At 67.3% G+C, this 57,671-nt stretch carries 48 protein-coding genes and 3 pseudogenes (2 of these 51 cut by a window edge); 35 read left to right on the top strand and 16 right to left on the bottom strand.

What is annotated here, in order from left to right; genetic code table 11:
- The 3 genes from ACZ4TR_RS19240 to ACZ4TR_RS19230 form a co-directional block, all read left to right on the top strand.
- Positions 1-1,215, top strand: partial view of a serine/threonine-protein kinase gene (locus ACZ4TR_RS19240; RefSeq protein ID WP_465288292.1) — the 3' portion only. 477 nt of this gene lie to the left of the window's left edge; the window shows 1,215 of its 1,692 coding nt (coding positions 478-1,692); the start codon falls outside the window, past its left edge; its stop codon occupies positions 1,213-1,215.
- 71 nt (positions 1,216-1,286) lie between these two features.
- Complete coding sequence (locus ACZ4TR_RS19235; protein WP_465288291.1) at positions 1,287-2,066, top strand: FHA domain-containing protein; 780 nt, start codon at positions 1,287-1,289, stop codon at positions 2,064-2,066.
- 462 nt (positions 2,067-2,528) lie between these two features.
- Complete coding sequence (locus tag ACZ4TR_RS19230) at positions 2,529-2,738, top strand: STAS domain-containing protein (protein WP_465288290.1); 210 nt, start codon at positions 2,529-2,531, stop codon at positions 2,736-2,738.
- 136 nt (positions 2,739-2,874) lie between these two features.
- On the opposite strand, the pseudogene ACZ4TR_RS19225 reads toward ACZ4TR_RS19230, so the two are convergent.
- Positions 2,875-3,102, bottom strand: a pseudogene (locus ACZ4TR_RS19225) (ricin-type beta-trefoil lectin domain protein); the annotation flags it as partial.
- Between the two features lie 28 nt (positions 3,103-3,130).
- Between ACZ4TR_RS19225 and ACZ4TR_RS19220 the strand changes: the two are divergent.
- Positions 3,131-3,289 (top strand): hypothetical protein, encoded by a 159-nt coding sequence (locus tag ACZ4TR_RS19220; RefSeq protein WP_465288992.1) that lies wholly within the window; start codon positions 3,131-3,133, stop codon positions 3,287-3,289.
- 107 nt (positions 3,290-3,396) lie between these two features.
- Here ACZ4TR_RS19220 and ACZ4TR_RS19215 read toward each other — a convergent pair whose 3' ends face one another.
- The gene (locus ACZ4TR_RS19215; protein WP_465288289.1) at positions 3,397-4,923 is read right to left on the bottom strand and encodes an FAD-dependent monooxygenase; all 1,527 of its coding nucleotides are present in this window, start codon (positions 4,921-4,923) and stop codon (positions 3,397-3,399) included.
- Here ACZ4TR_RS19215 and ACZ4TR_RS19210 point away from each other — a divergent pair.
- The 3 genes from ACZ4TR_RS19210 to ACZ4TR_RS19200 all read left to right on the top strand — a co-directional run bounded on the left by ACZ4TR_RS19210 (position 4,904) and on the right by ACZ4TR_RS19200 (position 6,500).
- Positions 4,904-5,185 (top strand): hypothetical protein, encoded by a 282-nt coding sequence (locus ACZ4TR_RS19210; RefSeq protein ID WP_465288288.1) that lies wholly within the window; start codon positions 4,904-4,906, stop codon positions 5,183-5,185. The two genes, ACZ4TR_RS19215 and ACZ4TR_RS19210, sit on opposite strands and share 20 nt — an antisense overlap.
- Before the next feature lie 231 nt (positions 5,186-5,416).
- The gene (locus ACZ4TR_RS19205) at positions 5,417-6,007 is read left to right on the top strand and encodes a TetR/AcrR family transcriptional regulator (protein ID WP_465288287.1); all 591 of its coding nucleotides are present in this window, start codon (positions 5,417-5,419) and stop codon (positions 6,005-6,007) included.
- 82 nt (positions 6,008-6,089) lie between these two features.
- A complete protein-coding gene (locus ACZ4TR_RS19200; protein WP_465288286.1) occupies positions 6,090-6,500 on the top strand; it encodes a hypothetical protein in 411 nt (136 codons plus the stop codon).
- 509 nt (positions 6,501-7,009) lie between these two features.
- Here ACZ4TR_RS19200 and ACZ4TR_RS19195 read toward each other — a convergent pair.
- Together ACZ4TR_RS19195 and ACZ4TR_RS19190 are read right to left on the bottom strand one after the other, a co-directional pair.
- A complete protein-coding gene (locus ACZ4TR_RS19195) occupies positions 7,010-7,549 on the bottom strand; it encodes a hypothetical protein (RefSeq protein WP_465288285.1) in 540 nt (179 codons plus the stop codon).
- 355 nt (positions 7,550-7,904) lie between these two features.
- Entirely contained in the window at positions 7,905-8,840 is a 936-nt protein-coding gene (locus ACZ4TR_RS19190; protein WP_465288284.1) for a hypothetical protein, read from the bottom strand.
- A 455-nt stretch (positions 8,841-9,295) separates the two neighbouring features.
- On the opposite strand from ACZ4TR_RS19190, the gene ACZ4TR_RS19185 reads away from it, so the two are divergent.
- The 4 genes from ACZ4TR_RS19185 (at position 9,296) to ACZ4TR_RS19170 (ending at position 16,219) form a co-directional block, all read left to right on the top strand.
- The gene (locus ACZ4TR_RS19185; RefSeq protein WP_465288283.1) at positions 9,296-12,808 is read left to right on the top strand and encodes an SIR2 family protein; all 3,513 of its coding nucleotides are present in this window, start codon (positions 9,296-9,298) and stop codon (positions 12,806-12,808) included.
- A 1,134-nt stretch (positions 12,809-13,942) separates the two neighbouring features.
- Positions 13,943-14,119: a hypothetical protein gene (locus ACZ4TR_RS19180; RefSeq protein WP_465288282.1), complete on the top strand. Its 177-nt coding sequence runs from the start codon at positions 13,943-13,945 to the stop codon at positions 14,117-14,119.
- 100 nt (positions 14,120-14,219) lie between these two features.
- Positions 14,220-14,654: a hypothetical protein gene (locus ACZ4TR_RS19175; protein ID WP_465288281.1), complete on the top strand. Its 435-nt coding sequence runs from the start codon at positions 14,220-14,222 to the stop codon at positions 14,652-14,654.
- Positions 14,655-14,698: 44 nt separating this feature from the next.
- Entirely contained in the window at positions 14,699-16,219 is a 1,521-nt protein-coding gene (locus tag ACZ4TR_RS19170) for an esterase/lipase family protein (protein WP_465288280.1), read from the top strand.
- Positions 16,220-17,176: 957 nt separating this feature from the next.
- On the opposite strand, the gene ACZ4TR_RS19165 is transcribed toward ACZ4TR_RS19170, so the two are convergent.
- From ACZ4TR_RS19165 to ACZ4TR_RS19155, 3 genes and pseudogenes are all read right to left on the bottom strand, one after another.
- Positions 17,177-17,716, bottom strand: a complete 540-nt coding sequence (locus tag ACZ4TR_RS19165; protein WP_465288279.1) for a transposase — start codon at positions 17,714-17,716, stop codon at positions 17,177-17,179.
- A 185-nt stretch (positions 17,717-17,901) separates the two neighbouring features.
- Positions 17,902-18,261, bottom strand: a complete 360-nt coding sequence (locus ACZ4TR_RS19160) for an IS110 family transposase (protein WP_465288278.1) — start codon at positions 18,259-18,261, stop codon at positions 17,902-17,904.
- Between the two features lie 435 nt (positions 18,262-18,696).
- Positions 18,697-19,709 (bottom strand): annotated as a pseudogene (locus ACZ4TR_RS19155) (IS110 family transposase).
- Between the two features lie 646 nt (positions 19,710-20,355).
- On the opposite strand from ACZ4TR_RS19155, the gene ACZ4TR_RS19150 reads away from it, so the two are divergent.
- The 5 genes and pseudogenes from ACZ4TR_RS19150 (at position 20,356) to ACZ4TR_RS19130 (ending at position 28,841) form a co-directional block, all read left to right on the top strand.
- Complete coding sequence (locus ACZ4TR_RS19150; protein WP_465288277.1) at positions 20,356-23,346, top strand: NACHT domain-containing protein; 2,991 nt, start codon at positions 20,356-20,358, stop codon at positions 23,344-23,346.
- 247 nt (positions 23,347-23,593) lie between these two features.
- Positions 23,594-23,854: pseudogene (locus ACZ4TR_RS19145) on the top strand (transposase); the annotation flags it as partial.
- An 84-nt stretch (positions 23,855-23,938) separates the two neighbouring features.
- A complete protein-coding gene (locus ACZ4TR_RS19140; RefSeq protein WP_465288276.1) occupies positions 23,939-25,039 on the top strand; it encodes an integrase core domain-containing protein in 1,101 nt (366 codons plus the stop codon).
- Positions 25,040-25,440: 401 nt separating this feature from the next.
- Positions 25,441-27,159: an ATP-dependent nuclease gene (locus ACZ4TR_RS19135; RefSeq protein WP_465288275.1), complete on the top strand. Its 1,719-nt coding sequence runs from the start codon at positions 25,441-25,443 to the stop codon at positions 27,157-27,159.
- Complete coding sequence (locus ACZ4TR_RS19130; RefSeq protein ID WP_465288273.1) at positions 27,156-28,841, top strand: UvrD-helicase domain-containing protein; 1,686 nt, start codon at positions 27,156-27,158, stop codon at positions 28,839-28,841. The genes ACZ4TR_RS19135 and ACZ4TR_RS19130 overlap by 4 nt, the downstream gene beginning before the upstream one ends.
- Before the next feature lie 528 nt (positions 28,842-29,369).
- On the opposite strand, the gene ACZ4TR_RS19125 is transcribed toward ACZ4TR_RS19130, so the two are convergent.
- Complete coding sequence (locus ACZ4TR_RS19125; RefSeq protein WP_465288272.1) at positions 29,370-30,032, bottom strand: hypothetical protein; 663 nt, start codon at positions 30,030-30,032, stop codon at positions 29,370-29,372.
- Between the two features lie 390 nt (positions 30,033-30,422).
- On the opposite strand from ACZ4TR_RS19125, the gene ACZ4TR_RS19120 reads away from it, so the two are divergent.
- The 5 genes from ACZ4TR_RS19120 (at position 30,423) to ACZ4TR_RS19100 (ending at position 35,580) form a co-directional block, all read left to right on the top strand.
- Positions 30,423-31,286 (top strand): sigma-70 family RNA polymerase sigma factor, encoded by an 864-nt coding sequence (locus ACZ4TR_RS19120; protein ID WP_465288271.1) that lies wholly within the window; start codon positions 30,423-30,425, stop codon positions 31,284-31,286.
- Positions 31,287-31,424: 138 nt separating this feature from the next.
- The gene (locus ACZ4TR_RS19115) at positions 31,425-32,282 is read left to right on the top strand and encodes a conjugal transfer protein (protein ID WP_465288270.1); all 858 of its coding nucleotides are present in this window, start codon (positions 31,425-31,427) and stop codon (positions 32,280-32,282) included.
- An 18-nt stretch (positions 32,283-32,300) separates the two neighbouring features.
- Positions 32,301-32,540: a hypothetical protein gene (locus ACZ4TR_RS19110; protein WP_086676642.1), complete on the top strand. Its 240-nt coding sequence runs from the start codon at positions 32,301-32,303 to the stop codon at positions 32,538-32,540.
- A complete protein-coding gene (locus tag ACZ4TR_RS19105) occupies positions 32,537-33,001 on the top strand; it encodes a hypothetical protein (RefSeq protein WP_465288269.1) in 465 nt (154 codons plus the stop codon). Before ACZ4TR_RS19110 ends, ACZ4TR_RS19105 begins: the two co-directional genes overlap by 4 nt.
- 11 nt (positions 33,002-33,012) lie before the next feature.
- Entirely contained in the window at positions 33,013-35,580 is a 2,568-nt protein-coding gene (locus ACZ4TR_RS19100; protein ID WP_465288268.1) for an ATP-binding protein, read from the top strand.
- Between the two features lie 32 nt (positions 35,581-35,612).
- Here ACZ4TR_RS19100 and ACZ4TR_RS19095 read toward each other — a convergent pair whose 3' ends face one another.
- The 4 genes from ACZ4TR_RS19095 to ACZ4TR_RS19080 form a co-directional block, all read right to left on the bottom strand.
- The gene (locus ACZ4TR_RS19095) at positions 35,613-36,140 is read right to left on the bottom strand and encodes a hypothetical protein (RefSeq protein ID WP_465288267.1); all 528 of its coding nucleotides are present in this window, start codon (positions 36,138-36,140) and stop codon (positions 35,613-35,615) included.
- A gap of 68 nt (positions 36,141-36,208) precedes the next feature.
- Positions 36,209-37,345 carry a NucA/NucB deoxyribonuclease domain-containing protein gene (locus ACZ4TR_RS19090; RefSeq protein ID WP_465288266.1) on the bottom strand — a complete coding sequence of 379 codons (1,137 nt, stop codon included), beginning with the start codon at positions 37,343-37,345 and terminating at the stop codon, positions 36,209-36,211.
- Positions 37,346-37,356: 11 nt separating this feature from the next.
- Positions 37,357-38,259, bottom strand: a complete 903-nt coding sequence (locus tag ACZ4TR_RS19085) for a hypothetical protein (RefSeq protein WP_465288265.1) — start codon at positions 38,257-38,259, stop codon at positions 37,357-37,359.
- Between the two features lie 208 nt (positions 38,260-38,467).
- Complete coding sequence (locus ACZ4TR_RS19080) at positions 38,468-38,800, bottom strand: hypothetical protein (protein ID WP_465288264.1); 333 nt, start codon at positions 38,798-38,800, stop codon at positions 38,468-38,470.
- Between the two features lie 221 nt (positions 38,801-39,021).
- Here ACZ4TR_RS19080 and ACZ4TR_RS19075 point away from each other — a divergent pair, with 221 nt between their 5' ends.
- Together ACZ4TR_RS19075 and ACZ4TR_RS19070 are read left to right on the top strand one after the other, a co-directional pair.
- Positions 39,022-40,917: a hypothetical protein gene (locus ACZ4TR_RS19075; protein ID WP_465288263.1), complete on the top strand. Its 1,896-nt coding sequence runs from the start codon at positions 39,022-39,024 to the stop codon at positions 40,915-40,917.
- A complete protein-coding gene (locus ACZ4TR_RS19070) occupies positions 40,914-41,933 on the top strand; it encodes a C40 family peptidase (protein WP_465288262.1) in 1,020 nt (339 codons plus the stop codon). The genes ACZ4TR_RS19075 and ACZ4TR_RS19070 overlap by 4 nt, the downstream gene beginning before the upstream one ends.
- A 154-nt stretch (positions 41,934-42,087) precedes the next feature.
- On the opposite strand, the gene ACZ4TR_RS19065 is transcribed toward ACZ4TR_RS19070, so the two are convergent.
- Entirely contained in the window at positions 42,088-42,438 is a 351-nt protein-coding gene (locus ACZ4TR_RS19065) for a hypothetical protein (RefSeq protein WP_465288261.1), read from the bottom strand.
- Positions 42,439-42,499: 61 nt separating this feature from the next.
- Positions 42,500-43,213: a hypothetical protein gene (locus ACZ4TR_RS19060; protein ID WP_465288260.1), complete on the bottom strand. Its 714-nt coding sequence runs from the start codon at positions 43,211-43,213 to the stop codon at positions 42,500-42,502.
- Between the two features lie 603 nt (positions 43,214-43,816).
- Here ACZ4TR_RS19060 and ACZ4TR_RS19055 point away from each other — a divergent pair.
- On the top strand, positions 43,817-44,335 hold the full coding sequence (locus tag ACZ4TR_RS19055) for a hypothetical protein (RefSeq protein WP_465288259.1): 519 nt from the start codon (positions 43,817-43,819) through the stop codon (positions 44,333-44,335).
- A 37-nt stretch (positions 44,336-44,372) separates the two neighbouring features.
- Here the strand turns inward: ACZ4TR_RS19055 and ACZ4TR_RS19050 are convergent, their stop codons facing one another.
- The gene (locus tag ACZ4TR_RS19050) at positions 44,373-44,777 is read right to left on the bottom strand and encodes a histone-like nucleoid-structuring protein Lsr2 (protein WP_465288258.1); all 405 of its coding nucleotides are present in this window, start codon (positions 44,775-44,777) and stop codon (positions 44,373-44,375) included.
- A gap of 579 nt (positions 44,778-45,356) precedes the next feature.
- On the opposite strand from ACZ4TR_RS19050, the gene ACZ4TR_RS19045 reads away from it, so the two are divergent.
- The 8 genes from ACZ4TR_RS19045 to ACZ4TR_RS19010 are packed head-to-tail and all read left to right on the top strand — an operon-like array spanning position 45,357 to position 55,335.
- Positions 45,357-47,159, top strand: coding sequence for a type IV secretory system conjugative DNA transfer family protein (locus ACZ4TR_RS19045; RefSeq protein ID WP_465288257.1), 1,803 nt, complete (start codon positions 45,357-45,359; stop codon positions 47,157-47,159).
- 5 nt (positions 47,160-47,164) lie between these two features.
- Positions 47,165-48,019 carry a replication-relaxation family protein gene (locus ACZ4TR_RS19040; protein WP_465288256.1) on the top strand — a complete coding sequence of 285 codons (855 nt, stop codon included), beginning with the start codon at positions 47,165-47,167 and terminating at the stop codon, positions 48,017-48,019.
- The gene (locus ACZ4TR_RS19035) at positions 48,016-49,128 is read left to right on the top strand and encodes a ParB/RepB/Spo0J family partition protein (RefSeq protein WP_465288255.1); all 1,113 of its coding nucleotides are present in this window, start codon (positions 48,016-48,018) and stop codon (positions 49,126-49,128) included. Before ACZ4TR_RS19040 ends, ACZ4TR_RS19035 begins: the two co-directional genes overlap by 4 nt.
- On the top strand, positions 49,125-50,216 hold the full coding sequence (locus ACZ4TR_RS19030) for a DUF4417 domain-containing protein (RefSeq protein WP_465288253.1): 1,092 nt from the start codon (positions 49,125-49,127) through the stop codon (positions 50,214-50,216). The genes ACZ4TR_RS19035 and ACZ4TR_RS19030 overlap by 4 nt, the downstream gene beginning before the upstream one ends.
- Positions 50,216-50,527: a hypothetical protein gene (locus ACZ4TR_RS19025; protein ID WP_465288252.1), complete on the top strand. Its 312-nt coding sequence runs from the start codon at positions 50,216-50,218 to the stop codon at positions 50,525-50,527. The genes ACZ4TR_RS19030 and ACZ4TR_RS19025 overlap by 1 nt, the downstream gene beginning before the upstream one ends.
- A gap of 13 nt (positions 50,528-50,540) precedes the next feature.
- On the top strand, positions 50,541-52,937 hold the full coding sequence (locus ACZ4TR_RS19020) for a hypothetical protein (protein ID WP_465288251.1): 2,397 nt from the start codon (positions 50,541-50,543) through the stop codon (positions 52,935-52,937).
- Positions 52,937-54,883, top strand: a complete 1,947-nt coding sequence (locus tag ACZ4TR_RS19015) for a hypothetical protein (protein WP_465288249.1) — start codon at positions 52,937-52,939, stop codon at positions 54,881-54,883. Before ACZ4TR_RS19020 ends, ACZ4TR_RS19015 begins: the two co-directional genes overlap by 1 nt.
- Positions 54,880-55,335: a hypothetical protein gene (locus ACZ4TR_RS19010; protein ID WP_465288248.1), complete on the top strand. Its 456-nt coding sequence runs from the start codon at positions 54,880-54,882 to the stop codon at positions 55,333-55,335. Before ACZ4TR_RS19015 ends, ACZ4TR_RS19010 begins: the two co-directional genes overlap by 4 nt.
- A 279-nt stretch (positions 55,336-55,614) precedes the next feature.
- Here the strand turns inward: ACZ4TR_RS19010 and ACZ4TR_RS19005 are convergent, their stop codons facing one another.
- Positions 55,615-56,061 carry a hypothetical protein gene (locus ACZ4TR_RS19005; protein WP_465288247.1) on the bottom strand — a complete coding sequence of 149 codons (447 nt, stop codon included), beginning with the start codon at positions 56,059-56,061 and terminating at the stop codon, positions 55,615-55,617.
- Between the two features lie 377 nt (positions 56,062-56,438).
- Between ACZ4TR_RS19005 and ACZ4TR_RS19000 the strand changes: the two genes are divergently transcribed.
- The 3 genes in view from ACZ4TR_RS19000 to ACZ4TR_RS18990 are tightly spaced (at most 44 nt apart) and all read left to right on the top strand, a layout consistent with a single transcriptional unit that may run on beyond the window.
- Positions 56,439-56,789 (top strand): hypothetical protein, encoded by a 351-nt coding sequence (locus ACZ4TR_RS19000; protein ID WP_465288246.1) that lies wholly within the window; start codon positions 56,439-56,441, stop codon positions 56,787-56,789.
- Positions 56,786-57,415 (top strand): prepilin peptidase, encoded by a 630-nt coding sequence (locus tag ACZ4TR_RS18995; RefSeq protein WP_465288245.1) that lies wholly within the window; start codon positions 56,786-56,788, stop codon positions 57,413-57,415. Before ACZ4TR_RS19000 ends, ACZ4TR_RS18995 begins: the two co-directional genes overlap by 4 nt.
- A 44-nt stretch (positions 57,416-57,459) precedes the next feature.
- Positions 57,460-57,671, top strand: partial view of a hypothetical protein gene (locus tag ACZ4TR_RS18990; protein WP_465288244.1) — the 5' portion only. The gene runs 22 nt beyond the window's last position; 212 of the gene's 234 nt are visible here — the first part of the coding sequence; it begins with the start codon at positions 57,460-57,462; its stop codon lies off the right edge, out of view.

The following is a 57,671-nucleotide window of genomic DNA, read 5'->3' as shown; positions in this document are numbered from 1 at the left end:
GGGGGCACCCCCGGGTTCCAAGCACCCGAAGTCGAGCGCGGAAACCGGGCGACGGCCGCGTCGGACGTGTTTTCCCTGGGCATGACGATCAGGTACGCGGTCGAGGGGCATCCCGCTCCCGAAGCCGCGCACGGCGCCCCGCTCGGCGTTCTGCTGGCCCGGCTCACCGACAAGGACCCGGAAGCCCGGCCCACGGCGGAGACGGCACAGCAGCAGTTCTCGGCGCTGGCGAAACCACCCACCCGCCGGCGCCGGCAGCTGATCGCGGCCGGCGTCGTCGTGCTCGCCCTGGTGGCGTCCTCGGCGGTCTGGTTCACGACCCGTGGGGACCCCCCGCCGGTCACCGCGGCACCGGCGCCCTCTTCTCCCGCGCCCGAGTCAGTCATGGACGATCCGCGCACCGCCGACCCGTGCGCCCTGACCTACGCCAACGCCCTCTCCGGCTACGGCGTCGTCGAAACCTCGCACGACTACGGCAACTTCAACCGCTGCGACGCGCTGGTCTACCTGACCAAGGACCGGACGGACTACGTCGACGTCAGCGTGGAGCTCGCGATCGACGCGCAGGACGACGCGACGCCGGTGCAGCAGGTCGGCGCGGTCGGGATCCAGCGCCCGCCCGCCGAAGACGGCAGCTGCACCCGGATTCTGCTGCTGCCCGGCCACCAGGTCGTCATCGACGCGGACCACACCGGCGACCGGAAGGTCGACCTGTGCGGGATGGCCGAGGCGATCACCAGCAGCGCGCTGGTCTCCCTGAACGCCGGCCGGATCGCCAGGCGGACCCTCGAAGCCGGGTCACTCGCCGCCAAGGACGCTTGCGCGCTGCTCGACGCCCCGGACGTGACGGCGGCGCTCGGCCCGGGGGAGCTGAACCAGGTCCGCTACTTCGGAAACTGGGAATGCCAATGGAGCTTCACCGACCGGTCGGGGGTCGCGAAAGTGGTCTTCGACCGGACGCCCGCCGAAAGGTTCGCCGCCTCCGGAAGCACTCCGCTCCGAGTCGGCGGCTTCGAGGCCCGGGTGACGCCGCAGGGCCGCAGTGACACCGACTGCGAGGTGGCCATCGTCTACCGCAGCTACGTCGAGGGCACCCGGCCCCGGGTCGACGAGCTGGCGCTGGTCGACGTCGAAGACAGCGAGCAGCAGCCCCAGCAGCTGTGCGAACCGGCGCGGCGCTTGGCTGCGACGGTGGCGCAGCGGCTGTCGCGCTGACGAGCGGGAGGGGTCCCGCCCCGGTCGGGGACCATGGTCGCGCACGGCAGACAGCGGCAGCAGGAGGACCGATGGGCGGGACACGGGTGGACGTGGTGAAGTACGAGCACTTACGCGGTGGAGTGACCGACCCGGTGCCGGGCTCCCTTTTCGCGCTGGTCTTGGCGCAGGGCATCACTCTCGCGCCGGCGCCGGGTCGGTCGCTGCGGTTCGGCCGCAACCGGCCCCAGGTGGACCTGTGCATCGGCGAGGACGACCTGCGGGTCAGCCGCCAGACCGGAGTGATCAGCCACCACGACGGCGGCTGGCAGGTGACCAACACGGGCCGGCTGCCGATCCGGCTGCCGGGCGACCAGTGGCTGTTCCCCGACCACGAGCCGCTTCCGCTGGTGCCGGGTTACACCCCGATGTTCGTGCGCGGCACCCGCGGCCGTGAGCACATGATGGAGGTCTACGTGATCGGCGCAGACGGCTCCTGCCCGCCGTCCCTGTTCGACGCCGTCACCCAGCCGCCGAAGCGCTACTGGCTGACTCCGGACGAAAAGCTGGTGCTCGTCGTGCTGGGCCAGCGTTACTTGGCGCAGGAGGCGTTCGCTCAGCCGCTCGGCCGCCAGCAGGTCGCCGAGGAGATGGCGGAGCTGCAGCCCGACGTCGATTGGAACGACCGCCGGGTCGAGCGCGTGCTGGCCGCGGTTCGGCTGCGCTTGCATCAGGGCGGCGTTCCCGGCCTGCTGAAGGAGGAACTGATCGAGCCGATCGGCAACATGCTCAACCACAACCTGATCCAGGCGCTGATGAGCTCGTCCACCCTGGTCCCGTCCGACCTCAACCTGCTGGACGGCTGGGACTAGCTAGCTAGCGGTCCCCCGGCCGGCCGGGGGACCGGATACCGGCCAGGATCGGGTTAGGGTCGCGCAGGCCGCCGTCGAGAGAGAGGCAGTGACCACGCCGGAGATCGCCCAGGCGGCGGCCCGGGCGCCATCCGCCCGCTGCTGTTCGGCCGGATGGTCCGCCTCCTCGGTGCCGGGTCGGATCGCGTCGACCAGCATGCGCACGAGTTGCTCCACGCCGACTTGCCACGTCTCCTTGGCCAGATGCCCACTGAGCTCCATCCCTGCGATGCCGTACGCGCTGGACAACAGCAGAGCGCCGTAACGGAGTGCATCGGTCGTCAGCCGTGGCCTCGCCGCATGCCGCTTCCGTCCCCTGGTCGAGGCGACCGCCCCCTTTCGGAGCGCAGCTCATGGAGCAACTGTCCCAGCCTGTGTTGTCCCTCGCGGTGAGGTTCCCTCGGCGACCTCGAAGTCATTGCCGTGGGTGGGAACGTCGACCACGTTGTGCAACCGGTGCTGCGGAAAGTCATGGCCGCGACTCTCGCCCTCCGTCCGCGAGGGCTCGTCGTCGACCTGACCGAAGTGCGGTTCTTCGGTTCGACGGGCCTGTCGGTGCTGGCCTGGCTGTCCCAGGCCGCGACCCTGCGGCAGTCGAGGTCGCGCTGGTGGCCGTGCAACGCAGTGTGCTGAACCCCTGGCGACCACCCGGATCGACGAGCTGTCCACCATCCATCCGACGGTCCAGCACGCCGTCGAACACCATGACAGGCCATCGGTCGCGGCCACCTCGGGGCCCGAGATCGGTTAAGGCACGCTCGTTGGCGCCGCCGTTGCAGTCGTAGAGCTCGACGTGCGTGCCGGAGACCGTCCCACCGGCGTGTGCGTCGAAGCACTTGTTCAGGACCTTGAGGGTCTTGGCCGAGGTGCTGTAGGCGACCTTCTGGTTTTCGCCGCGGTTGCAGTCCCCCACCGCGAGCTGCATGCCGTTCACGGTCGTGCCGCCGGGAGCGTCCGCGCAACGACCCGAATTGGCGCTCGTGAGCGGACCGCCCAGCGGGGTGCTGCCCGCACTGGGAGTGACCTTGAACAGCGCTGATTCGTGGTTGACCAGGCTGCGCGAGACGGAGTTGCTGGACGTGCCCGAGCAGCAGGGTGACCACGGAGTCTGGGCCGAGCAGGCCTTGGATCCGCGCCAGGGCGCGGCCGGCGCGCTCGGCGGCGTCGGCGTCACGGCCCATTGACTCGAGCTGCAGCTGAAGCGCTTGCCCGCGGTTTCCGGCAGCCACTGACGAGCCGCTCGTCAAGTTGGCGACCGTCGCCGGCGGAAAGCGCTTTCGGACCGTCGTCGTCACTGGGCAACCCCGAACCACCTGGAGAGTGCTCCGCGGAGTCCGGGCACAGCGCTTCCCTCGGGTTCGTCAACGGCCGCTGCCCAGGCGACGTGCCCGTCCGGGCGGATCAGGAGTGCGTCCGCCGGCCTGTCGGCGGCTTTGGCGGTGTGGACGTCGACGCGGTGGCGCCAGCCCGAGGCCGCCGCACGGAAATCTGCGCGGCCGGCCAGGTCGAGCAGCACGGGGCGGGCGGCGGGCATGAGCGTGGCGACGCTGGTCGTGCCCTGGTCGGTGTGCAGGGTGAGGTCAGGAGCGAAGACTCCGGCCAGCGGGTGGTCGGAGCCGGGCGTCGGGTAGCGGAGGTCCGAGCCTGCGACCAGTGCTCCCATCCGGCGCAGCGGCTGTTCGTCGGCGAGCAGTTCCTGGAACAGGTCGCGCAGCGCCTCGGCGGCGGGGTCGTGGCCACGGCGCAGCGCCACCTGCGCGCGGGTGTGGAGCAGGGTGCGGACGGCGGCGAGGTGACGTTCGTCGTGATAGGTGTCCAGGAGACCGGGTGGTGCCCAGCCGTGGACGTCCCCGGCCAGCTTCCAGGCGAGGTTGACCGCGTCCGTCATGCCCGCGTTGAGTGCCACCCCGGTGGCGGGGAACAGGTGCGCCGCGTCGCCGGCCACCAGGATCCGTCCCTGGCGGTAGCGTTCGGCTTGCCGTGCCTTGAAGGTGAACCTCGACAGGCGGCGCGGTTCACCGACGGGCAGGTGCACACCCAGCACGCGGTGGATGCTGTCCTGCAGTTCCGCCACGGTCATCGGGACGTCGTCGTCGTACTCCGTGTTCTCGTCTTCGATGGTGTAGAGGGAGACGACCTCGGAGTCGGGTGAAGCGCCGATGCCGAAGAGACCGTGGTCGGTCCTCGTGAACCCCGCGTCGATTGTCGCGGAGCCCGTGATTTCGAGGGTGCCGTTGTCGAGCACGGTCACCGAGCCGGGCAGAGTGACCTGCGCCAGCCGGTTGACTTCCGGATAGGTCGTGCCGGGGAACGGGATGCCGGCCAGGTCGCGGATCCGGCTGCGGGCTCCGTCGCAGCCCACGAGGTAGCGGGCGGTCATCTGGCGGGGACCGTCCGGACCGCGCACGTCCACGGTCACGGCGGTGGCGTCCTGGCTCACGCCGGTCACCTCGTGTCCCCGGCGGAGGTCGACGCCGAGTTCGGCGCCGCGGTCCTCGAGTACGCGCTCGAGCTCCTGCTGGGGAAGCGGCAGCGCGTGCATCGGCGGGTCCGCCAGCTGCGTGAAGTCGAGGTGCACGCCGCCGAACGGGAACCGCGGGGTCGGACGGGGTGTGGTGCAGGCCTCGTCGAACCGGTCCAGCACGCCCCGGTAGCGGAGCAGTTCCAGGATCTGCCCGCCGAGGCCACCGGCCTTCGGGGTGTCCCGGCGCCGCTGTTGCCGCTCCAGCACTACCGGGCGCACTCCGGCCAGCCGTAGTTCGGCGGCCAGCACCAGTCCGGTCGGTCCGGCGCCCACGATGATCACGTCGGTGTCCAACGCATTGCCTTCTCTCGAAACGTTTTTGTTCTTCCGGCTGCGCGAGGTGGTGGTCATCGCGGTGAGCACGCGCTTCGGCTTCGGTGAATTCCTCCACTGTGCCGGCGTACAGCGCGACCTCGTTGTCGACCACGACGTCGAGCCGGCCGAAGTGCTCCGTCGCGGCAGCGACGACATCGAACACAGCGGCACGGCCGATGACACCGGCACGCAGGGGCGGCAGCCGCTCCGGGAGCTTTCCGACGAGGTCGTCGAGACGTGAGACATCGCGGGCGACAACGGCGATCCGGTCTCCCGTGTCGAGCGGCCTCGGTGAACGCACGGCCGAGGCCACGGCCGGCCCCGGTGATGAACCAGACGCGAGTTCGCGTGTCCATGGTGGTTCCCTTCGATGAGCGAGTCCTTAACGGCACGATCCGTGCCGTGCCGTTGAATCTTGCGGGACAGACCGGCGGGTTGTCAACGGCACATCGCGTGTCGATAAGATGAAGGCATGGTCGACCAGCCCGCCGAGCCGCGACGCAGAGGTGCCGCACGCACGGACGAACTCCTTCAGGTGACGCTCGAACTGGCCGCGGAGATCGGTTACCCGGGCCTGAGCATGGAGGCGGTCGCCCGCCGGGCGGGAGTCGGCAAGCACACGATCTACCGGCGCTGGCCGTCCAAAGCGGCGCTCATGCTCGACGCGCTCAGTCGCGTGTGGACCGCGGGACTGGACTACCGCGACACCGGCGATGTCCGAGCGGACCTTCGTGAGCAGTTCCTGCGCTCGTCCTCCGCTCTCAGCACTCCGCCGATCGGTCCCGTGTACCGCGGGGTGATCGCCGAGGCGCAGTCCGATCCCGCCCTGCGGGCAACCCTGCACGAACGGTTCCTGCTCACCGTGGAGGAACGCACCCTCGACCGGATCACCCGCGCGCAGCACACCGGCGAGCTGGTCGCGGACGTCGACCTGGAGTTCGCGGCGGAGGTGCTGTGCGGCACGTTGTACTACCGCCATCTGCTGACGACGCGCCCCATCGACGAGGACGCCGTCGACGCCTTGCTGGACTTGTTCATGGCTGCCTACGGCAGCTCCCGGTGACCGGCCCGCACCGCGAGTTCCGGTACGGAGGCCGGCCTCGTGTTGGCGTGCGGCCCGCGACATGAGCGGACACGCACACCAGGTGGCCGCGTTCGCTGTCCCGGACGACGCCGTCACGGCCATGCCGAGGCTCGGGACAGCGGTCAGGGCTGCTTTCGACACCACACCTGCGGTGATCAAGTCGCCGCTCAAGTCGGTGCAGATCCCCGACGGGCAGAAGGTCTCCACGTTCACCAGCGAGCCCGAAACCAACACCCTCGTGCTCTGCCCCGAACCCAATGCGAGCGAAGCCGTGATCGACAACCAGTGCTTTTCGCTGATGGTGTCGCTGACCAGCATCATCGGCAACGCCGACGGCGGTGCCGTTCCGCAGGACCAGCTACCCGCGCGCCAACGCCGGACGCTCGGCGCCTACACCATCAGGATCACCAGTTCGCACGCCAACGAGCGGGCGGTGCTGGCCTTGATGAACTCTGTTCAGCTCAATCGATGAGTATATCGGTTTCACGAAAAATCATCAGTGCTGTCACTCTGGTCGGTGTTCTGTGCAGAGAAATTCGCCTATAAATCGAGGGAACGTTTTGGTTTGGGGAAATCCGCAGGGGTGAGTGTTCCAGGCTGCGATCAAGAATTTCGTGAACTCGGATCGCGGTGCCGACGATACGCCTCGCCGGTCATCGTGCCATCGGCGATTTCAAACAGAGTTAACAGATTGATGATTCCGTCGCAGACGTAATCATGGATGTGCTGCATTCGCATCTGGCGTCATCGGCACGCGGGCCGAGAACGGCCCAGCGTCTGGATGTGAAAATCGTCATGGCTGCGCGCAAATTCGCCTCCCGATCCGGCGGATTGGTACGCAGGAAAACGACATTCGCGAACGGTGGATCCGCCGAGGGTGTCAGGCTGTGATCGAGGGCGGACGGCCTGGCCCGAACTCGCGATGCGCTCAAGTCCGGTCGAATCTGTTGCCCTCAATGAAATTCAGTTTACGACATAGGCCTAGGCGTGAGGAGGAGACGCCTGGGGCGGGTTGTCCGGTGATAGTTGGTAGATCACGACATCGGGCTCGTCGACAGGTGTGCGGTCGTGTAGTTGTGGCGCGGGTTGCCCTCGGAGCAGGGCGACCAGTGCGACGATCGCGACAAGCCCGGCACTGACGAGCATCTCCGTGCCCACACCGATACTCGACCCTGCCTTGGCGCCCTCGGTGACAAGTGCGATCTCACCGCACACGTGGGCGACCATGAACACTGCAGCCACGACAAGCGCGCCGCCCATGGGTGCCGCGGCGTGTCGTGCCATCCGGGCGATCCGGATCGGTACACGCGAACCGAACACCAATGTGGCCGCTACGATGATCGCAGCCACCCCAATGGCGACCAGGAGCGGACCGAAATACCGGGGAACTGAGAATCTCTCGTAGGAGAGGGACCACGCCGTGGCATGGATGATGGTCGGGTCTTCCGGTGGAAGGCTGATGGTACATAGGTCGAAGAACGCGCCACCGATCAGTAACCCGCCGGCAACCAGCAACAGCATCGCGCCAAGGTGAGGCCACCGGCGACCGGATACTGTCGGCACCGCCTCCGCCTGCGATGCGGACCCGGCAACAGATCCAGATTCAGATTCAGGCATGCGTTGATTGTCGCACTACCTGCAGCACGACAACCCTGCTCCCCCCTCAAATTGCTAGAGGGCTGTCAATCATGTCGCAGCAACTTTGGCAGTTCATTCCGCTGATCCAGTGGCCCCCGGATCTTGAGTCCTCTGGCTCCTCGTGGTGGACCGTTCGGTGGGGGGGTGGCCGAGGTGACACGGGTGCGAATCGAGATCGCGTCGCCGTCTTGGGGGACCCGTGTGACGCGCTGTCGCCGTAGTAAAATGAGCGGCGCTCCTAGTCGCGGTGACGTCCTGTTTCGTGGTCCCAGAGTAACTCGGTCAGCTGCGCAACCGCCTTGTCCCGGTGCCGCCGGTAGGTGTTGAACGACAGGTGCAGTGATTCCGCGATGCGCTCTTGAACGCCCATCGGGCGCAGGAAAGTCCGATCGATCAGCATGCTGAGGTCCGGCTTCATCGTGGCAGTGGTCTCGTCGAGCAGGTCCCGCAGGGATTCGGCCGGCGAACGGCCGTCTCGTGTGTGCTGCCGGACCATGCGGGACTGCAACAGTGGGTTCGACCGCAGAAGGTCCGGCGTGTGCAGGGTGCGCAGGGCCGAGCGGACGGCGTCGGTGAACTCCGGCCGGGACAGTACCGCTTCGCTGAGGACCTGCCGAGCCGGTCGCGTTGGCACGCCCATCTGACAGGCGTGCAGCAGATCCGTGTATTTCGCGATGCCGGTCCGGCGCCAGTCGTGGGCGAACACGGGGAACCGGGCGTCGCCGACGGCGTAGTCGGCTTCGGCGGCGGCCCAGTCCCATTGTGAGCCGAATCGAAGTCTGATGAAGTACACGAGTTTGCGGACGGCTTCGGCGCGGATTCTTATTACCGCGCTTCCGTTCCCATTCTTGTCGATCTCGAGTACCTGTTCCCAATTCTTGATTCGTATCACTGACTTCGTCGGCTTGGTGGCGAAATCGCAGTACCGGGCGAGGAGATGGCGACTCGCGTCCGCACGGGCGAGGAGTCGACGCCGATCGGCCAGTAGCATCAAGGCGAGAGCGAGCGCCCCGACGATCGTGGTGACGAACAGACCTGCTTTGATCACGATGCTTCCGAAGACGGTGCCGACCAGAGCGGCGAATCCCATGATCCCGACGAGGGCGCGGATGACAAGGGCGGGGTGCTTATCTGTCAGGTATTTGTCCAGCCATTCGATCGCACTCTTCAGCATCGCCGGAGCCTTTCGCCAATGCTAACCTTCGACATGCACATGCAAGGTTTCCAAAGAGTAAATGAGAGTTGACCGGACGTGCACGGTGTGACACCGACCGTGAGAGGATCGAGACCTTGGACCCGTGGTATTGGGCGGTTGGCCGGGGTTGCCGTGTCGGTGAGTTTCCGTCTGCATCTCACATATTCGGAATATGCGCAGCGGCGGCTGAAGTGGCTCGGAGCTGATGCACCGCCGGTGCTGGCCGCAGCGTCAGCCGACCTCGGGCGAGGCGGGCCGGAGCTGCCTGGCGCTCTCGGTACCCCGTCCGACTGCGTGGCGTCGTCGTCGTGACGGGATCGTCCCGCTGAAGCGCCGGCGAAGTTGCCAGCGACACAGCGTTGTAGGTCGATGTGACGGAATTGGTAAGAAGCGCCGGTTTGGCGCAGCAATCAGACGGCCGATAAGATCCACGAGTGTGGATCCGCGACGTCGACTTTCCGAGCGAACTGATCACCGCCCACAGATCGGGTGAGTTGGTGATCTTTGTGGGTGCCGGCGCTTCTCGCGATGCGCCTTCGAGTCTCCCGGATTTTCTCACCCTCACGAACGACATCGCCGCTGAAGCAGTGGCGCCGATGCCAGACAGGGATGACCGGCGACAGCTGGACTTTTTCCTGGGTCGGCTGTCGGACCAGAATATCGACGTCCACCAGCGGGTTTTCGAACACATTGCCAAACCGGGATCGTCGCCGAACCGCTTGCACGAGGTACTCGCTGCGCTGGCCATCGCGTCTCGGCGGATCCGCGTGGTGACCACCAACTACGACCTACATATTTCGTCGGCGCTTCTCAGTCAAGGGGCTGTCTTCGACGAGTTCTCGGGACCCGCCCTTCCCGCGGGAGACGACTTCGACGGCCTCGTCTACCTGCACGGAAACCTGACCCAGAAGCCTCGGCGGCTGGTGGTCACAGACGGGGACTTCGGAAGGGCGTACCTTCGAGACGCCTGGGCGGCCAGATTCCTGGAGCGGATGTTCGCCAGCTATACGGTGCTGTTCGTCGGCTACAGCCATGGTGACGTCGTCATGCGGTACCTGGCGCGCGCGTTGGGTCCCGGCGCCGCTCGTTACATCCTCACCGACGACCCGGATGCCGCGGACTGGCGCTTGCTGGGGCTCCGTCCAGTCGGGTACCGCGTCGTCGACGGCTCCCATGCGGCGCTGGCGGAGGCGATCGGCGGATGGGCTACGCGCGCGTCGATGGGACTGCTGGACCACCGCCGGCGGATCGCCGAACTCGTCTCGGCTGCGCCCTCCCAGATCCCCGAGGAGGAGTCCTACCTCGAGTCCGTCGTCGCCGACAGCCGCCTGGTCGGCCTCTTCACCGAACTGGCGCGAGGCCGGGAGTGGCTGGACTGGGCAGCTCGCCAGCCTGCCTTCGGAGCGCTGTTCGACGGAGCAGCTCCGCCGACCACTACGACCCGTTCGCTGGCCTACTGGTTCGCGCAGAACTTCGTGGCCGAGGAAAATCTCACAGCGGCGGCATTCGCGGTAGTGCGCGAATCACGCGGGCGGCTCGGGCCGGCTCTGTGGGAGGCTGTTGGGCAAACCTTGCACGCGGCGCCGGCGCCGAGACCTGCGTGGCTCGGCCCGTGGGTCGTTCAGCTGATCGAGGACGCTCCGGCGGAAGGCCTTGACTGGCTCGGTTACGCACTGGCGAAGTCGCAGTGGCCGCAAGGCGAAACCATCATGCTGTTGCTGTTCGATCACCTGACCGAACCGCACGCTCAGCCTCACGCGCTGCTCGGGCTGTCGGAAAAGATGCGGTTCACGATCCGGCTGCGCGGTTCGGTCCGCCAGCTGGACCGAACGTGGGAGGAACTCTTCCGGCCTAATCTGTGCCGTCTCGCCGCGGCAACGCTGACGATCACCGACCGGCATCTTCGCCGCGCTTGGCAGTTGCTGTCTGCGACGAATTCAGCCGACGAATCCTTCGATCCCGTATCCTTCGGTCGGTCGGCCATCGAGCCGCACGCGCAGGATGAGCGACGAGAACCCGTGGACAGCTTGATCGACGCAGCACGGGACAGTCTCGTGTCGCTGCTGGATTCCGGCCATCCCGCCGGCGCCGCGACCTTGGTCGCGTGGGCAGACGCCGACGTTCCCCTGCTCAAGCGACTGGCCCTGCACGGGTATATCCACAGAAGTGACCTCGACGATACTGAGAAGATCGCTTGGCTCGTGGGAAAGAGATGGGTCTATGCCCACCAGCTTCGCCATGAGGTGTTTCGTCTCATCGCGCTTGCACTTCCCGGCGCCGAACAAGCGCAAGCAGATGACCTCGTCGACGAAATCCAGGCTGGTCCTGAGGGGGACGACGGCAGTGAAGACGCTGACCGCAGGCGCGCCTACTCCCGGTTCAACGTACTGACCTGGGTCACTCGGCACCGTCCTGATCTGAGCTCAGCCACCGAAGCCTTGAGCACGGTTCGTGAGCAGCACCCGGAGTTCGGCGTTCGCGAGCACCCCGACCTGATCTCGAGCATGACTTCCGGCTTCGTCCGCCCGGTGCCGCCGATGACGACGGAGGAGCTCCACGCCAGGATCGGCGTGGACGTAGTCGGTGTGATCGGCGAACTACGTCGGCTCGACGACAGAAGAAGCCATTTCGATGGGCCGACGTGGGAATCCGCGCTGACGGCGATCAGCGGAACCGTGCGCGAGTATCCGCAGGACGGATTCACGATCCTGCTTGAGATCGCCGACCTCGAGGCCCCAGTCATCGAAGCTGTGATCGCAGGGTGGTCGGCTGCTCTTGTCTCCGGCGAAGACGCGGAAAGAATTCTGCAGCTGTTGATGGGGCTGGACCTGGCAAGCTTGAGCGACAGCGTCTCGCGCCTGCTTTCCGATGGTGAGCAGGGTGAGGTGAGTTCGACCGAATGGCATCGGTATCCGGCTGCGAAAGTCCTTGCCGAGAAACTCTGGTCGGCGATCGAGTCGCACCCGGCTGACGTCGACGTCGCCGACTGGCTGGGACGCGCGATCAACACCGCCGCCGGACGCGTCGCTCTCTTCTGGGTAAAGACAATCTCGGCTGAGTGGCGGGATGCGGACGAAGACTGGTCGGGCCTGGATGCGGATACGCGGCGGCAGTTGGAATTCATGCTGTCGAGCGGTGACTCGCGCTCCGCGATGGCTGAGACCGTACTGGGCAGTCAGCTCTTCTTTTTCTTCAACGCAGACCGGGCGTGGTGCGAGCAGAAACTGCTGGGGCTTTTCGGTTGGTCGGACTCAGCACGAGCGCGGCGCGCCTGGGACGGCTTCCTCATCTGGGGACGCTGGAACGACCAGCTTCTCGATGCCGGCCTCCGGCGGAGCTATCTCAGCACGGCGTCGCACGCCTCTGCTCTGCGCGACGAGCTTCGCCGCCAGCTCTGCGTGCACGCGGCGGCGATCTCTCTGTTCAGCGAGGCGGATGCGCTGGAATTCGCGCGGAAGTTTACCGCAGACGCCAGCAGCTCCCTCGGCGTCGAGTGGATGGAACAGATCACCTGGCAGCTCGACGAGCTTTCCACTGACGCGGTCGAGGGTCAGTGGACACGCTGGATGGAGGAGTACTGGCGCGGTCGCCTCGTCAGCATTCCCCGCAACCCGACGCTCGAGGAGAGGTCAGCTCTGGCCGAGTGGACGTCTGCCGTCGGCCGTTTCGTCCCGGAAGCCGTCACGCTGGCGACCGCAGCTCCGGCAGGTCTCCGCGAGCATTCGCGCACCCTGCGCAAGCTCGACAGCGATCTTCTCGACTCCGCACCTGAGGAATTCGGCGCCCTTCTGGCTCATTTGATGAAGCACACCGAGCCGCCCTTCTGGGAGGGTGGCCACTTGGCCCGGATCGTGAAGCGTCTTCGGGGCAGAGCGAAGGAGCAGAACATCAATGAGATCGTCGAGGCCGCTTTAGGGCTCGGCTGCGTGGCGGCGGTTGATTGGTGACAGCGAGATCGCCGTCGAGTTCGAGCGCGACGGCATCGCACTGAACCCGCTCGACGAGGTGCCCGAAGACTCGGACGTCGGCCGGCTTTGACGTGCGGAACGCTCCCCGGCGACGTGCCACCGGGGTGCGTTCTGTGCTCAGTGCAGCGCCGGATTCACCAGCGGCCGCCGGTCACGTGCGGCGGCGCCCAGTAGGCAGCTGCCCATACGCCGTCGCCGGCCGAGCCCCACCTCGAGGCTCAGTTGGTCAGCAGCGTGCCCGCGGTGCTGCAGAGCCAGGCAGGCAGCCTCGTCGGGCACGCCCGGACGCCGACGTCACGGCGCCGTTGACCACACCCGCGTACGAGGCAGTGATCCAGAAATGGTCGCCGGTGATGCCGGTCGCCAGGTCCGTGTGGGGGCACCCGACGGCCGCGGGGCGCCCACTGTGGCCAGCCGCTGGAACGCCGCTTGCATCTCGGCCACCACCTTGGCGCGTCCTTCGGGGCGTGGCGGTGAGGTGCTTCCATTCCGCCTGCTCGTGGGCATCGAGCCGGGGCGTCGCAGTCCCGAGCGTGGCCGCGCCGCTGCGCGTCGGGTCATCCGTGCGGGGACGGGCATCGGCGTTTGCCGTGGTTGCCTGCCTGGCCGCGGGGCCCGCCGCGGCGTTGGCCGTCGGCGCGATGAGGGTGGCGACCACCGTGCCGGCCGCCGCGGCCGCCGCGAGGTAGGTCGGCGATCTTCGAGTTCGCTCCGTTATCGGATGTGGTGCCCCGGCTGACCGCCGGGGTGCCGGCCGGACCCGTGCGGCCCGGCTGGACTTCACAGTCGGAGACCGCGATGAACTAGCAGTGAACCTGTGCTGATGTACCGATGAGCGACACATCGACCGGTCCTTTCGCCAGCGATGTGTTCGGCCCCGTGCTGGGGCGCTCCGGTCGCGGACCGAGATGAAGGTCAACGCGCAGATGTACACGCCGGCCACATCGCACGTGCCTCGAGCTCGATCGCGCTCGGCGACCTCGAAGCCGGGCAATCGTTCTGCGACGACACCGTAGGAACCGGCGGGATCCATGGCGCCGCAGCCATGGTCGTCGGCAACCGTGGACTCGACCCCGCCGAGATGCTCTGGTTCGGTCCTGGGGCAGCCGCGCCGTGGCGAACCGGCGTTTCCTCTACGCCGGCTCCCACCCATTCCCGGGACCCGACGTCGTCATCGGCCGGACACTCGGTTGGGCGTCCGGCCGGAAGACGGAAATCGAGCAGTGGGCCGCGGCGCGGCCGGGCCAAGGCGCCGGCGGCGGACGTCCACGCAAGGCGGACGTCGACTGAGTTTGGCTCGGTTTCCCGTTGCGCTGAGCGAAGGCCGGTCGCGAGTTCTGGCGTCGAGCTGAGCCGTAACAGGCCTTGCATCGCTGACGACTTCACGACCATGAAGCGCGGTAAGGTGATCGCGGCCACGGCCCTGGGCATCGCCCTCTTGGTGACCGTGATCTTGATTGTGCGCTTCGCCGGCGGTTCAGCGACCGGAAGTCCAGCGCCGGTAGCCGCTCCGAGTCCGTCCACGGACACGCCCGCCGCGCTGGCCGAGGGCGATGTGAGCCGACTGAGCGACAACCTTGAGAGCGGGGATGAGCAGCGAGTAAGGCAAGCCGTGGCCATTCCGCCTGACCAGCCGCTCGATCAGGCTGTGGTTGCGGACCTGAAGGCGCGGGGCAGGCTGACCTTCGAGCTCAGTACCTTTCACGCACTCGGCAACGGTACGGCCGAGATCATCGCGCGCGACGCGCAGCAGACGGGGTGGGTCGTCGGCCTCGTGATCGTCGACGGGACGTGGCGGATCGAGTCGACCGAGGCCAAGCCGTGAAAAGGGGGTTCTTCGCTGGGTTGGCCGCGGGAGTGCTCGCCACGATGGTCTACGCGCCCGGGGCTAATGCGGCGGCCGGGCAGTGCGCCGCTCCGCAATCGGTGCAGGCACCGCTGGGTGGCTGGTCGGCGACCCGGCAGCCCGTGGTGTTCGTGCACGGGTGGACCGGCGGCCCGATGACGGAAGCCGCGGAGAAATTGCGCGCGAAACTCGGCGACCGCATCAGCACATTCACTTTCGACTACAACAAGTTCGCTGCGCACTGGGCGTCGGAGGCGCCCGTGGCCGCCTGCCTGGCTGCCTTCGTGAACGCGGTTGCGGAGAAACACCGCTCTCGGGAAATCGGCGGCGACGGTAAAGTCGTCGTCGTAGCCCATTCGATGGGCGGCCTTGCCTTGAGGTACGCGACGGATGCCACCGTCGTGAGCAAACCGGTGAACCCCGGAGTGATCTCACAAGTCGTCACGGTCGGCACCCCGCACCTCGGAGCGCCGCTGGGCGGTAGCTGGCTGGCCGGACGTCTCGAGGACTACTTTCTGAGGGACGAATCGCACGTCCGTCCCCCATCGGACAAGAGCGCGGCGCGGTGCTTGGCGAGCCACCGCGATCAGGCTCCTCTGCCTGACCGATGCGGCCCACTGCCGTCCTACCTCCTCGGCGGCGTGAACCTCACACAGATCGCGGGAGACATCACGGTGGACCGGAAAGTCTTCGGCCACACGCTGTATTCCGTCCCACTCAACAGTGACGGGACCGTACCGGTGCCCTCCGCTCGCGGGTACCTCGAGTCCGGAAAGGACAAGGTGGCTCCCGTCGGGGGCGTGCGGTCGCGATCGGTCATCGACTCGTGCCGGGTCGACTTCGACCAGCTCAAGCACGCGGGCGATGTGGCGAACCTCGTCGGTCCGACGGAGTGGTTCGACTACCTGACCCTGCGAGATCTGCAGCGCGGAGAGCAGACTCCGCGCGTCCTCGGGCTCTCGTTCGCGGCCGGTTTGACTGCCTCGTGCGGACACAGCGCCTTGCCCACCGAGGGGTCGGTGCTCGACGAGATCGGCAGGGCGGTCGACGCGGTGCCGCCGGCTGATCCGCACGAGGTTCGATTCGACGGCGTCGGACCATACAGTCTCCGGCTCACGGCCAAGGAGCTGTCAGCTCGAGGCTTCACCGACGTCGGAAACGACTACGGAAGTACGGATTGCGTGCGGTATAAAAATTCCGGGCAAGAAGTGACCGTCAGCGTCGAACCCCGCACCGGGCAGGTCTTGGCCGTCAACACGGGTGGTGATCGCCGAGCGCACACCCGCCCGGGCAACATCCATGCCGGATCCACACTCGCCGACGTCCGAACCGCGTTCCGGGGATTCACCGTCGAGGAACGGTTGGACCTCGACTTCGGGCAAGGCAGCAACGGCGTGATCGTCAGCGGTCCCGAGGGTGCGATCGGATTGGGACTCGAGGACGCATCCAGCGCCGACTACGCGGCCGGGCGCGCGAAGGTCGACTACATTGCCGGTGCTGGGATTCCCGGACACGCACCCAGCAGGATGGAAATCGGGTGCTGATCTGCCGTCGAGGGCCAAGGCACGAAGGAGGCGGCAAGTCAGTCGATCGAGTGAGTTTCCCTACGGTCAGGCAAACGCCGGATGAGTCGCGAAAGGCTATGTTGCCCGGATGAACCCCTGACACCGTCGCGGGATGGTCGGCGATTTCCGGCATCGCGAGCTCGGTCGCTGCGATCGCCAGCGTCGTCGTCGCACTGCTGGCCTACAAGGTCAGCCGGCACGCCAGGGACGCGAGCCAGACTTCGGCCGTCGCGGCGAAGGACGCTGCTGCGGCCGCCGAAGCGATGTTGGAGATCGAGCGAGGCCGCCGCTACGGCGAGCTCGCGCCACAGCTTTCGGCTTCCTTGACTTCGTTTTCGCCCGGCGGGGGCAGTGACGTCACGAGGTTGACGTTTGACGCTGACCGGCCCGATCGAACTACCCGCGTTGGATGGTGTCGAGATCCGGATCCGCGATGACCACCCGCGTGGTCCGGGGACAGCGGGTGGTCCGACCGAGCAAAGAACTGGCAACGGGTGATCTGGGGCCCGGTGAGATTCCGCCCAGGCGTCGACGGAGCTGATGCTCTCGGCCGTGCGACGCCGAGCGTGCCGGCGGCCAAGGGAACTCCGATCGTCCGGGTACTCGAGCCGTCTCTGGCGCCGCGGTGGAGCGATTCGACGTCGTGGCGTGAGCGGTATCGGACGAGTCCGTTGCGGCTGTCCGTCATTTGCCGTTTCGAGACCTATGCCTGGACTCATGTCATAGATCTGGCGCTGCCCGCGACGGCTGCAGGCGCGCCGAGCCCGTAACCCCGTCCGGTGCTGGTGGGCTTCTCCCCGCGACAGGTCCGACGGCCAGCCCGGCCGACCAACCACCCCCCCGGAGTTGTCCACAGGCTTGTTCCGCCGTGGGGACAACTCAGCGGTGTTGTTCAGGTGAAGTCGGTCCTGTTAGCCCCGAGGCTGCTATGTCCTGTCAAGCCGCACCGAGCGTGATCTCAGAGTCGCAGGCAAGGCCTTGGGGTGCGGTTCGCTCGAGGAGTTTGAAGATGGTGCGGGCGAGGGCGCGTTTGATGCAACGTTGTGCGTCGCGTGATGTCTTGCCTTCAGCGGTGCGTTTGGCGATGTAGGCCCTGGTCACGGGGTCGACGCGCATGCGGATCAGCGTGATCGTGTGGAGGGCGCGGTTGAGCTGGCGGTCGCCGCCGCGGTTGAGGCGGTGCCGGTGAGTCATCCCCGACGAGGCCGGGATCGGCGCGGCCCCAGCAAAGGCGGCGAACGCAGCCTCGGAGCGGAACCGGCCCGGATGGGACCAACTGATGAGGATCTGGGCTGCGCTGATCGGACCGACGCCGGCCAGGTTGATCAGGCCGGGAGCGATCTGCTGGACCAGGGTCGTCAGTTCGATCTCCAAGCCCTTCGCCTCGGCCCGCAGAGCCAGGATGCGTCGGGCGGCTGAGCGCATCGCCCGGATCGTCATGCGGTGCTCGAGAGAGCTGTCGGGCCGGTCGTTCAACTCGGCGCAGTAGGCGATCTGAGCCGAGCTGGACTTGCCTCGCAACTCGGCGCGCAGGTCTTCGGGCGCGGAGACGATCAGGGCCTTGAGGTGGTTGATGGCAGCGGTGGCGGCCAGGACCGCGCTGTGACGGGTGGTCAGCAGAACGCGCAGAGATTCGCGTTCGCCGCGGCGGCGAGAATGGATCAGTTGCTCGCTGGCCAGTGTTCGCGGGCAGCGCGCACGGCGTCAAGGGCGTCGGTCTTGCGGCCGCCGCGTTGGACCGGTCGTTTCGGCCGACAGACCTCGACAACACGTTCGCCTTCGGCGTCGAGGAACGCGGCCAGGCCGGCGCCGTAGCTGCCGGCGCCTTCCAACGCCCAGCACCGGGCGCCAGGGACGTGCCGGCGAGTGAACTCGAGTAGTTCCCGGTAGCCGCGGGCATCGGCGGTGACGTCGGTGTGAGCGAGCACGGCGCCGATCGGGGTGACGATGGCGGCGGCGAGGGTGTCGCGGTGGGTGTCCACCCCGATGACGCCGTCGACCTGTTCTGCGAGCATGGTCATGCGGTTGTGGTTCCTCTTCTCCAAGCGGGACAAGCCGTGTGTTCGGCGTCGGCCTGGGTAGAGGTCACCCGTGTGGCAGAACTGTGACGAGTCACGCCGCGTGCGGCGGACGAGCTGCTATCAAGCCAACCAGGTGGGCCAGGCCGACGCCGACGCTCCAGCAGACATCTCGGGGGCACGGCAGATCATCACGATCGCCAGTTATCTTGCGAGTCATGCCGAAGCAGCCGGCGCCGAGCCTGACAGCAACCAGACCAGGCCGGGCTGCCACCCCAGAATCACAGTTACCTTTTTCGTGGCTCCCGACCAGGGAGTTGTGGTCACCAGGCCCGGCATGACTTGCGCCCCTAGTCGAACCCATGATCCGGGGGGTGGTGTCACCAGGCCTGGTGGCATCGAAGGACCGCCGATAGACCTCCAATCTTGCTCTAATTGTCAAGCAGCGGCCTCGGTTGGCGTGCCGAGAGCGGGACCGAAAGCCTTGGCAGGGTCATAGGTCTGGCCGGTCTCGAGACAGTGGTGGAGCTGTCCGAGGAAGCGGTTGAACAGGTGCCGCAGGGCGGCGGCGTGCCGGTCGCCGTGTGCTCGGCGACAGTGGTAGTGCTCACGAGGCGCGCCGGCTCGGCCGATGCTGGCGAAGGCCCAGACGAAGCCGGTGGCGTTGAGACGGTCGTTCTTCACAGTCCGGCGCGTGATGGAGATGCTGCGCCCGGACGCCCTGGTGACAGGTGCCGATCCGGCGTAGGCCTTGAGGGATCGGGCATCGGTGAAGCGTGCGCGATCGTCGCCGATCTCGCCCAAGACGCGCGCGCCGGACAGATCGGCCAGTCCCGGGAAACTGGTGATGATCGCGTAGTCCGGGTGCTGCTGGAACGCTGTGGTGGTGGACTCGGTGAGCTGGTCCGCGCTTGCGCACTCCGTGTCCAGAGTGGCCAGCAGCGCGAGGGACTGGCGGCCGAACGCCTCCTCGACCACCCGCGGGTGCCGCAGCTGCGGCTTGCGCAGCTCGTCGAGGATCAGATGGCGTCCTGGGTTGCGCGGGACAGCACCGCGACGGCCTGGACCAGTTCACTGTCGGCTGGCAGCGGCCGATGCGCATGGGCGTCGGTGCGCAGGATATTCGCCAAGGTCATCGCATCGACGTGGTCAGACTTCTTCCGCGACACGCTGTGTCGCTCGCGATAACGAGCCGCCGCCATCGGGTTGATCGAGTAGACCCGTCTCCCGGTCTGCCGCAGGCCGGCGACCAACAGGCCACGCGGGGTCTCGATCGCCACCGGGATCGGATCGGCCGCTGCGTCACCGGCGTCGGCGAGCATGGCCAGCAGCTCGGCGAAGCCCTCGGCCGAGTCGTCGATGCGGCGCTTGGCCACCAGGGCACCATCGGCGTCGACCAGCGCCACGTCGTGGTGGTCCTCAGCCCAGTCGATCCCGCAGAACACCTTCACTCTCAAGCTTCCCCTCGACTAGCTGTTTGTGCTGGTCAGAGACCCTGACGAGAACGCGCGGCGCCCTAATGACGAGGCTCTGCGGCCTGACCTCCGATTGAGCCGTTCGCGATCCCAGCGATCCGCGCGGGCACCGGTCTCGACAGAGAACTCGGGCGGTTCCCGGCTACTGAGGTGTCCTCCGCGCGAACGGGCTCGGACGACGAACAAGCTGTCCGATCAGGTGAACGGGCGGGACGCGGACACGCCGGTCGCGCCGCTCTATCAGGAGGGCTCACGAGCCCAGGGACACCCGAGACGTCCACCGAACAGCTCCGGCCCCACCCGTCCGAACGAGCGACAGGAACCCCGGTAGCCGGATCGGACGACTGACCAAGGCGCCCCATCAACTCGTTCGGTAGTCATTAGGGACACCCCCGTGCACCGCGGAATCGAGGTCGACGTCGCTTGCGACACCGTGCTCTCCGCCATAGAAGGCCTGCGCGGCGTCCGTGGCCCCTGCGCCGGCGTCGAAACGACACGGGCTATGTCAGCCTGTTTGGCGAAAGTTGAGGCGCTGGACCTGTAACGTGCTTGTTCGCCAAACGACATGGTTCGCGAGCAGAGCCGTATCCCGACTGATACGGCGTGGGGAGCGCACAGGGTGATGGACTCTCTGGATCCAGCGTTGCAGGTCGTAGCCTTCCTTTCTTCGTTGGTGGCTGTACTTGCGTTCGCAGTCGAGGTCATGAAGCAGGGGCGCGAACGTGAGCGATCGTTTCGACCGCTCGTTGGCCTGGCGATGGGGCTCTTGGGCCTCATCGGCGTGTTGGTTGCAGGCGGCACGCTGGTGATTCGGCATCTTCCGCCGCTCAGCCATGATGGCAGGCTATGGACGATCGCTGGCGCTATCGGTGTCGCGGTGGGTACCAGTGGGGTGCTGCTCGCGCTGCTCGTTCCATCAGCCGACCGCAAGATGCTCCACAAGATTGCGCGGGTGGTCGAAAAGTACGTCGACCAGCGCGATGAGCAGGATGAATTTGAGTCTCGCTGGTACGTTGATCTTGGCGTGCGAAGACACGGTCAGCGCAGCCGCAAACCGAGGTCGTTGACATCATCCCGGCTGGCAGCTGACAAGGTCACGATCTTGTGGGGTGCCGCGGGCGCCGGCAAGACAGTGGCGTTGCGATCGTTTGTTCGTACAGCGTGCCAGCAGACGCTGCGGCGGCGTCGCCCGGTTGAGATGGTGCTGTACGCCGACTCGAGCTGTCTTGGCAATCTAGCGTCCCCAATCACGGTCAGCGCGATTCGTCAACAACTCTTGGCACCATTCGTTGATGAGGACCTCGCTCGGAGCGTAAAGACGTTGCTCGGTCGCGAAGACTCTCAAGTCCGGTGGGTGCTTGTTTTCGACCTCGGGACCGGCTTGGACTCAGGGCGCGAGAGAGAGTGCCTGGAGGCTGCACGCGAGTTGGTGGACCCTGCAGGAGTATACCGGGCCGTCATAGCGTCCCGGGCTCTGATTGATGGCGATGCACCTGTCATCGAGGTTGCGGAGCCGAACCGGCGTCAGCGCAAGATGTTACTTCACCAGCGCGAGATTACGGCCGTCGCAGATCGGGCTCTCTTGCGGCGCCTTGATAACGATCCGCTCCTGGAGGATTTGGCGTGGTCGCCGGCCATGCTTACGTTGATCGCTCGACACCACGCCACACTGAGCGAGGATGCTGATCTATCTCATGACCAAGTCATGGACAGACTCGTACAGGCAAGCCTTGAACGCGTTGCGGCGTCGGGCGATGAGCCCGCGCTCGTTCGACTCGAAGCCGAGGCGTTGGCATTCGGACTGATGACGGCCGTAGAACGGCCATGTTCGAGTGCCACGGCTCGAGCGCTCGTGCAAGCCCGACTTGGGTCTGTCGAGGGTGGGCAGTTCTGTTTCTACGCCACCGTTGTGGAGATGCACCTGGCGGCAAGCTATGTTGCCCGCGCACAATTACCTTTTGATCTCGACGGCGTGCTCAAAGCCGACGGTTGGCGGCGAGTCCTTCCCGTTATCTTACGTATGGCTTCCCTCGATTTTCGGCGACAACTCGTCGACCAGATCACCGCCGTTGTTGTGGCCGATCCTGGGGTTTGTGATCTGATGGACCGAGCCAACGAAGCGTCGGATTGGCTGCCGGCGCCTGGATCTTTCGTGTGGCCGCCCGAACCATTGGTGGCATTGGAAATTTTAAGTTTGGGCCTGACTCGAGATCAGGGCGGGTTAGTGTCAAGTGAGCTGCAGACCAGAATTGACCTCCTGGTGCGATGTGCGGTATTTAGTGGCGGTAAGGCCCAACAGGCTCGCGCGGTTCCGATTTTGCCAATCATAAGCGACGAGACTGCGCCGAGTGTCGTCGAGCAACTCTTGGTTGAAAAAACCGACGAGGGGTTAGAGCAGGCAGCTGTGAACTGGGTGCCTCGATGTAGGGATGTTTTCCCCGCGCTTTCGTTTCGGACGCGAATTACGCTAATGGTCGACGTAATGGTGTACGGACTCATGCCGCGATGGTTGACTGGACAGGTCGCTCGCGAACTGCCTCCAGTGCTGAAAGCGGTCATCGTTGATCTGCGCTGGATTACCCGAATGACGACGGGAGGCGCCATGGTGTACGGCGTCGCGATGATAGTTCGTTCACCAGAAATTTGGCCCTTCAGTTTCGGACTCGTCATCGTTTCGGCAGTGCACCTATTTGGTAGCGAAAATCATGACATAGTCCGACGTGCATGGTATCGCAGTGCGACGGTACTACTTGGTATTGCGTTACTATTTATATTAGCTGCCGGACTCTTGGACTCGGTGCTCGCTGCCCGAGAAATAGTGACATTCAACTTCGCCGGTGCTCTCACGTCGCTGGTAGTAGGATGGTTTTTGACATGGCCATTCGCAATGTTCATTGAGGTTGCGGCCCGCGGCGAAGAGCGAACGAGCAAGCTGCTCCCACAGGTTCGCCTTATCAAGAGACTGCTTCGATCCAATTGGCAGATCGGCTGGCGCCCAGTGGATCTTTCGAAGCGGCTCGGTGAAGTGTTCTGGCCGCGCCGGATCGTTGGTGGATTCCTTTTCGTGGTCTCTCTCGGGTTGTTTTATGCGCAGCTTCCGGTGCCGGCAAGAGCTCGGGAGACGATCCAAGGAATCCTAGCCTTAGTGACAATCGGCGGGCTGGTGATCTTCGCAATCGGCCGTCGACGTGGAGACAGAGGTGCTTGGCGACGCCCTCGCGTGGATCACAGAGAGCTGAGCAAGCTTGCTCCGGATGAGTTCTTCAGCCAGTTGCAGGAGAGCTTGCGACTCGGTCGGGCATCCACGCGTCGATTCCTGACAGCCGCGTGCGGCGCAGAGCGAGGCTCGCTCAACCATTTGGTTGCGGTGCTCGTGGACCTAGATAGTTTAATGACCTTTCTCGACGATACTCTTCCTGCTATTCACCGAATGCCGATTAAGGAAGGCTTGTGGCGACTGGCCCCGACGTTTCAGCAAGCAGGTTTTTTGGACTGGGCTAAAGATTTTGACCGTCGTCGACCTGGCATGTTCACGGATCTCGCGACAACGAGTGACGAACGTGTGCTCTTGCGCAACGCGGTCTTGAATGCATATGGCGACGTACCTGAGTAACGCTGGCCGCCGGCCGCCGGACGCAAGTAGTTCTCCTTCAATCCGAGTTGCACCGCTCGTTCGACAGGCCCCTTGCTTGCCGCGAAGGGCTTGCGTGTGGGCGTGTGCTCACCTGGAGCATAAGCGAGTGTCGGGTAACCACTGAGGCGCGAGGAGCGATTGCCTGACCATGGACGAGGGATCAGGACGTCCCGTGTATGGGACTGTAAAACGAGCGGTGTAACTCCCGATCACGGAAGTGCACCCGATGACCGACATGATGTCCGGCGTGGAGAACACCGAGGACTCCGGGCCCGAGACCGGGCTGGACGGCCTGGACGAGCAACTCGTCGCGCAACTGGTCAGCCGCGCGAAGGCCGGCGGACTGCAGCTGACCGGAGAGGGCGGCGTGCTGGCGCAGCTGACCAAACGACTGCTGGAGTCCGCGCTCGAGGGCGAGATCACCGACCACCTCGGCTATGACAAGCACGACCCGGTCGGCCGCGGGACTGGCAACTCCCGCAATGGCACCCTGTACGTACCGAGAAATGCGTCCGTGCAGGTCAAGGGTCATCGGCGGGTGACCGCTCGCGGTCCGGCATGATCGCGTCTCGTGCTGGTTCGCTTCGTCTATCTCGCTGTTATCCACGTGTTCGCCGTGCTGCGGCTACTGTCGATGGCCGACCGCGAGAAGGACGTCGAGATCCTCGCCCTGCGCCACCAACTGACCATCATGCAACGACAGCTCGGTGACCAGCGCCCGCGACTTCGTCCCGAGGACAGGATGTTCCTTGCAGCGTTGCTGGTGCCGCTGTCCCGCGGGGTGTTGCGTCGGCTCAGGCTTGTGGTCAGCCCTGACACGGCGCTGCGGTGGCATCGCGACCTGGTGAAACACCGTCACGCCCGCGTGAGCGTGAACCGAGGGCCTGGGCGTCCGCGTACTCTCACCTCGATCCGTCGCCTCGTTCTCCGTCTGGCAGCCGAGAACCCCTCGTGGGGCTACCGGCGCATCCACGGCGAACTCGCCCTACTCGGTGTCAAGGTCGCAGCCTCCACCGTGTGGGAGATCCTCAAGACTGACGGTGTCGATCCGGCCCCGCAACGGGCGACGGTCAGGTGGGCTGACTTCCTGCGGTCCCAGGCCGAGGCGATCCTGGCGATGGATTTCATCGAGTCCATCACCCTTACCGGGCAGCGGCAGTACATCCTCGCTGCCATCCACCACGCTGGCAGGCGGGTCCGCATTCTCGGTACCACCGCGCACCCCACCCATGCCTGGGTGACGCAAGCTGTCCGCAATCTGCTCATGGACCTAGCGGATGCCGGGCACGGTACGCAGGTCAGGTTTCTCATCCGCGACCGCGATACCAAGTACCCCGCGTCGATCGATGAGATCCTCCGCGACGCCAAGATCACCACTGTGCGCACCGGTGTCCGGATGCCACGGATGAACGCGATCATGGAACGCTGGGTGAAGACGCTGCGGGCCGAACTGCTGGACCGCACGTTGATCTGGAACGAGACTCACCTCCGGCATGCGCTCCGTGAGTACGAGCGGCACTACAACCAGCATCGAACCCACCGATCGCTGGCCGCCGCGGCGCCCCTGCGAGCCCAGCCTCGGGCCCTTGAACCCGACCGGATCGAACGCCTCGTGATACGCCGGCAGGACCGACTCGGGGGAGTCCTCCACGAGTACGGACATGCCGTTTGACATGCATGGACGCGATTTTCGGCACCCGCAGCGTTCCCGTCGGTATTTGTCCGTGGCGTCAAGTACGGCCTTCGCATGAGCTGCCCGACCGTATGTCGCTCCGGTGTGGGCTTCGGGTGGCTCATCGGATCGGGAGAGGCGACTGCCGGCAGGGGTGGCATTCGATTGCGTCCGCATCGCTGTCTCGGGTCTTTCGAACACTCTGGGGCGGACAGACCTGACCCGAGGCTGCTCGCGTGCGCTGGCCGGGTACTGCGCGCTCGGCTGCGTAATGAGACCTCACTCTCTTAGGTGACGCAAGATCCGTAACCGTCCGGTGCACGTCAGCGACTGGGTGGGAGACAGAACGCGGCAATGCGCTTCTGACTGCAGCAGGGAACCGGCAGTACGGCCGGCCTGCGGTGCAGCAGCGTAAGCGCTGGATCGACTTGTCCCGCCTGCTGGCCGGGATTTCGGACGGCGCAGCCGCTGTGTACGACAGCGAGGACGCCCCGGTGAAGATCCAGCGAATCACGGTCACCAACCACAGCAGGCTGAAAGACCTGTCCGTCGAGGTCAGAGGTCACATGGTGATCGTCGGGGCCAACGACGTCGGCAAGACCTCCCTGCTGCGGCTACTGCACCTGCTGCTGGGCTCCACCGCCGGCCAGCTTTTCTCAGCCTTGACCACCGATGACCTGACCGACGCGGCGAAGCCCATGGTGGTCGAGATCGAGTTCGGCGGTTTCAGCGACGCCGAACGCGCGGTGTTCCCCCACGAGATCTCCATCGCCCCCGGCAGCCAGCGGGAAAGCCTCCTGCTGCGCCTGGAGGTGATTATCGATCCGGACGACCCGGAGTCGCTGACCATCACCCGCGGGTTTCCCCAATCCGGGCATCAGCGCGCCCCGTCTCGCGAGCAGTTCGCGGCGTTCGGCTGGCGGTACCTGCCGGCTACGCGGTCGGCGAGCTCGGCCCAGCTGGAGGGCCCGAACAGTGCCTGGCAGGCGCTGCTGTCGGCTGTCGAGCTGGGGGAGGCGAGCGCGAGCCTGTCCGGTCTGCTGCAGCAGTTCAACACCACGCTGGAAGGCAGCGTCACCCTGGAAGAGCTGCGGGAGAAGATCGCGGGCCATCTGTCCAAGTCGATGCCCGCGGAGGTGACCGCGGGCGATCTCGTGGTGCGCACGACCGCGGATCCGGCGGTGTCGGCGCTGGAGAATGTGTCGCTGTTCTTCGACCGCGGCGGCCGGCACGTCCCGGTCGCCGAGCAGTCCGACGGGCTGCGCCAGCTGATGATGATGACGCTGTTCGACCTGGCCCAGGGGGCGGCGAACATCGTGGCGATCGACGAGCCGGAGCTGCACCTGCATCCGGCGAGCCAGCGCACGATGGCCGAGCTGCTGCAGGGTTCGGCGAACCAGAAGGTCGTGGTCACGCATTCGCCGTACGTCGTGCACCAGTTCGACCCGTCGGATGTTGTCGCGATGACCCCGGACGGCGCGTGTCACCAAGTCCCGGCGGTCAAGCGGAACGCGGTCGAGAAGGTTCTGGCGCACTGGTGGTCGCCTCGGCTGCTGGAGGCGCTGACCGCGCGGTGCGCGCTGGTGGTGGAGGGCGTGTCGGACCGGATCTTCGTGGAGGCCGCCGCTGCGGCGATGGGGATCAGCTTGAACCGGATCGGCGCGGTGGTGTTCGAGCTCGACGGGGCTCACAAGTTCCCGCACGTGCTCAAGCTGCTGGGTGCTGACGGGTTCGGCATCCCGATGCTCGGCCTGGTCGACGACGCCGAAAAGGGAGGCTGGTATCCGGGATTCGGCGGGAGTCCGCGAAAGGCGATCGGCAAAGGTCTGTGGGTGTCGACGCCTGACCTGGAGGGCGAGTACTGCGCGGGCCTGGGCGGGCCGGTGGTGGCGGAGATCCTGGTGAAGGCGGGTGTGTGCCAGGAGCGAGGTGTGCTGCAGGCGTGCGGGGTGAGCAGCTACGCAGAGGTGACGGCAGAGGCGTTGGCGGGATTCTGCGGCAAGGATGGGAAGAAGGTGCCGGCGGCGGTCGCGGTCGCCGGGGCGCTCACCGACGAGAACGTGGCGAGCGTCCCGAGCATCTACGGGCTGCTTAGCCGGCTGAGGACGGGCGTCCTGTGACAACGATCCCGCTCGCGGTCGATCCGCAGCTGACGATCGCGACCAGTGATCGCGACAACCTGCTGGTGGTTGCCCCTCCGGGGTGCGGCAAGACCGAGATCCTCGCCAAGCGCGCCGCGTTCCTGGTGGCGGGGTTGAAGCCGGGGCAGAAGATCCTCGCGTTGACGTTCTCGAACCGGGCCCAGCAGAATTTGCGGGAGCGGTTGAACCGGGAACTGGGGGCCGCGCGGTGCCGGCGGTATGTGACGGTCCGCAACTTCCACGGGCACGCGAGCGAGATCCTGCGCGCCCATGCGCGCACGCTCGGAATGGCCCCGGAGTTCCTGCAGCCTGGCAAGCAGACGTTGAAGTCGGCGATCGCTCCACACGTGGCTGACATGGCGCGTGTCCCGGCGTTGGACCTTGTCAAGGAGATCGAGGGCGCGTTGAGCGCGGCGAAGCAGCAGCCGCGCGACGACCACGAGGTTCTCGTCGCGATGGCGAACGCGGGCGCCCCCAGCGCGGCGTTGGAGGTTGAGCGGGAGCGGCAGCGCAGCGGGCTGCTGCACTATGACGACCTGCTGCGGCACGCCCAGCGGCTGCTTCAGGTGAAGGCGGTGGCGAACTTGTACCAGCAGCACTACGGGGCACTGCTGCTGGATGAGTTCCAGGATCTGACCCCGCAGCAGCTCGACATCGCCCTGCGATCAGTGGCCAGTCGCCGCACGTTCGTTGGCGATCCGCTGCAGGGCATCTACAGCTTCGCCGGAGCGCGCTCTGATCTGGTGGAGGCGCAGCTGCGAACGTTGTGCGGGGAGCCGCTGAGGCTGACGACCTCCTACCGGTCGTCTCCGGCAGTCCTGGCTGTGGTCAACCCGGTGGCCCAGTGGATGGGCAGTCCACCGCTGGCCGCGGCCTATCCGGACCGGTGGTGTGAGGGTGGTGCCGCGTGCGCGGTGGCACGATTCGACACCGAGGAACTGGAGTCGCAGTGGATCGTGGAGACCGCGCGCAGCATCCTCGCCCGGGATCCGGCGGCGACGATCGGTGTGATCTCGCGGTCGGCGTTCCGCCGCAAGAACGTCGACGCGGAATTCGCGGAGGCTGATGTGCCCTCGAGCCAGTGGGACCTGGCGGTGGAGAACCCTCAGGTCGTGGATCTTCTGCGGGCGGTGGCCAAGGGGCTGCCCAGCACAGCGTCGGTCGCTGATCTGGAAGTGCGGGCGCTGGCCGCGGTGCCGGCTGCTGATCCTGATACCCGGCAGGACGTGGTGGCCGCGGTCGACCTGCTGAAGGTGTTCGCGTCGGCGACCGGGTCGATCGCGGAGGCGTTCGCGCGGCTGCCGGTGCGCGATCCGAGCGCGGCGATCGGACCGGGGGTGCATCTGCTGTCGGCGCACACGGGGAAGGGGCAGCAGTTCGACTGGGTGTTCGTTCCCGGGTTTGAAGACGGCCACATCCCGGACTTCCGGGCTAAGACGCCCGACGAGATGCGGGAGGAGCTCCGGGTGATGCTGGTGATGCTGTCGCGGGCCCGGCACGCGGTGGTGCTGACTTCGGCCGCCGAACGGGTGGTAGCGAACGGGAATTCCCGCTCCCTTGACGTTAGCAGGTGGTGGGATTGGGTGACGTCGGCGTGCGGGATGTCGTGGCAGGACTTGCAGGCGCACATCAGCCGGTTCGTCCGGCCGCCGGCCATGTGACGCCCGGGGAGAGAGTTCGCTGGCGAGGCCAGCAGATCGCTCTTGAGTTCGTTCGCGATGGCCGCGAACACGGCGCCGACGCCACCGTCGGATCGTGCGCTCCGACCGACCGCGGCATCCTGCGCGGCTTGATTGCCGTGCGATTCCTGGGCCGCCATCGCGACACGAGCTGGCCCTCGGTGGCCTGGCGTGGCTCGGCGTCGAACAGGTTCCTCGAAGTCGTCACCAAGAACCTTTCGCCCTGAACCCCGTCAACGGCGGAGACGAGCGCAAAGCACGCGCGGGCGAGCTTCTCCTGCACGACCATGCCGGCCGCGCTGGCAAGGCCCCCACCCAGCCGTACGACGCGCCGCCGAACGCCGTCTTGACCACACCGGCCGTCACTTAGGGCTGATAAGCGCATTGAACGTCGCCCCGCGAGGCCGTGTCTTACAGGTCACGACCGAGCTGAGAGTGACTGACGATGACGTTGACAATCAGTGGTGTCAGGCGATGGCCATGTATTACGGGTCCGGGTTGCCTCAAGTCCTACTGTAGCCATTTGTCGAAGGCGAACTTCAGTGCCTGCCGCGCCAGCTCTTCTTCGATGACTCGTTGAACACCGCCGGACGATTGCGGCGGCGTCTGATTGATCACTGGCGTGCCAGTCCACCAGATCGGGGTGCCGCCAGGAAGCGCCATGAGGCCCCCGAAACGCATGTCCCCGACGAACCAAGCCAGCCCTCGGCCGTCCGTCATGCCCAGCCAAGCGTTGTCGGGGACTGCCGATAGGAAGGCCGCGGCGTCCGTGCCCGCGGGGTCGAGCAGGAGCACCCGACGTCGCGCTTGACCAGCGACGGCCTCCATCCGGCACGGCCATACCTGCCACCGGCCGCTAAGCACCGGCGTTGTCATTTCCCGCAGACTCTTCTCCGTGGCCTTCGCACTGGCAGCGGACGACTTGCCCGCTGCGCTGGACAGAAGAAACGCCACTGCAAGGCCGATGAACCAGACCCAGGCAGTCTGGGTGGCCGCGGCTATGACGATCGTCAGCACGAAGATGACCCCGAAGACCACGTTCTCAGCCGACTTGCTGTTGGTCACCGCCTTCGCGGCCTCCTGGAGCGCCTTATCGACCTCCTCTTGGATCTTGGGAGTCATCGCCAAGGCCGGTTTCGGCGACAACTGATATCCGAAATCTTCGGCCAGCATAAAGCCCCCTATGCCGCGGTGTGTCGATCTCGGATTGTAATGCCCAATCCGGCTTCCGGATCCGTTGGTGCGAGCAGCTTCTAAGCTGCGAGAGTGGGGGCGTCGCGGCGGTGCCGAGTGATGTCGGGCAAGGTCGTCTTCCTCGGTCGTCGTGCGACCTGCGAGATCTGCGTTGCGGGTGGCGAAATAGTTACTCCGTCGTCGCGATGGCTGCTGGATCTTCGGCCTCGGGCCGGATTGCTCCCCGGGACCTTCGCTGACCAGAGCCGATAACACGTTCGAGTGAGTCGGTGCTTGCTCCACGCCGGGGCAAGTCTGTGGGCCAGGAACAGCGCGAACAGCGGTCCAGACGCTGGCTCGGATCTTGTCATCCGAGCGAAGGAGCCGGCCATGGCCAGCCGATCCACCGTGAACAGCCCGCTGACGATGCTGCAGGCCCAGTTTCGGCGACCTTGCGTCCTGGCGCGATTCGACCAGGCCCTGCGTGAGTGGTCCACCAAGGACCCCGTGATGTCGACGATCACGTCCCACAGGGTGCTGGTCGACGTCCTGGCGGACCACGATTACGCCCGTCACGACGAGGTGCTGCACGCTCTCCTGGTACGGGCGGCGTCGCAGGGTGGCGCGGGAGTCATCGCTACCGAGGTCGTGATGAACGCGATGCTGCCAGCTGTCCCGGGCATTGTCGGACGCGTCGTTCGTGCGGCACGAGCGGCGGGGAATGCGGTCGGAGTTCGGCGTGGTGTGACCGGCGGTGGCGTCTCGGCCTCGGAAGAGAGCCGCGACATCCAAGCGGCCGTGATCGGGCACCTGTGGGAGCAGACCCGCTGCTACCCGCTGCGGCGCCGGCATCATGTCGCGGCGAACCTCGTGCGGGAGACCCAGCGAGCTGCGCAGCGGGACTTCGGTGTTGACCACGGCCAGGCCGCCGCGGACGTCGTCAGCATCGACGATGACGAGGTGCACCGACCGTTGGCGTCCGAGCCGAAGGAGTTGGATGCCTCGGAGGAGCTGCTTGAGTTGCTGTCGTGGGCGGTCGAGCAAGACCGGCTCGACGAGCACTCCGCGACCATCCTGATCACCCGCTACTTCGGTAATCCGGTCGGCCGCGACGGCGTGGCCACCGACCGCCAGATCGGCGCGTTGATCGGACTGAGTCAGCCGACGATCACTCGTCACCGCCGCCGCGCGTTCGAGCAGCTGGCCGAAGCTGCAGTGGAGTACCCAGGCCACGAGCTTCCTCGGGCCGGCTGAATCAGACCGTGGTCTGCCGTACGTGCCTTCGAGCAGGGAACCGGAACCGGCGGAGGAGGTCGAGTCGTGCTTGGTCGTCACGGCCGCCCAGGCCGAGGAGTTCTAGACGGCGTGCTCCCTGATACGAATGCCGAGTCCTTGATCCGAGATGCGACTCGCCGGGCCGGCCGGGTAGCGGCGTGGCTGGCCGTGCTGGCCAGCCCGCTGCTCACCATCGTCGGGCTCATCGTGCTCCAGCCAGCGGGTGCGCCGCCGACGTGGGACGGCGGCGCACCCGCGCCCTCCACCTCTCCAGACGGCTGGGCGGAGATGTACGTGCGCTCCTGGCTCTCGGCGACGCGAGAGGACTCCGCCGGTCTCGAGACCTTCTACCCGGCGGGCGCGAAGTCGCAGCGAGCCGTGGGAACGCAGGTCCCGATCGCCACGGCGGTCGTCTCGGTGACGTCGCCGGCGCCAGACGTGTGGTCGGTCGTGGTGGTCGCCGACGTGCTCGTGCTGCAGCCGGACGGAACGAGGAAAGCGTCGCTGCTCTGCGCCGAGGTCGCGATGACCGGTGCCGGCGGCGACTACGTCGCGACGACGTTGCCGTCGCCGGTGGCGTGTCCCAGCACCGGCGACGCTGTCCGGCTGGGCTACGACGAGGTCACCGACCCAGCGGGACCGGTTGGGCAGTCGATCGCCGGCTTTCTCGGCGCCTATCTGGCGGGGCAAGGTCAACTCGAGCGGTTCGTCAGCCCCGGGGCAAGCCTGGCCCTGCCGAAGCCGGCGCCGTACGCGGCAGTCCAGCTCGCCGAAGTGCGTACGCACGAGAAGTTCGAGCCGGGGCAGGCGGCGAGGCCGGTCGACGGGACGGTTGTCCACAGCCTCACCCACGCCTGGGGACGGGACGCCACCGGCCAGAACACCCCGGTCGACTACGCACTGACCCTCGTCGCGCGGGCCGGCCGGTGGGAGATCAACCGCATCGAACCGGCGCCGCTGATCGCGGGCCGCTGAGGCCGAGGAGAACGTCTGATGATCGTGCTCGCCGCGGACGTGAAGTCCTGGATCGACACCAACCTCGCCTGGGGCGACCAGTCGGTCCGCCGGCTGATCCTGCTCGCGGCGATCGTCGGCGGGATCGGGCTGCTGATCGGCACGCGCGGGAACTTCACCCGGGCGATCAAGTACGGCGTGATCGCAGCGATCTTCCTCGGCATCCTGCTCAACCTCGACGGGGTCGCCGGCATGTTCGGCGCCTGGTTCACCCATTGACCGCGCCGAAGAGCCGCGGCGACGTCCTGGTCGGCCGCTCCTACACGCGATCGCGGCGGTTTCCGCGGATGTTCGGGCGGATGCCCGGCCGCGACGGCGGCTACCTGCCCGGCGGCCCCTACACCGTCACCCAGGGCACGCTGTTCCTAATCTTGCTGGTGGTGGTGTGGAAGCTGCCGCTCCTGGACTGGCTTGGGCCGGCTCGCTGGGGGCTGCCGCTTTCGGCGGTGTTCCTCCGCCGCGCCCGGATCGAGTCCCGGACCCCGCTCGGCTGGCTCGCCGGGCTCGCCGCGCACCTATTCGCGCCGCCGGCTGGGATGCTCGGCCGCCGTCCGTTCCGGCCCGCGCGGCCGGAGCGCACCCGCGAATGGCTGTACGTGCACCTCGACGACACGCTCGAAGAGCCTGTGGCGCCGGTGTCGTCGTTGCAGCAGGTGCTGGCGCTAGCACGGGAGCGGTGATGGAGTTTCCGGTGACCGATGTGGCGGACAACCTGCTGTTCTGCGTCGACGGCTCAGTGTGGGCGGTGTGGCGAGTGCTGCCGCACGGGAGCGCCCGCTCCGCCGGCCGGCAACTACGCGAGCTCTATGACCGCACGGTCACGTTGATGAAGTCGCTGCGCGGCGAGGTGATGATCGCGTCGCTGTGCGAGCAGGTCCAGCCGCACGCGATCGTGCAACGCTGTCTCGACGGGATCGATCTGGACGCGAACCCGCACTGGGCGGAGACCGTCCACAACGCCTGGGACCAGCTCGAGCACCTCGACGTCCTCGGCCGCAGCTTCTGGCTCGCCAAACCCCTCACCGGACACGGCTGGAAAGACGCCGCCCAGGCGACAGCGCGCGCCACGGCCGCCGCGCTCGGCGAGCTGCTCGGCATACCCGCCCGGCCCGCGTCAGCCGCCGCGGTGGCGGCAGGGCGGGAACGAGCACGGGTGGCGGCTCAGGAGCTCGGTGGCGCGGTCCCGTTTCGGCCGGCGACGGAGGCGGAACTGCTGTGGTGGCTCGCCCGCGCCCCGGTCCGCGGGGTGAACGAACCCCAACTCGACCGGACCGACGCCGTCCACGACACCGGCATCGCCGTGCGACGGGGGAGCGGACGCGCCCGGCTGACGACGCTGCGCAGCTGCGTGTTCGACGAAGGCGGCCGCACTGACCCGCCCGAGGACCGGCAGGACTGGGGACCGCTCGGGCTGCTGAACCGGCGGTTCCTCAAATGCGTGACCCCGGGCGACAACGGTTTGGTCGCCAGCTACCAGGCCTTCCTCGTGCTGGCCGAGATGCCGCGTGCGTTCACCTTCCCCGGCCACGAGATCCTGGCCCGGCTGGCCGACATCGGGTTCGGCGTGGACTACGCGCTGCGGATCACCGCCCGCTCGAACGAGGACGCCCGCGCCGCCAACCGGCGCCGGACCCGGGACCTGATGAGCCAGAACGAGGAACACGCCGGCGACACCGCCGGCGTCCCGGCGGACGTGATCTCGGCGCAGGAGGAGATCCAGCACAAGAACGCCCGCCTCGGCGCCAGCTCCACCGAGATCGACCTCGAAGTCGGCGTCGTCGCATGCGTCTGGGGTGAGACCGCCCGCGATGCCGACGCCCGCGCCAAGGCACTGCGGCAGGCATTCCTGGGCGGGGAATACCGGTGGGAACGTCCGCTGGGCGGGCAGCGGCCGCTGTATCAGGCGCTGCTGCCGGGGAGCCGGACGCCGATGGTAGTGCGCGAATGCAGCCAGAACGTTCTGGCTACCGACGCCGCGATGCTCCTGCCGGTCTCGGCGACCGACTTCGGCGACCCCACCGGCGCGCTGTTCGGGCTGACCGTCGACGGCGGCGCCATCACCCCGTTCCTGCTCGACCCGACCTACGGCCCGACACACGACTCCTCCGGCGGGATCGCGGTCATCGGCGAGCTCGGCGCCGGCAAGTCGGTGATTTTGAAGAACGTCGCCGCGGTCGTACGGCTGATGCTCGACGGCCGGGTGATCGTCATCGACCGGACCCGAAGCCGGGAATGGGCGCCCGTCGCGGCCGCGCTGCCGGGGAACGCGCAGATCGTCGACATCATCGACCCGAGCCTCGACGATCGGGCCGCCGCGGCCGAACTGCGGCACTCCTGCGACCCGCTGCGGGTCTTCCGCACCGCCGGCAAGTCCAGCACCGGCATCGCCGAAACCTTCTTCGCCTCCTGGCTCGACCTGGAGTCCAACTCCGCCGAGCGGGATGCGCTTGGCCGCGGCCTCGACGCCGTCAGCGGCCACCGAGACGCCTCAAGTAATCGACTTGTCGACACACTGCGCAAGCACGGTGGACGCGACCCAGCGGCCCGCGCCCTGGCCGACCGACTCGAGCGGCTGCGGCGCGACCCGGTCACCCGCCCGATCTTCGACCCCGACCTCGCCCCGGTTGATCTGTTCGGTGCGGACATGGTGGTGTTCTGCACCAACGAGATCCCGCTGCCGAGCGCGCTGGAGATGAGCAACGAACGGATGGCCGCCCGCATCCCGCCGCGCAAGCTGTTCGGTCGCGCCTTGCACCTGCTCATCGCCGCGATCGCCAAGGAGATCTGCTTCACCCCGGGCCGGTGGGGCGAGTTCATCTGCGACGAGGCCTACAACGTCACCGGCACCCCCGAAGGCCAGCAGATCGCCCTGGAGTTCGTCCGCGACGGCCGCAAGCACGGCGCCGACGCCGCCTTCGGCTCGCACGCTCCGAGCGATCTCGGCGATGACGTCCTACGCGGCCTGATCGCGGTGCGATTTCTTGGCCGCCACCGCGACAACGGGCTGGCTCGCAACAGTCTGGCGTGGCTCGGCGTCGACCCCGCCGATGCTCGCTACCACGAGGTCGTCACCAAGGACCTCTCGCCGCTGAACCCAGCTGGTGGGGAAGAGGAACGCCGGCTCCGGGCGGGCGAGTTCCTCGTGCGAGATCACGCCGGCCGCGTCGGCAAGGTCAAGGTCATCACCCAGCCGTACCGCACCCTGCCGGAGGCCGTCCTGACCACCCCCACCGTCTCCCGAGGTCACCAGACCCATTGAAGTCTCTCGAAGGCTCGGCTCGACGAATCGCGCTAGTCGTCGTCGCTGACCGGGCCCGTTCGCCACATCGAGATCACGTAGCGCTCTGGCCCGGCAGATTCGTTGGCTGCCGTGTGGACGTCGGTGCTCGATCGGGCCCGCTCGTCGAGGATCTGCTGGCGGCGCTCTGCGCCCGCTTGGCGGCCTTCGTGCTCGACGATCAGAGAGTAGGCACCTGGCTCGACTTCGATGCCGATCGCGTCGCCGGTCGGTGAGCCGAGCGCGAGTTCCCCGCTCGGGCATTCGAGGTCGAGCACGGGACTGCGGTCGGTCGCATGTGACAGCTCGGGTGAGCCATTCCGGACGTCGACAGACACGGTAACGGACAGGATGTCTTGTGCACAGTCGATGAAGAGCTCGTAGCCACTCGACGCTGCGACCGCTCGACGTGCGTCGTCGATTGTGCTGGCGGAGTCCGGGGTCGCGTCGCAATCTTGGTCGCGTAGAGTGATCAATCGGTACGAAGGCACCGTGACCAGCTGGTACGTCGCAAGGGGGGCAACCTCGTCGTCGTGTGGCATGCAGTCGATTGTGTCGTGCCCGTGGTGGGACGGCACCCCGGCGGTGCCGTCCCACTCCTGAACTGCGGCTACGGCACCACGGTCACGGTGAACGGGTCATGATCGAGCACGCGGTTCGCGCCGTAGAACTTGCCGAGCTCCGTCCCGCCCTTGCCGTTGTCCGCGGCGGGGATGGGGCGGGCTGAACCGTGCCAGCTGCCCGGGTGGCCGTCGGTGGACACGCTCGAGCCTTCATAAGTCGATTTAAAGGGATACTCGTCGCATTCCATGTCGCCGGCCGTGTAGTTCGGGCCCCAGATGTCGGTGCATATCGCCACTGACGCCGTGTGATTGGAGTCGGCTCGGTCTTTGTCCATGAGCCGGTGCAATGGGTCGTCGGTTGTTTCGCCGGGTGCGTTCTTGCCGATTAAGGCGGGGAAGGTGCGTTCGGGATGATGGAGTGTGTCGTCGACGTGACGCGCTTCTTCGTCGTACCCGGCTCCGCTGAGGTGCAGTTCGAGCCTCGGCGCGTTGTCGGTGAAGACGGTTCCCTTGAATTTCCCGTTGCCGAGGGCGGCGTTCGCGCTGTCGAATCGAACACGGTTGATCGCCTGCGTGTCCTTGTAGAACGGGACGGTGTTCCCGTTCCGGTACTCGCCGGTAAAACCGACGGTCTCCATGAAGTCGACGATCTTGTAGGGGCCTGTGCCGACGTCGTCTGGCGACGTGATCGTGATCGTGTCCATCGTGGACTTGGTGTACCAGCCCCGGATCGTGTCTGTTCGCGACAGATTTGTGCTGCAGCTGACGTCGGAGGATCGGCAGTCGAAGCGGATGGTCAGGAAGGTGAGGTCGTCGGAGAGGGATGTGCTCTGGTGTACGTTCTCGACGCTGGTGACGTAGTCGACGCGCCGGCTGCCGTCATAGGCGAAAGCGAGGATCCAGAGCTCGAAGTCGAAGTAGCCGTAGTAGTTTCCGTTGGTGTCGTACAGGTTTACCTTCTCGGTGGAGTGGTAGCACTGCTCGAACCGGCTGCGGGCCCATCCCTGAACGCGGGCTGCTTCGGTTTGGTGCCGGCCGCAGTCGGTGCGAAGGTCGTCGGCCAAGGCTGCGGTGACCCGGGAAGGGGCGGTCGCGGCGTCGGCCGGCGCCGCTACCAGCGTGCCGCTGAGCGCGATGGCGGCAGCCGTGACTGCAAGCGCCCGGCGAGTTTGCTTCCAGGTCATGAGGCGTCGCGTCATCGTTTCCCCCGGTACTTCGCGTCGACGAAGGCTTGAGCTCGCAGCTCGAGCTCGTGGGCTTCAGCGGCATCGACGGTGGATTGAGCGGCTGCGTCGGTCCGCGCGGACGCGGCTCCGGGCCGGACGATCGGCTTGGTGACGTCCCACGACGTGACGTAGGGGTAGCTGGACCCCGGAGTTGTCCTGACGGCGGTGTCGAAGCGGAAGCAGTAGTTCGGGTCCGCGCCAGGAGCACAGTTGCCGGCCGGCGCCCTCGTCGAGGTGTTGGCTTGGGCGAAACGCTGGAACTGGTAGTTGCCGTTGAGGTACATCACCCGGTTGCTGGTCGTGCTGAGTCCCACAAGTCCAGACATGTCGACGAGCGACCAGCCGGTGACGAGGTGGTGCGAGGACGGCCCGGGCTGTGTACCGGTCGTTCCGACCAGCGCGAAGTCGTAGTAGATGTCCCACGTCGTGCAGTTGTCGCAGTGGGGCATGGCCATGAAGGTGTGCAGTCGGCTGTCGGACTGCGTCGTCGCGCTGCCGATCTTCTGGTACGAGTAGCCGGCGGTGTAGTCCACCCAGTAGGGCTGGAAGTCGGTCTGCGTGCCGATGTAGTGCATGTTCAGGCCGAAGCCGAAGGATTTCGTCATCGCTTCGTCGGTGAACATCTGGGTTTCGTTGTAGAAGTCGGCCGAACCGAAAGGTGGCGGGCCGCCGTATGAGGGAGTCGGGTACGCGAATGTCACGAACATCCCGTACATGTATTCGTCCTGGTCGCCGCACATTTGCGCGACTGCGTCCCGCGGTTGGCGCTGGCAGATGCTTGGACCCGCAGCATTCGCGGGTGCGGCATTCATGAGAAATTGCGTGATGGCAAGCAGGCAGAGTGCAGCCAGAGTTTTTGTTCTTCGTCGCATGAGCGTGTGAGTCCCCTCGAGTCTGAGCGCGCTCGTTCTGGCGTGCGCGCACAGCGGTTCACGATAGGGTGACACTCGATCGGGTGGCCAGTGCTGACCGGAGAATCAGTCGGCTAGCTCAAACCCGACGGTCAAAGTGCAACACCGAGTAGGCGTCAACGGTTAGTTGATCACCGTGTTGGCCTAGTGCGACGAGTAAATTGTGTGGTCAGGACCCTGCGCGGCCGCGCCGACGCCAGTCGAGGACCGCCAATGCAGCACAGATTGCGGCTGCCCCGCCGACGATGGTGCCGACAACCCTTTGGTGAGTTCGCGCATCACGGCACGCTTCGATTTGCTGATGCGCTTCCTCGGATACCAGCACCTGACTGGACGGTGCACCGCCGCCGAGGATGCCTTGGACATCGTCGGACCAGGAGAACGCGTCTCCGCAAGGAAGCGTCGTACCTGACGTCGAGATGCTGACGTCCACGGTCAGTGCCCAGCAGGCGACGACGGCAAGGATCGCGGCCGCAATGCCCAACCACAGACCCACGCGCATGGCAAGATCATATCTCTTCGCCGTCCCGCGCAGAGCCTTTCGCGGACTGCATGGAAGCGCGCCCGCCACGACCTGTCTGAAAGGACATGTTGTCGCGAGGAGGGCCGATGAGGCTGGCACTGGCTGTGGTATTCGCTGCCGCGATCACCTTGCTCGGGGCGGGCGCAGCCGAGGCGCAAACGTCTACGAATCCGTGCGAGCCGTATCCGACGTGCCTCTGGGTGCCTGGGAACCAGCCGACGCCGCCGAAGCCGGATCCGGACGCGCCGCCACTGCCCCTGCAAGACGACCCCGGGCACCACGTTCACCTCGGTGGCATCTTCAGCATCGACGACGGCTACGGCCGCGACCTGCACAACTACGACCTCTTCGCCAACCTACCGTCGCTGCTGGACAACCCGATGCCCGCGATCTGGCTGTGGCTGGGCAACATCGGGTTCGCCGTCGGCAAGTACGCGGTCGGGTTCTCGGTCTGGTTCACCGAATGGGCCGCCTCCACCCAGGTCTTCGACTGGATCAAAGCACCGGCCCGCGACCTCGAGGACATCTGGCAAACCTCGGTCATCGGCGCGCTGAAGCTCCGCGAGATCGCGCTGCTCATCGCCACCTGCTACCTCGGGCTCCTGTTCGCCCGCGGCCTCACCACTCGAGCGTGGCGGGAAACCGCGTCCACCATCGCGATCAACGTCCTCGCCATCGCGATCCTCACCCACCCCGTCGACGTCCTGATCGGCGACGACGGCGTGCTGTCCCTGTCCCGCGACATCGGCGCCGACGTCTCCAGCGTCATCATGGGCCAGGAACCCGGCGGAACCGGCAACCCGGCCGCGCCGATCGGCCAGGCGTTCCTCGACAACCTGCTGGTCACTCCGTGGGAGACGCTCAACTACGGCGCACCGATCAGCCGCGTCCAAGGCATCTCCGGCGCCTGCCAGTACTCGGTCAAGAAGGTCCTCGACGACGGACCGTGGTCGGGCAAGGACGACAGCACGAAGGCCCGGGAACTCGACGGCTGCCCCGGCGACTACGGCAAGTACAACGAGGTCGCCGACGGCGACCGCGCCCTCGGAGCCTGGCTGTACGCGATCGCGATGCTGCTGTTCGCGATCCTCGTGATCTGTTTGAACGCCGTCCAGGTTCTCGCCCCGTACCTGCTGCTGTTCGAAGGGCTGCTGCTCGCGCTGGCGTTGGTCGCCGCGCTGGTGCCCTCGATGCAGCACCAGCTCGCCTACCGGGTCAGCTCGATTGCTGCCACGATCGCCAGGCTCCTGGCCGGCATGGCCTTCCTCGCCGTCATGACCGTGCTGCTGCGGACACTCATGCTGGCCGACCTCGGCCCGCAGCTCGTCCGGTTCGCCGTCATCGACCTCGTCGTCTTCTCCGGCTTCCTGTTCCGTAAACGCCTCGCCGCGAACCTCCAGCGCGTCCGGGGCCAGGTCAGCTCCCGGCTGCAGCGCCTGGGCCGACCCCGGCACGCGCAGAAGGCGTTGCCGACCCCGGTCGTCCCCGCGGGCCCGGATCGGCTGGCCCGGACCGTCAAGACCGGGACGTCGGCGTTCGCGGAGACCTTTGCCCCGGTCGGGCGGCTGAAGGAGCGCCTGGTCACCGCGGGCCGCGCCGGCGGGCAGGCCGGCGGGAAGGCGCTCAAGTACACAGTCGGGGCGCCGGTCTCGTGGCCGCAAGCCGCTCAACGCGCGCAGACGGCGCTCACAGGGAAGGCTGAGGTCGCCAAAGCCGCATTGGCACGTCGCGCCGACGCTGCGAAGACCTACACGGCTGCCTACGCCGGCAACCTCGATACGGCGACGGGTGCAGTACCGGCGTGGCACGCGGCCACCACCGTGCTCGCCGCACTCAGCGACCGATCGGACCGGCAGAAGCCGAGCCCTTCGACGTACCGGGAGGCCGAGCTCACCGTGGCGAGGCCACCGGCCACCGGCCGGACACCGGAGTTCACGGGCACCGACCTCGCCGCCACAGCTCGCGACCGCGGGTTCCTTCCGAAGCCACCGGCGCGGCCGGCGGAGTCGACCCTGCCGCCGGCGATGCTGCCGCCAGCCGTTCCGTGGGCGCAGCGGTTGCGTGACCGGCTCGGCAACTCCGCAGGCCGACGATGAACCCGCTGATCGCCCTGCGGGCGGCCGAGATCGCGCGGGACCAGGTCTGTGAGCATCCAGGGCGCTGGGGGTGCCTGGCCGTGTTGCTGCTCTTCGGGCCGCCCGCGATCTGCGTCATGATCGTCGTCGTTCTGCTCACGACGCTCACCGGAGCCGGCGACACCAGTTCGGCCTCCGCTCCCGGCAACGGTGCGGTTGCCGACATCCCGCCCGACTACCTCGCCCTCTACCGCCAAGCCGCCCAGACCTGCCCAGGGCTCGACTGGTCGATCCTCGCCGCCATCGGCAAGGTCGAAACCGACCACGGCCGCTCCACGTTGCCCGGCGTGCACAGTGGTAGCAACAGCGCCGGAGCCGGCGGGCCGATGCAGTTCCTGCAGTCCACGTTCGACAGCGTCGTCGCCCGCCACCCGGTCCCGCCCGGCGGCGCGCACCCGCCGTCGCGGTACAACCCGCACGACGCGATTTACGCGGCCGCGGCCTATCTCTGCGACTCCGGCGCCCGCGACCGTCGTGACCTACACACCGCGATCTTCGCCTATAACCATGCCGAGTGGTATGTCCAGAAAGTACTGGCACAAGCCCAAACCTACGCGCTAGCCACGAGTCAGCAGGGCGACTGCACGTCGATGCGGGCACGTAGCCGTGCCTCGCAGGCCGCGATCAAGTTCGCCTGCGACCAACGCGGGCTGCCCTACGTCTGGGGCGGCAACGGCCCCGCTGGCGGAGACTCCGGCTTCGACTGCTCCGGCTTGACCAAGGCTGCCTTCGCTGCGGCCGGGATCGATCTGCCGAGGACCGCGCAAGAGCAGTACGGGGCCGGACCGCGAGTCCAGGCTCGAAACATCGAACCCGGGGATCTTGTGTTCTTTGGAACAGGACCCGCTCGTGTCACTCACGTCGGGCTCGCCATCTCCGCCACCGAGATGATCAACGCGCCCGACTTCGGCAAGCCGGTGCGCATCGACCCGATCGGCCGCAACCTCGTCGGTGTTACGCGCCCGGCAGGGAACTGAGTATGATTCGTTCAGTAATGTAGCCGGATCTGGATTCGCCAGATTTTCTGGAAGACGTGTTCTTTCCTGCCCGTCAGTACCGGCTGGCGCTGCTGCCGCGTCAGAACAGACTTCGAAGGTGGAGGCTGCCGCTCACCGAGCAGTTGCGAGCAAATCAAGGAATGACGCCAGGAGGGGCGAGCCGGGTGAGTTCTCCCGTGCGCTCGCGAAGGTAGACCTCGGTTGTCCTTGCAAAAGCCCACTCGACGACTTCCCGGAACGTCTCAGAGTCCAGATATTCGCCTGGCTCGACATCTGCACCCTTGCTCCAAGCGGCGGACCACGGCCGTCGATGTCCCGGCGCTATCAAGGTTACGCGGCCTGTGCCGAGTTCTGGCTTGAGCTGTTTCAGTGCCTCTTCCTGACGTTCGCGCCAGTCCGGCGGGAGTTGCCGCCGGACTGGCGCCATGATGTCGTCCGAGGTCTCTGTCAGATGCAGGTGTCCAGGCTTTCGCTCGTCGCTCATCTCGGAAGTATAGCGACTATCACGTCAACGTCACGTACGTCAGCGGGGTCAGAGTAAGGCTTCAGCGGCCGCCGAAATAATCAGCCGGCAGGTCGTTCGGCTGCGTGCCGTGGAACCGGTACAAGGGATCGTCGCCCAGGCTCCACATCACTGGGCTCTTCGCGTAGAGATAGTACGTTGTGTCGGGAATCTCGGGATATACGAAGCTCCACTGAATCTCGATCGACTTGCAGTCGTGGTCACCATTGTAGTTGGTGTAGCCATTGGGGTTCCAGAAGGTTGAGGTATTTGCCGCAACCGTGCCGACGTGACTGAATCCGTAGGCGTTCGGAATTGTAGTTCCCGTTTGGCCGCCGCACGCGTCAAGCGTGTTGCCCTCGAACGTCACTGAATCTGTGTTGAACGTGGCTCGGTAGGATACCGGTCTCACGTTTACCAAGCTGCCTGTCAAGGTGTACTCGGCGGCGTAGGACAACTGACCAATTACTTCGTCGACGGAGCCGAAATCGCTCCACATCTCGAAGTAGCCCTCGAAGTCATTGAGGACTGTCCAGCAGGCTGAGCCGTGCGTGATGTCGCCTGGCCAGCAGTGACGGTCCTTGTAGGGCGGAGGGTCCAGCGGACTGAATGCGGGCTTCTCGACCTGGCTGGGGATGACCCTCTGTGCTGCTGGGCACAGCCACACGCCGGTGCGTTCGGAGATGGGCAGGGAGCAAGTCTTCGGATCGAGGATGTGGTGAGCCGGAGAGACGGCACGATCCTCCGAAATCCGCATCGAAGCGTTCGATGTGCCAGTGATTGCGGATGTCAAAGCGATAGTCGTTGCGAAGAGTGATACCAGCAATCTTCGTGAGCGAATTGATCTAGGCACCTTGAACTATCCCCTCTTGTTGATCAACAAAACCCGAGCGTGGTTAGGCAGCAAACCCGTGAGCGGCTTTGACTGAAAAGTGCCAACATGGGCTTACCGAAGCTATCCACTTGCGGGTGCAAGGTCAACGGCGATTTCCTGAAAGGCTTAGTTGTCCAGCTGGGCTAGGCCAAATGGCTCTATCGCCGGCTTCGGAGCGTGCAAGGCCGGGAAGTTGGCAGTCGTCTCCGTTGCACGCGGCGATAGGGCATGCACTGAAGTCAGCACCCCTGCACCGCTACATGCACATGTCGGTTGTGAGCGCCCGCACGGGCGCGTCGGGCAGGGCTGCATGAAGGTGGCTGAGGACGGCCCTGTCTCATCGTGCAGTCGTTGGAGCGAGCGGGCTAAGGGGCAGGCATGACATCGTCCACGCGTAGCAAGAGCATCGTTGGCCTCTGCGTTGGCGGTACGTTCGCTGGCGCGGGCCGATGCCGTCTTCCCCGAGGTGGAGCCGCGATAACGAGTATGGCTCCGAATGCCGACATGTTCCCCGGCACGCATGGCCGCCAGGTCATGCTGGGACACAGTGCGCCGAAGGCGCTCCGTCTAGGCGACCTCGTCGCGAGTGGCGCGTTCTGGTGGGTGACCACCGCCGCGGTCGCGATCCTGATCGCGGTCTTCATCCTCCACCGACACCTTCGTTCCCACCACCTCCGCTCCCGTGTCCGGTTCGACCTCCTGCCGACCGCCGGCTTCGATCCGTCGCCGCAGGCGGTGCTCGCGTTCGCGCATCAGCTGGGGCGAGTGCGGCCGGTGCGCGGGTGGGTGCCGCGGTCGGTGGTCGGGGTGCGGGTTCGGTTCGGCACGGATCCGGAGTTCGGGAAGATGGTGATGAGTGTGGAGGGGCGCGAGTCGGTGACCGGCGTGCTCAACAAGCTCGTCTACCCCGACGTCGAGATCCGGCGGGCGACGTCCGAGGGTGAAGTGTCCTCCGTCGGCGGCGAGGGTGATCTCTCCTCACCGCCGACGGGACGACAGCGGTGATCTCTCCCCAGTGATCTGCTGGCCATCGCGGACAGCGTCAGGCGGCGGCCTTCTTACGCGGAGAGCGCTTTCGCGGCGTCGGCGTCGGAGCTGCCGCCTCGGCTACCTGGGCCTGCTCGTAGGCGGAAACCACCTCGGAGGACAGACGTCCCCGCTCGGAGACCTCGTACCCGTTCGCGTTGGCCCACGCGCGGATCTCTTGGTTGCGCTGGCGGTCGGACGCAGTGGGCGCCGTCGACTGGCCGGTCGCAGCGCGGACCCTGCGGCCGCCGATGCGGCGTCCGGCGCCGATGAACCTCGCGAGCGCGTCGCGCAGGGCGGCCGCGTTGTCGTCGGAGAGGTCGATCTCGTAGGTGACGCCGTCCAGGCCGAACTGCACGGTCTGGGTGGCGGCGCTGCCGTCGATGTCGTCGACGGTCTCGACGAGTACTTTCTGGGCCATTGAATGCTCCTCGGGGTGGGGGGCGCGACGAAGAACGTGAGCTGTGTCGCGTTGCACAATGCGCGACGTTCTTCGACTGAGTGTATCCACAGTGTCGCCGGAAAGGAAAATTCACCCCCTTCGTCGACTGCATCAAAACCGTCCGGCACTTCCCGTGACTGGTGGTGAGAACCGCCAATCTTGCCGTTCATGGGAGGAGAACCCGCCGTGCATCGTCAGCCCTCGTCATCGGACCTGCATGTGGCTCGCGCCGAGCTCGTGTTGGCGCGGCCTGGCCACCTTCCGTTGCGTGCCCTGCCGATCCGGCCGGACGATCCACTCCAGACGCTGGCGAACGCGCTCGGTGACGTCCGGACGGATCTCGGCGAATCGGTGCAAGTCTGTCTTGACCTCATCCCGCTGACGCCGGCGCGTATCCGGCACCTGGCTCGCCGTGCCGCGCCGCATTCCGGGGGTAACAGCATGAGGCCGTTCGGCGTAGTTACCGACCTCGTCGAGGAACTGCTGGGAGAATTTTTACCTATCGCGCGCTCGCAGGTCAGCGGGCGTCCACGAAATGCGACACCTTCCCCTCAACGGGTGACGAACAAGTTCGTGACTGACGAGCCGGTGTTCGCCATCCAGGCTTTGATCCGCTGTGTCTCGGAAATCTCCGGTCGTGCGCAGGCGCACCTGCGCAGCGTCATCGGGGCCTTCGACATCTTCCGCGGCGAGAACTACTGGCGGGTCCGAGGCCCGCGGATCTTCGGCTGGCACTTCGGCGCCGACACCGTGCTGGTGCGTCGCCGGTTCGACCGGCGGTTTCGGACCGGCCTGGCGACGCCACGGCCGGGATCGCTGGTGACGACCAGCGAGATCGCCGGCCTGCTGAAGCCGCCGTCCGGGCGCTGCCAGTCCCCGGCGATCGCGCGCAGCCGCGGGTGGGTGCTCCCCGCGCCTCGGGAGATTCCGACCTACCGGCCAGGGGCGGGGCTGGTGCGGCTCGGGTACGTCACCGACGTCAACGGCGACGAGCGCCTGGTCGGCGTGCCCCTGCGTGAGCTGCTGTTCTCCGCCCGCTTCGGCAAGGCCGGCTTCGGGAAGACCGAAGAAGCCTTGGCACAGGCGATCGAGATCGCCCGGTTCGGCGGCGGGGTCTGGTTCCTCGACCCGCACGCTGACGGCTGGAAACGCGCCAAACCGTACGTGTCTGATCCGGCGTTGCGGGCGCGGCTGTGGGAGGTCAACCTGGACGTTCGCGGCCGGGGCAAGCGGTTGCCCGGCTGGAACCCGCTGAGCATGCAGGGCTTCAGCGAGTCCGACATCGAGGACCGCGTCGACGCCGTCGTGACCTCGTTCGCGGCGGCGCTGGGCTGGGGTGACGCGGCGCCGCGGGCGAAGTCGATCCTCACCAAGGCCTGCGAGGCCCTCTGCTACCTCGCGATGCGGCTGCCGGCGGACTGTGCGCCGACGATCTTCCAGATCCCGACGCTGCTGGATGACGAGACCTGGCGCGAATCCGTCCTGCCAGCGCTGAAGCCGAGCGTGCACAGGTACTGGACCGACTCGTTCCCGAAGCTGGCTCCGGACGCGACGACGGTCGTCACCAACATCATCAACAGGCTGCGGACCAGTCCGACTCTCTCGGCGTTCCTCGGCTCCTCGGTGACGACCTACGACGTGCGGCGGGCGATGGACACCGGGCGGATCGTGTTCGTCTGCACGACCGGCACCGGGGAGACGAACAAGCTGATCACCTCGTTTATGATCTACGACCTGTTCCGTGCCGGCCGCTCCCGAGCCGACACTCCGGTCGAGAAGCGGCGCAGGTGCGACGCGTTCGTCGACGAGCTCGCCGCCGTCGACGGCGCCTCTCGCGGCTACCTCGCCGCGATCCTCGAGCAGCTGCGCAAGTACCAGGTCGCGCTGCACGCGATGAACCAGATGCCCGACCGCCTCGCCGCGGAGACCCGGCGGGCGCTGCTGCAGAACCAGTCGCTGCTGATGACTTCCGCCGCAGCCATCGACGGCGCCCGCACGGTCGCCCGCGAGTTCGGCGGCCTGGTGCAGCCGGCGACGGTGACCGAGCTGGAGCAGTTCCACCACGTCGTCACCGTCACCCTCGGCGGCCAGCGCACGACCCCGTTCAAGATCCGCGGCCTGCACGTCGACGACGAGTTCGCCGAGCACTTCCATCCCGAATGGAACGACGCCGTCGACGAAGCCCTCGACGCCAACCTCGCCCGCCGGCCGATCGGCGAGGTCCTCGACGAGCTCGAGGACCTGGACGACCGGATCCTCGCCGCCCTGCAGGCCGAGCAACCGGCGCCGCAGCCGCGACGCGGACGTCCGCCGACGCGGGGCAGCGGCGCCGGCATCGACCTGACTTCGAGCGTGGAGTGACCGCCGTGGACGTCTTCCAACGCGAGGCCTTGACCGTTTTGTACTGGCACCGGCTGGTGTCCACCGAGCAAGTCCGGCGTCTGGTGGCTCCGGCGCTGTCCCCGGTCACCGTCCGCGCGAAGCTCGCCGGCCTGCGCCGGGCCGGGCTGGCCGACCGGATCGTCCGAGAGCATCGGCCCCGCACCTGGCACGTCACCCCAGACGGGGCCGAAGCCGTCGAGGCTGGTGGGGAGGTCGATGCTCGCGCCTACCGGCTACCGGGTACCGCGGTCGCGCACCTGCTGCAGGAGCACACCCTCGACGTCGTCGAGACCGGTCTCGCGTTCGTCGAGACAGCTCGGAAGCGCGGCGACGAGTGCGGGCCGCTGTCATGGACGCCGGAGGTCGCGCACCAGTTCCGTGACCGGTCGGGTGATCGGCGCGGGGTGGTGATCGCCGACGCCGTCCTGCACTACGTGCTCGAGGAGGCTGGGCGCCGGACCCAGCGGACCCTGTTCGTCGAGCTGGACCGCGCGACCATGCCGGTCGCCCGCCTGGCCCGCAAGCTCGTCGGCTACATCCGCTACCACGACCACACCCCAGCCGGCTCGAGCCAACGGCTGGCCTGGCGGGAACGGTATCCCCGGTTCCCGCGGGTCCTGATCGTCTTGTCCGGCGCCGAGCCGCCGGTGCTCGAGCGCCGGCTCGCCGACCTGCGCGCCCACGCTCAGGCCATGCCCGTGGTGAGTACGGCCGCGGGCCGGGTCGACATGGTCGTGACGACGTTGCCTCGGCTCCGAGAGCACGGCCCGGTGAAGCCGGTGGCGATGCCGCTGCTCGGCGACCCGCGGCGGGTGACCGTCTTCGGCTGGCTGTCATGACCGAGGCGCCGACTGCGGTCGTGGCGCAGTTCGGGCTATCACCGCGGCTGCGGCAACGCCGGTTCGCGCTGCTGCCGCTGCGCGACGAAGGCACGCCCTTCACCGACCTGCAGGGCCGGCTGCCGGGCGACGCCACCACGCCGGCGGACCTCGCGGACCTGATCTCCTCGATCGCCAACGTCGGCGTGTTGCAACCGGTGCTGGTCGAGGAGGTCGACGCGGGCGACGGCTCGCATCCGGCGATGAAGCTGGCTGCGGGGGAGCGGCGGCTGCGCGCGTGCCGCTGGGGCGCGGTGCACCGGCCGGACAACCCGCACTTCGCCGCGCTGCCCGCGGTGGTCTGCCCGGGGCCGCTGTCGGATGAGGAACGGCGGATCTGGCAGCTGGTGGAAAACCTCGCCCGGGAGAGCCTGCGACCCGGGGAGCTTGCCGCCGCGCTGGTGCTCGACCGGTGCGCGGTCCTGCTGGGCAAGCTCCTTGCCGGCGGCCATGCGGTCCCGGCCGAGGTCTACGCGATCGACGACCCGATCGCCCGCTTTGCCGCGATGGAACGGATCCGCGGGACCGACAAACGCTGCGCCGCCCCGTGGGCCGAGGTCCTGACCCGGCTCGGCCTGCAGCTGAGCCCGCGCAAGGCCCGCGAGCTGGTGCGCGCGTTCGCGGAGATGCCGCGCGAGGTCGCCGAGGAGATGGACGAGGCCAAGGTGTCCCTGCACACCCGGATCCGGTTCGTCGAGCTGCGGCGCGGCCGGGAGCAAGCCGCCGCCGATATCTGGGCCGCGGTGAAGAGCACCGGCCGGACTCGGCTTCTGCCGTCCGCCCTCGCTGCCGCTAGCGCTGACGAGGAGCTGAGCGCGGAGCAAGCCCTGGTCAAGGCCGAGCGAGTTCAGGAGCAAGCCGACACCGCCCGTGCCGACAAGCTTCGCGCCAAGCCCGAGGCGCAGGTCGCCGACGTCGATGCCCGGCTCGTCGAGCGCGCCCTCGCCGCCCTGCGCCAGCTGCTTCTCGCGCTCGTCCAGGGTGCCGAGCTGGGGGAGCACGACCGCGGCTCGGTCGCGCTGCTGCTGGATCAGCTTCTCGACGTCATCCACAAGGGAGCAGCCGCATGAGCACCTTCCTCGGCATGCCCACCGCCCCGGCCGCGCGCTGCGACTGCCGCCGTTGCCCCTGGTACACCGACGCCGAGCCTGCGGTTGCGATCGCGCCGTTGTGCTCGGGCTGCAACTCTGACTGCGCGTACTGCGGCTGCGCCCGCACCGACTGCCGGGCGTGCCCGATCCGGTGCGGCTCCCGCACCGACATCGACGCCTGGATGCGCGACGTCGGCGGCACACTCGAGTTCGACGACCTCACCGTCACCACGCCGCTGCCGGCCTCGATGCCGGCGTTCGTCCCGCAGGTCGACGGTTCCAGCGTCGCCGAGCTCGACGCGGTTGTGCGGTGGCCGGCCTACGCGGTCGGGCTGCGGCGGGTGTTTTCTCCCCGCACCCACACCCTCTTCCCGCGCTGGACCGACGGCCGGACCGCCGCCGAGATCCTCGAAGTACTCCAGGACACCTTGACCATCCTGAGTGGATACGGCGAGGACCCGCTCGTCGAGGCGTTCTGGACCGCTCGGCACCGCGACGACCTGATCGCCCGGATCGCCGCTTTGCGGTTCGGGTTGGTGCTGGCGCCGAACTACTCGATCTACGGCAACTGGCCGCGCGCCGAGCACCTGATCAACATGCGCCGCTCGTTGATCATCGCCGCCGAGTTCGCCGCCGCCGGCATCCCGACCGTTCCGAATCTGTACTGGTACCGGCTCGAAGACCTGCGCCGCCTGGCCGACTGGGTACTCGAGACCGGGCCGGTGGCGGTCGCGGTCAACGTCCAGACCGTGCGGGAGACCACCAACTGGCAAAGCTGGACGTTGCCCGGCCTGCACTGGCTGGCCGAGAACCTCCCGCCGACGCTGGTCGTAATCTTGACCGGGTTGTCGCGGCGGGACCGGATCGAGGCCGCGCTCGAGCTGTTCGGTGACCGTCTCGTCGTGATCAGCCAGAACCCCGCGCAGTACGCCCTGCACGGCGCTGTCATGACCGCCGACGGCCGCCAAGACGTCCATGCCCGCATCCCCGACGCCTTCGCCCACTCGGTCCGCTACATGGCTTCTCTCTTCCCACACGAGACTGTCGTCGTCGGGGGAGGCAGCTGATGCGGCTGTGGGTCCTGCTGGGCTGGTCACCGGAGTACGGCGCCGCGGTCACCGCGGTCGCTGTCCTCGGCATCGACACCGGCGGCGAGACCACCGAGACCTTCGTCGAGTGGATCCCGCGCGAGCACGAAGCCGCCCGGCTCTGGCGGGAACGCCTCGCCGCCGCCCCGCAGGACGTCGTCGAGCGAATGGCGTTCTGGGCGGAGACGCTCGTCGCGTCCGCGGCGGAGGTCGAGCCGATCGTGCCGGACGCGACGCTCGAGACGGCGGTGCGGGCGCAGGTCGACGACATCCTCGGATCAGCGCGCTAGCCGGGGCGCCGCGATGGGGACCAACGCGAAGACCGACCACGCCGCCTACGCCGTCGCGCCGGCCGGCCCGAAGGCCTACGCGCCGATCGCCGGCGATGACGCGCTGCTGCAGCACTTCGCGGCGATCTGCGCGCACAGCGAGGAACCCGCCGATACCGCCGAGGAGAACCTCAAGCTCGTCGCCGGCATCGTGCAGGGCGGCATCGACCCCGACGACCCACACGGACCCCCGGCCCTCGACGTCCCCGACAACCCCGTCGAGGGCTACGGGCTGTTCTCCGCGGCGGTCGGTGCCGCGCTCGCTGCCGAGAGCCAGGTCTCCGACACCGCCGCCGGTCCCTACCACCAGCAGTTGCAGGTCCTCACGGCCGAGTACCTGGCCGGCCTGAGCCCGGACGAACTCGCCGAGATCGCCGCGGCGGCGGGGTTCGAGCATCCAGGGCTGGTCGGGATCGCCGGGCAGGCGCCGCATCCGCTGGCGGTGTGGCTGGACCCGTCCACACCGGCTGGCAGCGAAGCCAAGAAGAAGATCCAAGCGCTCGCCTACGCTCGGCACGCCGCGCTCTGTGCAGGCGAGACGGTCAACGGCAAGACGCTGACCGACTGGAACATCTCGCCGACTGCTGCGGCGCTACCGCCTGGGTTCGAGGGCTGGTCGGCCACCGCAGCTGACCTCGCTGAGGCGCAGACGGACTTCGACACCTTCGCCGCGATCGTCGCCAAACAAGGTTCCGCGACCTCGCCGGACAAGATCGCGACGCTGGTGCACTGGGAAAACCAGATCGCCACCGCCCAGAATTCCGCCCTGGCCGGCGACTTCAGCGCCGCTACCGCGGCAGCTCGCCACCAAGTCGACCACCTGCTCAGCACCGTCACCGCGGCCCAGCTGAGCACGGCGGTCACGACAGCGAAGCTCGACGGAAAGATCACCGACGAGCAGCTGCAGACGCTGGGCGCCCAACAGGTGCTGCAGCTGCTGCGGGCGTCGACGCCGGCTGGCGAGCGGGACGAGATCGGCGGGGTCGTCGCCGAGCGGTCGGCGCTGCTGGCCAATTCGAAGACCTGCGCGGGGCAAGTCTCCGCCGTTCTCGACGGGCCTCTCGATCCGGCGAAGGCCGGCGCGCTGGTTCAGCAGGTGCGCGCGATCGCCGAGGTCCACATGGCCGCCGCGAGCTGGAACACCCTCGATCCCGCACCGGTCCACCACGCCGCGCTGCAAGCCGGCCAGACGAAGGTGCTCGCCTGGGCGGACGAGCAGAAGGTCGCCGACCTCCGGAAGTTCGTCGTCGCCAGCGGCGTCGCGACTGCCGCGGAAGCCTCCGTCGCGACCAAGACGACGCTCGGGAAGCTTCTGCAGGGACACCTGAACGCGGCGGCGTCCGACGTTGGCGCGATCAAGACCACGCTGACGGCGAAGCAGCCGCCCGCGCCGAAACCCGTGGTCGCCTCGCCCACGGCGGGCAAGCCGCGCAGCCGCTTTGGGATGCAGCATGCGCAGCTCGTCGCCGCGCTGCAGCACGTCCAAGCCGCCCACGCCGCCGTACCCAAACCGCTCGATCCCGCGGCCGTCGCGGTCTGGGACTTCGGGACGGGGCAACCGGCGAACCTCGGCGGCACCCACCCCAAGACCCTCCACACCGGACCCGACGGCACGACCTGGATCGCCAAACGCGAGAGCAAACCCCACGCCGGCGCCATCACCCAAGCCGAAGCCGCCGCCTCACGACTGGCCGCGCGAGCAGGGCTCCCGGCCGTGCCGGTCTACGCGACCAAGGTCGGCGGCGACCCGGTGAGCGTGCAGCCTCTGCTGCCCGGGGCGAAGCCGATGTCGGGCACGCCGGCGAGCTGGTCGCAGGCCGACGTCGACGAGGTCGTCCGGCTGCACGTCACCAGCTGGGCTCTGGGCAACCACGACGCCCACCACGGCAACGTCCTGCGTACCCCCGCCGGCGGCCTGGTGCCGATCGACCAGGGCCAGGCGTTCAAGAACTTCGGCCGCGACAAGCTCGCCCTCGGCTACCGCCCGAGCACCACAGCGGTCTACCACCAGATCTACGACGCGCACCTCGCCGGGAAGCTCGGCAAGGGGGTGCAGGTCAACCCGGCCGTCGCGCACTCGGTCATCCGCCGGCTCGAGTCCGTCCCCGACGCCGAGTGGCGCGCCACCCTGCACACCACCGCCTACGCCGGCGCGAGCCAGGACGTGACGTGGGTGGCGCCGATGCGTACCCGGGCGGCGAAAACCCACGGCATCGCCGAATCCGCGGTCACCTCGAGCCAGATCGCCGAGTCCTTTCTGGACTACGCCGTCGAAAGAAAGAAGAACCTGCGCCGCGACTTCGTGAAGTTCTTCACCGACGAGGTCAAGATCTCGTCCGCCGTGGCCCTGCAGCACCTCGGCACGAGCTGATGGGCACCAACGCCAAAACCACCCACACCCCCTACGCCATCGCGCCATCCGACACCCTCTCCGAGAGCGAACCCGTCCCGGTCGACGACGTCCCGAAGCCCGTTCCCGCCGCCGACAAGCCACTCGAGGTCGAGCCGGGACAGTTGCCGGTCACCCCGATCCCGCTGACTCCCGATGTCGGCCACGCCTACGGGGAGCCGGTGCTGGTCGGTGGCGCTGACTTGCTCGCCTCCACCGCCACCCTGGTCAGCTACCACAGCAGCAGTGGCCCGCGGATCGTGCTGCATGCCCGCGTCGACGAGGACGCGGACGCCAAGCTGCTGGACGCGCTCAACATCAGCCCCGAGATGGTCCCGACGCAGGTCGAGCAGCAGATCACCGGCCGGCTCCCGGTCGACGAGCAGCACCATCTCGCGGAAAAGATCATCACCGCGGCCAAGAGCGTCAACCACCACATCACCAACGGCACTCTCGACGCGCAGACGACACCGCCGGCGACGACCGCGAAGAAGCTCGACGCGGCGGAGTCCGCGATCGCCGGGCTCGCGGCCGACCTCAGCGACTCTCCGGTGGAGCAAGCCATGCTCGACTACTACGTCGGCCGGCTCGAGGCCGTGCAGCACGCCGCCGCGACCGGAACCCCGATCGACCACGTCGCGCCGTTCCTGCACGAGGGCACCGCCCTGGTCACGGTGATGGTGCCCGCCTTGCCGCCTGAAGCGTCCAGCGAGACAGCGGTCGCGGTGCTGCGGGACGCGACCCGGATCAAGCCGAAGCTGGACACCACGACCGGACAGGCCAGCTGGGACGGCGCCCGCGCGACGAACGTCCTCGGCAAGGAGTACGCCATCGACCTCGGCGACGGGTTCCAGGCCGTCTACCGCCCCTACAGCGTCAACGACCCGGCGACGACCGAGTACTCGCTGCGCGGCCGACTCGAGGTCATCGCACCCGCAGGCGAGGGCCACGGTCCCGAGCTCGTCCGCCGCCTCGGGCAGCTGAACCTGGCCAACCGCCCCATGACCCGCGACGAAGGCGAGTACAGCTACCTGACCGCCAACGTCACCGCACAGAGTCTGGGCAAGCACGCCGAGGTCGCCGCGGCGCGGGTGACGGGAGAGCACCTCGAGGAGATGGTCCGGCAGGAGATCTTCTACGAACGCGCCCACGAGGCCGTCGGGATGACCGACTCACAGCTGGCCACCTTCGCCAAGACCATCCAGCTCGAAGCCCACACCCGCGCCCTGCCGGCGAAGGTGCAGGTCCTGCGCGACGCGGTAGCCAAGGCCGCCGGCTTCGCCGACGGTGCCGCGCTGGCCGGCAGCCCCGGCTACGATCCGGCGCCGCAGCGCTCGGCCGGTTGGCTGACGTGGAGCCGGTTCGATGTCGGCAACTCGCTTCCGAAGCTCAGCAGCGCCGCCGGGGGTCGGTCGCTGGTGCACAAGACGTCGGCGGCCGGGCTGAAGGCGATGCTGGCCACCGGGGTGCTGGCCTCGACCGAGCGCCGCACGACGATGGGCACGCACCAGGGCATCGGCATGAGCGAAGGGGAGGACAAGCTCAGCGGTGGGGCGAGCTCGGTGTTCCTGCGGGTCCGTAAGACCTCGTCGCTTGGCTCGGAGCCGAGCTTGGTGTGGGACCAACCCGAGCGGCTGCTCGCCCGCGCCGACTACTACGGCGCCAACGCCGACACCTTCGGCGCGATCAACCCGGCCGGCAGCCACTCGATATCGAAGGCCACCCGCGACCCGTTCAAGATCGCGACATTCACCAGCGCAAGCAACGAAGTCATGTTCGCCGACGGCATCGACCTGCTCGGTCTCCAGGGCCCGGGCCGGATTATCTGCGGCAGCGTGGCTCAACGGGACGAGATCCGAACGATGCTGCTGGCCAAGGGCGTCACCGCGATCGCCGGCAAACCGATCGAGGAGGTTGTGACCGTATGACCGACCAGCACCGGCTGTCTCCAGCCCAGCTCATCGCCTGCTTGCACGACCTGCTCGCCGGCCGCGGTGACGATGTCGGGGACGACTTGCCCGGCGCGGAGCTCGTGGTGTTCGACGAGGACCGTGAAGTGTTCCGAGCTGCCCTCGCCCGCCACGCACGACTGGACGACGACGACCCTGACGTCGTCTGGATCCGACCGATCGTCACTGCGCCCGGCTTGGACTCAGGCCTGCCAGCCTTCGACCTTGCGATCGTCCGCCGTCGGGCCCTGCACGTCGCCGCGGCCAGGCAGGACGGGCGCCGGCTGGCTCTCGACCTCGCTACCGGGCAGCGTGCCCACGTCCAGCCTTCGCGCGGTCCTCAGCTGGCGGTGCTGCAGGACTTCGACACCTGGATGACCACCCTGACCGCCGCACAGCGCGCCGAGATCGACGCCGTCGACCACGACTAAGCCGAGTTGCGGTCTTGCTCGCGGCGGTCGTGGTCGACAGCGTGCGTGCTTGCCGATGTCTCGGCGACGGTTTTGCGAGACGCGAACGCGTTTCTATCGTGATAGCCGACCACGTCCCTGCGCGGATCGCGAGGTGTGACGGACGAGTAATTCGTACCGAGGGTTGCAAACCCAGGGCGTGAGAGCGGTTGCTGTGCGTCTCGCCCGCCATCGCGGCCCTTACGCTCGACTGAGCTGCTCGTTGTCGAGACGCCGGACCCGATGATCCCGACACGGGCGTCAGAAGTGCGGGTCCAGGCCGCTGCCCCAGTTGTAGTAGCCAGCCGAGCGGAGCTTGAAGTAGCACCCGATGTGATAGGAGGCACCGCCTCCGATCAACGTGAGGTAGCTGTCGAGCTTGTAATAGCCGCGTACGAAATCCCCCGGCACGAGCTGCTCGTCCCAGAGGTAGTTGCCTTCGATGATGCGCCCGGTATAGGTCTCGCAGGTTGAGACGGGCACGGCGGCCGGATCAACATACGGGTACCAGCCGTAGCCCTTTGGGTCGTTCTTGAGATAGATCGTGCGGCTTACATAAGCAGGGTCGCCCCCAACCCGGGGATCGTCGGTGAGCCACTGGTTTCTGATGTTGAGCACGGTCGGGTAGTCGGCGTACGCCGTACCCGACGAGATAGGGAGCAATGCAGTGATGGCTGCCATGATGAACAGGCTGAACCTCTTGCGCATGACACCTCCTGGATTGACGTTCACAAGGTGACTCGGCGGCGCGTGAGTTACCGTTACTTTGCCCTGCTCCCGTCTGTCGGATGCGCGCACTGCTTGCGAAGCCCGCGGGCGGGGATAGCTGCTGCCAGCGACTCGTGACACCACCCTTCCGGATGCCATCGAGCCCGAGTGGGTTCGGGATTGGCATCTGCGATCGCGGTGGCGGGCGATGGCGCGTCGAGTCAGCAGCGGCGATTCGTGCTGGCGTCCCGCAACACATCCAGCAGCCCCCGCGTCGATGCGTCGACAAGGCCAACAAAGCCTCGTTCTAAGGCGATCAATGAATCGACTGTCAGGACGGGGACCCGTGTCTTCAGCGACGTCGGGAGGTGAAGCGCATGCTGAACGTCGGCGGGCAGGTACCGCAGCTAAAGCTGGTGGAGTGGGTCGTCGAGCACCATGAGGCGCACGGCCACCTGCTCATTCACGGTGCGACGCTCGACGAGATCGTCACCCGGGCAGGGGCGGCGCTCGCCAGCCAGGTTGCAGTCACGCCCGGCGGTGTCCGGCTGAAGATTGTCCATGCCGGGTGGTGGCGCGCCGAGCCGTGCCGGTGCTCCCGGTCGCTGGCCAGCTCGAACCATCCTGGTTGGCACTACTACCGAGCAGTCGCGGGTGATGTCGGTGCGTGGCGGGGTGCGGAAGTCCGCCTCGTGCTCAGCCCGTGCCGCCGAGGCGGCCACCGGTGAGCCTGGCGCTGCGGCTGGCCGCGGGTCTCGGTGCCGGGATCGTCTGCAGCCCCGCCGCCGTCCTCTTCCTGCGCTGGACCGCGACGAAGCTCCCGACTTGGCGGTGCGCCACGACCGTGGTCGTTCTGACCGGGGGAGCGGGCGCGGCGGTGGCGCTGTGGGAGCCGACCTCGGTCGGCGCGGGCGTTGCTTTCCTGCTGCTCGGCGTGCCGATCGCCGTGATCGACGCGGTCGAGCATCGGATCCCGGACCGGCTCAGCCTGCCTCTCGCCGCGCTGACCGTGACGGTGCTGGTCATCGGCTCGCCCGCCGAGTGGGCCCGCATCGTCGCCGGGGGCGGGCTCTGCTTCGCCGTGCTTCTGCTGTCGTACGTGCTGAGCGGACAACCGGGGCCAGGTGACGTCAAGCTGGCCGTCAGCGTCGGCGCTCTGCTCGGCCGACTGGGCTGGAGCTGGCTGCTCGGCGGCCTCGTCGCGACGTACCTGCTGACGGCGCTGGCCGGTCTCGTCGGCGTCGCCGTGGGCCGGTACCGGGTTTGGGACGGTCAGGTGCCGATGGGCCCGGCGATGGTCGCGGTGGCGTTCGCGGCCGGCACGCTGGCCTCGCCGTGCATCAACGCGTCATGACCCTGGCCATGTCTCCGGTACAGCAGCCTGCGATCGGAGACGACATGGACGACTACGCCGAGAACGACCTCGACCACGCCGCGACCGCCGCGGCCCAGCGCTTCGACCTGGACCACGGGCAGGCGCGCGAATTGGTCGACCTGGTCGCCGACGCCTTCACCGAAGGCGGCGACGCCGTCGCGGACGCGGCGTGGGATGTGCAGGACCGCGAGCCCGGCGTGGCGGGTGAGGACTTCGTCGACGACGTCGCCGAGCA

The sequence above is a fragment of the Amycolatopsis sp. NPDC028719 genome, from assembly GCF_055565395.1.
Note: the sequence above shows the minus strand (reverse complement) of the source record. Positions and strands in the feature narration are given on the sequence as shown.

Excerpts from the sequence above, each read along its gene's own strand:
- ACZ4TR_RS19235 (WP_465288291.1), top strand. The coding sequence starts at position 1,287 with ATGGGCGGGACACGGGTGGACGTGGTGAAGTACGAGCACTTACGCGGT.
- ACZ4TR_RS19210 (WP_465288288.1), top strand. The coding sequence starts at position 4,904 with ATGATCACGTCGGTGTCCAACGCATTGCCTTCTCTCGAAACGTTTTTG.
- ACZ4TR_RS19205 (WP_465288287.1), top strand. The coding sequence starts at position 5,417 with ATGGTCGACCAGCCCGCCGAGCCGCGACGCAGAGGTGCCGCACGCACG.
- ACZ4TR_RS19195 (WP_465288285.1), bottom strand. The coding sequence starts at position 7,549 with ATGCTGTTGCTGGTTGCCGGCGGGTTACTGATCGGTGGCGCGTTCTTC.
- ACZ4TR_RS19190 (WP_465288284.1), bottom strand. The coding sequence starts at position 8,840 with ATGCTGAAGAGTGCGATCGAATGGCTGGACAAATACCTGACAGATAAG.
- ACZ4TR_RS19175 (WP_465288281.1), top strand. The coding sequence starts at position 14,220 with ATGAAGCGCGGTAAGGTGATCGCGGCCACGGCCCTGGGCATCGCCCTC.
- ACZ4TR_RS19170 (WP_465288280.1), top strand. The coding sequence starts at position 14,699 with ATGGTCTACGCGCCCGGGGCTAATGCGGCGGCCGGGCAGTGCGCCGCT.
- ACZ4TR_RS19160 (WP_465288278.1), bottom strand. The coding sequence starts at position 18,261 with ATGACCATGCTCGCAGAACAGGTCGACGGCGTCATCGGGGTGGACACC.
- ACZ4TR_RS19150 (WP_465288277.1), top strand. The coding sequence starts at position 20,356 with ATGGACTCTCTGGATCCAGCGTTGCAGGTCGTAGCCTTCCTTTCTTCG.
- ACZ4TR_RS19125 (WP_465288272.1), bottom strand. The coding sequence starts at position 30,032 with ATGCTGGCCGAAGATTTCGGATATCAGTTGTCGCCGAAACCGGCCTTG.
- ACZ4TR_RS19120 (WP_465288271.1), top strand. The coding sequence starts at position 30,423 with ATGGCCAGCCGATCCACCGTGAACAGCCCGCTGACGATGCTGCAGGCC.
- ACZ4TR_RS19110 (WP_086676642.1), top strand. The coding sequence starts at position 32,301 with ATGATCGTGCTCGCCGCGGACGTGAAGTCCTGGATCGACACCAACCTC.
- ACZ4TR_RS19095 (WP_465288267.1), bottom strand. The coding sequence starts at position 36,140 with ATGCCACACGACGACGAGGTTGCCCCCCTTGCGACGTACCAGCTGGTC.
- ACZ4TR_RS19090 (WP_465288266.1), bottom strand. The coding sequence starts at position 37,345 with ATGACCTGGAAGCAAACTCGCCGGGCGCTTGCAGTCACGGCTGCCGCC.
- ACZ4TR_RS19085 (WP_465288265.1), bottom strand. The coding sequence starts at position 38,259 with ATGCGACGAAGAACAAAAACTCTGGCTGCACTCTGCCTGCTTGCCATC.
- ACZ4TR_RS19080 (WP_465288264.1), bottom strand. The coding sequence starts at position 38,800 with ATGCGCGTGGGTCTGTGGTTGGGCATTGCGGCCGCGATCCTTGCCGTC.
- ACZ4TR_RS19070 (WP_465288262.1), top strand. The coding sequence starts at position 40,914 with ATGAACCCGCTGATCGCCCTGCGGGCGGCCGAGATCGCGCGGGACCAG.
- ACZ4TR_RS19065 (WP_465288261.1), bottom strand. The coding sequence starts at position 42,438 with ATGAGCGACGAGCGAAAGCCTGGACACCTGCATCTGACAGAGACCTCG.
- ACZ4TR_RS19060 (WP_465288260.1), bottom strand. The coding sequence starts at position 43,213 with ATGCGGATTTCGGAGGATCGTGCCGTCTCTCCGGCTCACCACATCCTC.
- ACZ4TR_RS19055 (WP_465288259.1), top strand. The coding sequence starts at position 43,817 with ATGGCTCCGAATGCCGACATGTTCCCCGGCACGCATGGCCGCCAGGTC.
- ACZ4TR_RS19050 (WP_465288258.1), bottom strand. The coding sequence starts at position 44,777 with ATGGCCCAGAAAGTACTCGTCGAGACCGTCGACGACATCGACGGCAGC.
- ACZ4TR_RS19035 (WP_465288255.1), top strand. The coding sequence starts at position 48,016 with ATGACCGAGGCGCCGACTGCGGTCGTGGCGCAGTTCGGGCTATCACCG.
- ACZ4TR_RS19030 (WP_465288253.1), top strand. The coding sequence starts at position 49,125 with ATGAGCACCTTCCTCGGCATGCCCACCGCCCCGGCCGCGCGCTGCGAC.
- ACZ4TR_RS19025 (WP_465288252.1), top strand. The coding sequence starts at position 50,216 with ATGCGGCTGTGGGTCCTGCTGGGCTGGTCACCGGAGTACGGCGCCGCG.
- ACZ4TR_RS19020 (WP_465288251.1), top strand. The coding sequence starts at position 50,541 with ATGGGGACCAACGCGAAGACCGACCACGCCGCCTACGCCGTCGCGCCG.
- ACZ4TR_RS19015 (WP_465288249.1), top strand. The coding sequence starts at position 52,937 with ATGGGCACCAACGCCAAAACCACCCACACCCCCTACGCCATCGCGCCA.
- ACZ4TR_RS19010 (WP_465288248.1), top strand. The coding sequence starts at position 54,880 with ATGACCGACCAGCACCGGCTGTCTCCAGCCCAGCTCATCGCCTGCTTG.
- ACZ4TR_RS19005 (WP_465288247.1), bottom strand. The coding sequence starts at position 56,061 with ATGCGCAAGAGGTTCAGCCTGTTCATCATGGCAGCCATCACTGCATTG.
- ACZ4TR_RS19000 (WP_465288246.1), top strand. The coding sequence starts at position 56,439 with ATGCTGAACGTCGGCGGGCAGGTACCGCAGCTAAAGCTGGTGGAGTGG.